Annotated in this window: 50 protein-coding genes (2 of these 50 running past the window's edge); 34 read left to right on the forward strand and 16 right to left on the reverse strand. The window is 50.6% G+C overall.

All coding sequences use genetic code 11. The annotated features are described in order from the left end of the window. The 3 genes from I0P70_RS00505 to I0P70_RS00515 all read left to right on the forward strand — a co-directional run. Positions 1–318, forward strand: partial view of an efflux RND transporter periplasmic adaptor subunit gene (locus tag I0P70_RS00505; RefSeq protein ID WP_196114278.1) — the 3' portion only. The gene continues 789 nt to the left of window position 1, outside the view; the window shows 318 of its 1,107 coding nt (coding positions 790–1,107); its start codon lies off the left edge, out of view; it ends in the stop codon at positions 316–318. A gap of 564 nt (positions 319–882) precedes the next feature. After that, positions 883–1,173 carry a DUF983 domain-containing protein gene (locus I0P70_RS00510; protein WP_230391910.1) on the forward strand — a complete coding sequence of 97 codons (291 nt, stop codon included), beginning with the start codon at positions 883–885 and terminating at the stop codon, positions 1,171–1,173. A 188-nt stretch (positions 1,174–1,361) separates the two neighbouring features. Then, complete coding sequence (locus tag I0P70_RS00515; protein ID WP_196114280.1) at positions 1,362–2,237, forward strand: helix-turn-helix transcriptional regulator; 876 nt, start codon at positions 1,362–1,364, stop codon at positions 2,235–2,237. A gap of 149 nt (positions 2,238–2,386) precedes the next feature. Here the strand turns inward: I0P70_RS00515 and I0P70_RS00520 are convergent, their stop codons facing one another. After that, positions 2,387–2,542 (reverse strand): hypothetical protein, encoded by a 156-nt coding sequence (locus tag I0P70_RS00520; protein WP_196114281.1) that lies wholly within the window; start codon positions 2,540–2,542, stop codon positions 2,387–2,389. Positions 2,543–3,195: 653 nt separating this feature from the next. Here I0P70_RS00520 and I0P70_RS00525 point away from each other — a divergent pair. From I0P70_RS00525 to I0P70_RS00580, 12 genes are all read left to right on the forward strand, one after another. Continuing rightward, on the forward strand, positions 3,196–3,555 hold the full coding sequence (locus tag I0P70_RS00525; protein ID WP_230391911.1) for a metal-sensitive transcriptional regulator: 360 nt from the start codon (positions 3,196–3,198) through the stop codon (positions 3,553–3,555). A gap of 717 nt (positions 3,556–4,272) precedes the next feature. Next, positions 4,273–4,509 carry a heavy-metal-associated domain-containing protein gene (locus I0P70_RS00530; protein WP_196114283.1) on the forward strand — a complete coding sequence of 79 codons (237 nt, stop codon included), beginning with the start codon at positions 4,273–4,275 and terminating at the stop codon, positions 4,507–4,509. A 148-nt stretch (positions 4,510–4,657) separates the two neighbouring features. Beyond that, complete coding sequence (locus I0P70_RS00535; RefSeq protein ID WP_255530886.1) at positions 4,658–7,033, forward strand: heavy metal translocating P-type ATPase; 2,376 nt, start codon at positions 4,658–4,660, stop codon at positions 7,031–7,033. A gap of 3 nt (positions 7,034–7,036) precedes the next feature. Then, entirely contained in the window at positions 7,037–7,828 is a 792-nt protein-coding gene (locus I0P70_RS00540) for an MFS transporter (protein ID WP_196114285.1), read from the forward strand. A gap of 168 nt (positions 7,829–7,996) precedes the next feature. Further along, entirely contained in the window at positions 7,997–8,230 is a 234-nt protein-coding gene (locus I0P70_RS00545; RefSeq protein ID WP_196114286.1) for a heavy-metal-associated domain-containing protein, read from the forward strand. Continuing rightward, the gene (locus tag I0P70_RS00550) at positions 8,227–8,919 is read left to right on the forward strand and encodes a cytochrome c biogenesis protein CcdA (RefSeq protein ID WP_196114287.1); all 693 of its coding nucleotides are present in this window, start codon (positions 8,227–8,229) and stop codon (positions 8,917–8,919) included. Before I0P70_RS00545 ends, I0P70_RS00550 begins: the two co-directional genes overlap by 4 nt. 764 nt (positions 8,920–9,683) lie before the next feature. Beyond that, complete coding sequence (locus tag I0P70_RS00555; protein WP_196114288.1) at positions 9,684–10,016, forward strand: helix-turn-helix transcriptional regulator; 333 nt, start codon at positions 9,684–9,686, stop codon at positions 10,014–10,016. Between the two features lie 29 nt (positions 10,017–10,045). After that, positions 10,046–10,513 (forward strand): DUF6428 family protein, encoded by a 468-nt coding sequence (locus I0P70_RS00560; protein WP_196114289.1) that lies wholly within the window; start codon positions 10,046–10,048, stop codon positions 10,511–10,513. A gap of 45 nt (positions 10,514–10,558) precedes the next feature. Next, entirely contained in the window at positions 10,559–11,335 is a 777-nt protein-coding gene (locus I0P70_RS00565; RefSeq protein ID WP_196114290.1) for a metallophosphoesterase, read from the forward strand. 11 nt (positions 11,336–11,346) lie between these two features. Continuing rightward, the gene (arsB, locus tag I0P70_RS00570) at positions 11,347–12,432 is read left to right on the forward strand and encodes an ACR3 family arsenite efflux transporter (protein WP_196114291.1); all 1,086 of its coding nucleotides are present in this window, start codon (positions 11,347–11,349) and stop codon (positions 12,430–12,432) included. A gap of 829 nt (positions 12,433–13,261) precedes the next feature. Then, a complete protein-coding gene (locus I0P70_RS00575; RefSeq protein WP_188501719.1) occupies positions 13,262–13,510 on the forward strand; it encodes a hypothetical protein in 249 nt (82 codons plus the stop codon). 13 nt (positions 13,511–13,523) lie between these two features. Next, the gene (locus I0P70_RS00580; RefSeq protein ID WP_196114292.1) at positions 13,524–14,288 is read left to right on the forward strand and encodes a zeta toxin; all 765 of its coding nucleotides are present in this window, start codon (positions 13,524–13,526) and stop codon (positions 14,286–14,288) included. 6 nt (positions 14,289–14,294) lie between these two features. On the opposite strand, the gene I0P70_RS00585 is transcribed toward I0P70_RS00580, so the two are convergent. Then, positions 14,295–16,139, reverse strand: a complete 1,845-nt coding sequence (locus I0P70_RS00585) for a DUF6035 family protein (protein WP_188501721.1) — start codon at positions 16,137–16,139, stop codon at positions 14,295–14,297. Between the two features lie 180 nt (positions 16,140–16,319). On the opposite strand from I0P70_RS00585, the gene I0P70_RS00590 reads away from it, so the two are divergent. From I0P70_RS00590 to I0P70_RS00620, 9 genes are all read left to right on the forward strand, one after another. Next, positions 16,320–16,697, forward strand: coding sequence for a metalloregulator ArsR/SmtB family transcription factor (locus I0P70_RS00590; RefSeq protein ID WP_188501722.1), 378 nt, complete (start codon positions 16,320–16,322; stop codon positions 16,695–16,697). Between the two features lie 5 nt (positions 16,698–16,702). Continuing rightward, the gene (gene merTP / locus I0P70_RS00595; protein WP_188501723.1) at positions 16,703–17,308 is read left to right on the forward strand and encodes a mercuric transport protein MerTP; all 606 of its coding nucleotides are present in this window, start codon (positions 16,703–16,705) and stop codon (positions 17,306–17,308) included. Positions 17,309–17,310: 2 nt separating this feature from the next. After that, positions 17,311–17,520, forward strand: a complete 210-nt coding sequence (locus I0P70_RS21270) for a GDCCVxC domain-containing (seleno)protein (RefSeq protein ID WP_229733918.1) — start codon at positions 17,311–17,313, stop codon at positions 17,518–17,520. A 171-nt stretch (positions 17,521–17,691) separates the two neighbouring features. Beyond that, on the forward strand, positions 17,692–18,009 hold the full coding sequence (locus I0P70_RS21550; RefSeq protein WP_366915782.1) for a DUF6660 family protein: 318 nt from the start codon (positions 17,692–17,694) through the stop codon (positions 18,007–18,009). A 107-nt stretch (positions 18,010–18,116) separates the two neighbouring features. Then, positions 18,117–22,505 carry a CusA/CzcA family heavy metal efflux RND transporter gene (locus tag I0P70_RS00600; RefSeq protein ID WP_188501724.1) on the forward strand — a complete coding sequence of 1,463 codons (4,389 nt, stop codon included), beginning with the start codon at positions 18,117–18,119 and terminating at the stop codon, positions 22,503–22,505. 25 nt (positions 22,506–22,530) lie between these two features. Beyond that, positions 22,531–23,715, forward strand: coding sequence for an efflux RND transporter periplasmic adaptor subunit (locus tag I0P70_RS00605; protein WP_116541359.1), 1,185 nt, complete (start codon positions 22,531–22,533; stop codon positions 23,713–23,715). A gap of 10 nt (positions 23,716–23,725) precedes the next feature. Next, entirely contained in the window at positions 23,726–24,172 is a 447-nt protein-coding gene (locus tag I0P70_RS00610; RefSeq protein ID WP_116541358.1) for a Fur family transcriptional regulator, read from the forward strand. 29 nt (positions 24,173–24,201) lie between these two features. Further along, the gene (locus I0P70_RS00615; RefSeq protein ID WP_116541357.1) at positions 24,202–24,573 is read left to right on the forward strand and encodes a DUF3703 domain-containing protein; all 372 of its coding nucleotides are present in this window, start codon (positions 24,202–24,204) and stop codon (positions 24,571–24,573) included. 11 nt (positions 24,574–24,584) lie between these two features. Beyond that, on the forward strand, positions 24,585–26,597 hold the full coding sequence (locus I0P70_RS00620; RefSeq protein ID WP_116541356.1) for a heavy metal translocating P-type ATPase: 2,013 nt from the start codon (positions 24,585–24,587) through the stop codon (positions 26,595–26,597). Between the two features lie 190 nt (positions 26,598–26,787). Here the strand turns inward: I0P70_RS00620 and I0P70_RS00625 are convergent, their stop codons facing one another. The 6 genes from I0P70_RS00625 to I0P70_RS00650 all read right to left on the reverse strand — a co-directional run bounded on the left by I0P70_RS00625 (position 26,788) and on the right by I0P70_RS00650 (position 31,116). Then, positions 26,788–27,273, reverse strand: a complete 486-nt coding sequence (locus I0P70_RS00625) for a hypothetical protein (RefSeq protein WP_116541355.1) — start codon at positions 27,271–27,273, stop codon at positions 26,788–26,790. Continuing rightward, entirely contained in the window at positions 27,270–28,217 is a 948-nt protein-coding gene (locus I0P70_RS00630) for a relaxase/mobilization nuclease domain-containing protein (protein WP_116541354.1), read from the reverse strand. Before I0P70_RS00630 ends, I0P70_RS00625 begins: the two co-directional genes overlap by 4 nt. Further along, the gene (mobC, locus tag I0P70_RS00635; protein ID WP_116541353.1) at positions 28,192–28,587 is read right to left on the reverse strand and encodes a plasmid mobilization relaxosome protein MobC; all 396 of its coding nucleotides are present in this window, start codon (positions 28,585–28,587) and stop codon (positions 28,192–28,194) included. Before mobC ends, I0P70_RS00630 begins: the two co-directional genes overlap by 26 nt. 107 nt (positions 28,588–28,694) lie before the next feature. Beyond that, a complete protein-coding gene (locus I0P70_RS00640) occupies positions 28,695–29,651 on the reverse strand; it encodes a toprim domain-containing protein (protein WP_196114293.1) in 957 nt (318 codons plus the stop codon). An 86-nt stretch (positions 29,652–29,737) separates the two neighbouring features. Beyond that, entirely contained in the window at positions 29,738–30,070 is a 333-nt protein-coding gene (locus tag I0P70_RS00645; RefSeq protein ID WP_116541351.1) for a helix-turn-helix domain-containing protein, read from the reverse strand. Positions 30,071–30,162: 92 nt separating this feature from the next. Continuing rightward, positions 30,163–31,116, reverse strand: a complete 954-nt coding sequence (locus I0P70_RS00650) for a hypothetical protein (protein WP_116541350.1) — start codon at positions 31,114–31,116, stop codon at positions 30,163–30,165. Positions 31,117–31,749: 633 nt separating this feature from the next. Here I0P70_RS00650 and I0P70_RS00655 point away from each other — a divergent pair. Continuing rightward, positions 31,750–33,357: a YhcG family protein gene (locus I0P70_RS00655; RefSeq protein WP_116541349.1), complete on the forward strand. Its 1,608-nt coding sequence runs from the start codon at positions 31,750–31,752 to the stop codon at positions 33,355–33,357. 22 nt (positions 33,358–33,379) lie between these two features. On the opposite strand, the gene I0P70_RS00660 is transcribed toward I0P70_RS00655, so the two are convergent. Genes I0P70_RS00660 through I0P70_RS00670 form a run of 3 tightly spaced genes read right to left on the reverse strand, consistent with a single transcriptional unit; the run spans position 33,380 to position 36,128 of the window. After that, entirely contained in the window at positions 33,380–33,865 is a 486-nt protein-coding gene (locus I0P70_RS00660) for a Mov34/MPN/PAD-1 family protein (RefSeq protein ID WP_116541348.1), read from the reverse strand. Next, positions 33,862–35,673, reverse strand: a complete 1,812-nt coding sequence (locus tag I0P70_RS21275; RefSeq protein ID WP_116541347.1) for a ThiF family adenylyltransferase — start codon at positions 35,671–35,673, stop codon at positions 33,862–33,864. The genes I0P70_RS00660 and I0P70_RS21275 overlap by 4 nt, the downstream gene beginning before the upstream one ends. An 11-nt stretch (positions 35,674–35,684) precedes the next feature. Next, positions 35,685–36,128: a DUF1508 domain-containing protein gene (locus I0P70_RS00670; protein ID WP_116541346.1), complete on the reverse strand. Its 444-nt coding sequence runs from the start codon at positions 36,126–36,128 to the stop codon at positions 35,685–35,687. Between the two features lie 185 nt (positions 36,129–36,313). Between I0P70_RS00670 and I0P70_RS00675 the strand changes: the two genes are divergently transcribed. Continuing rightward, positions 36,314–37,321, forward strand: coding sequence for a YafY family protein (locus I0P70_RS00675; protein WP_116541345.1), 1,008 nt, complete (start codon positions 36,314–36,316; stop codon positions 37,319–37,321). A 116-nt stretch (positions 37,322–37,437) separates the two neighbouring features. Here the strand turns inward: I0P70_RS00675 and I0P70_RS00680 are convergent, their stop codons facing one another. After that, positions 37,438–37,908 (reverse strand): RadC family protein, encoded by a 471-nt coding sequence (locus I0P70_RS00680; protein ID WP_116541344.1) that lies wholly within the window; start codon positions 37,906–37,908, stop codon positions 37,438–37,440. A 641-nt stretch (positions 37,909–38,549) separates the two neighbouring features. On the opposite strand from I0P70_RS00680, the gene I0P70_RS00685 reads away from it, so the two are divergent. Continuing rightward, positions 38,550–39,029 carry a MauE/DoxX family redox-associated membrane protein gene (locus I0P70_RS00685; protein WP_196114294.1) on the forward strand — a complete coding sequence of 160 codons (480 nt, stop codon included), beginning with the start codon at positions 38,550–38,552 and terminating at the stop codon, positions 39,027–39,029. A gap of 152 nt (positions 39,030–39,181) precedes the next feature. Further along, a complete protein-coding gene (locus I0P70_RS00690) occupies positions 39,182–39,469 on the forward strand; it encodes a hypothetical protein (RefSeq protein WP_196114295.1) in 288 nt (95 codons plus the stop codon). 68 nt (positions 39,470–39,537) lie between these two features. Here I0P70_RS00690 and I0P70_RS00695 read toward each other — a convergent pair whose 3' ends face one another. The 4 genes from I0P70_RS00695 to I0P70_RS00710 form a co-directional block, all read right to left on the reverse strand. Further along, positions 39,538–40,893: a RagB/SusD family nutrient uptake outer membrane protein gene (locus I0P70_RS00695; RefSeq protein ID WP_196114296.1), complete on the reverse strand. Its 1,356-nt coding sequence runs from the start codon at positions 40,891–40,893 to the stop codon at positions 39,538–39,540. An 18-nt stretch (positions 40,894–40,911) separates the two neighbouring features. Next, positions 40,912–44,103, reverse strand: a complete 3,192-nt coding sequence (locus tag I0P70_RS00700) for a SusC/RagA family TonB-linked outer membrane protein (RefSeq protein ID WP_196114297.1) — start codon at positions 44,101–44,103, stop codon at positions 40,912–40,914. A gap of 29 nt (positions 44,104–44,132) precedes the next feature. Further along, positions 44,133–45,443, reverse strand: coding sequence for a redoxin domain-containing protein (locus tag I0P70_RS00705; RefSeq protein WP_196114298.1), 1,311 nt, complete (start codon positions 45,441–45,443; stop codon positions 44,133–44,135). A 491-nt stretch (positions 45,444–45,934) separates the two neighbouring features. Beyond that, positions 45,935–46,303, reverse strand: coding sequence for a hypothetical protein (locus tag I0P70_RS00710; protein ID WP_196114299.1), 369 nt, complete (start codon positions 46,301–46,303; stop codon positions 45,935–45,937). Positions 46,304–46,884: 581 nt separating this feature from the next. Between I0P70_RS00710 and I0P70_RS00715 the strand changes: the two genes are divergently transcribed. From I0P70_RS00715 to I0P70_RS00740, 6 genes are all read left to right on the forward strand, one after another. Next, positions 46,885–47,391 carry a hypothetical protein gene (locus I0P70_RS00715; protein ID WP_196114300.1) on the forward strand — a complete coding sequence of 169 codons (507 nt, stop codon included), beginning with the start codon at positions 46,885–46,887 and terminating at the stop codon, positions 47,389–47,391. A gap of 51 nt (positions 47,392–47,442) precedes the next feature. Continuing rightward, positions 47,443–48,087, forward strand: coding sequence for a hypothetical protein (locus I0P70_RS00720; protein ID WP_196114301.1), 645 nt, complete (start codon positions 47,443–47,445; stop codon positions 48,085–48,087). 494 nt (positions 48,088–48,581) lie between these two features. Beyond that, entirely contained in the window at positions 48,582–48,992 is a 411-nt protein-coding gene (locus I0P70_RS00725; protein WP_196114302.1) for a hypothetical protein, read from the forward strand. A gap of 11 nt (positions 48,993–49,003) precedes the next feature. After that, the gene (locus I0P70_RS00730; RefSeq protein ID WP_196114303.1) at positions 49,004–49,528 is read left to right on the forward strand and encodes a DUF6252 family protein; all 525 of its coding nucleotides are present in this window, start codon (positions 49,004–49,006) and stop codon (positions 49,526–49,528) included. Positions 49,529–49,553: 25 nt separating this feature from the next. After that, a complete protein-coding gene (locus I0P70_RS00735; protein WP_196114304.1) occupies positions 49,554–53,171 on the forward strand; it encodes a DNRLRE domain-containing protein in 3,618 nt (1,205 codons plus the stop codon). Positions 53,172–54,206: 1,035 nt separating this feature from the next. Next, on the forward strand, positions 54,207–57,671 hold the 5' portion of the coding sequence (locus I0P70_RS00740) for an RHS repeat domain-containing protein (protein ID WP_196114305.1). The gene runs 171 nt beyond the window's last position; only the first 3,465 of its 3,636 coding nucleotides appear in the window; it begins with the start codon at positions 54,207–54,209; the stop codon falls past the right edge of the window.

Genomic DNA, 57,671 nt, shown 5'->3' on the forward strand with positions numbered 1-57,671 from the left:
GCCAAGCTGCGCTCAGAGCGTATAGAGTTGGATATCCCAAACCCTGACAGAACGCTGTTGCCGAGAATGGTAGCCGATGTAAAGATTCTACTTTCACTCAAGGATAGCACATTTGTTGTTCCTGAAATGGCACTCGTTGACTCTGATGAAGGCATTTACGTGCTGAAGGTGGTGTCAAACAAAGTGACAAGATTGCCTGTGCGAAGAGGCCGGAAATTCGATGGGAAAGTTGAAGTATTCGGCGAATTGAAAACTGGAGACAGTCTGATCAGCAAAGCAACCCCGCAAATAGAGGAAGGTGCTGTTGTGATGAATTGAGAAGTCAAGGTATAGCGTCTGACTATCTTGTTTTTGCTGTGCCCTGGCGCTTCAAAAAATTGGTTAATGTTTAGTTTGTGTTGATATGGGGCTCCTTTTGGGAGCCCTATATTTTTGATCCTCGAGTACGGACAATTTCTTAAAGCTCTTGTGTAACCTATTAAGGTACTCAATCAAGCCAGAGGATGGTAATGGTAGTTGTTACTGATTCCGGGTTTGCATGACACTGGTTTTATCCTATCCTCGTTTTCTCATTCAAAGAAGATTATCAGGCTATAGTGTCAAGTGGGCAATGCCTGTGATTTTTTCCTTTGTCAGGTGTTACCATCTCTCGGATGGTAGAATTTGTGGTCGAAGAGCACAGAAGTCCAGTCAATTGGACTTTTTGTGCCGTAAGGTAGGTAGAACGTGTTCGTATCTTTGTAGAGCGATATAATTAATGAAACAGCGATCATGGGTCAGCGAAATTCCCTCCTGTATAGCATTTTAACTGTGAAATGCCCCAGGTGCCGGGAAGACAGTGTGTTTCCGAAGGGAACCTTGTACACTACTAAGTTTGCAGAGATGCACAAAACATGCCCTTGTTGCGGACAGGTTTTTGAACCGGAAGTAGGCTATTACTACGGGACGATGTATGTAAGCTTTGCCTTCAACGTAGCAATATTTTTAGTATCCTTGTTTTTGCTCTATCAGTTTGTAGAAGAGGTGACCATGGCGATGATGATCGGGATTGTGCTGGTGACGGTGGTGGCATTACTGCCAGTTATTTTCCGTCTGTCCCGGGTGGTGTGGATCAATATATTTATCAGGTATGAGGGCCCTTGCAGCGAGATCTCTAGGAAGACATACTCATAGGATTTGCTTATTCAAATATTCACGATTTTAAACTATAATGGACCTTGTTCATAGTGAGTGAACAAGGTCCATAACAGGGGGTGTAGTCTCTTCCCACGGTAACACCCAACACGAATTACATGATCAAGTTATGCATGGAAACTCTGTCCACCTAACCCTCTGTGATATACTTACTACGCGTCTTTCTTATGTCTACATCCATACCGGTATATGATATTTGCTCACTCTCTTCGAATAAACCAGAGCAGCATGATATTTTGGTAAGCAGGCTAAGCCATTACCTTGTAACCCATCCAAATTTAAAATTTCCTCATCGCCATTCCTTCTATCACCTGGTGCTCTTTACCAAGGGAGAGGGAACCTACGAGATAGACTTTGTAAAATGCACAGTTTCGCCCTCGCAAATGTATTTTATGGTGCCGGGGCAGGTGCATTCCTGGGACCTTACGGGAGATACTGATGGCTATATCATAAACTTCTCCAGTAGTTTTTTCCACTCTTTTTTACTCTCGCCGGAGTACCTCAAACAGTTTTCTTTCCTATCAGGTATAGTGGATGGGTCCATTATTACTCTGCCTGAAAATCTCCGGCAGGAAATCACCGCTGTGTTTGAGTCAATTATAGAGGAAGCACAGCTAAAGCACCGTGTCAACAGGGACATGATACGGGTTCTGCTGCTGCAGATTTTCCTTACTATAAACAAGCATCTGGGCAGTAGGCCAGAACAGAAGGTGACCGGCTCCAAAGTAATCCTTATTCGGAATTTTCAGAACCTGGTGGAGCAACATTTTCACCGCCTCAGGCTTCCCAGAGACTATGCGACTTTGCTTTACATTACTCCTAACCACTTGAACGCCTTAAGTAAAGACATTCTGGGTAAACCCGCAGGTGAAGTGATAAGGGAGAGGGTGCTGCTGGAGGCAAAGCGGCGGCTGATCGATTTTGATCTTACCATCTCTGAGGTAGCCTTCCAACTCGGGTTTAATGACAATTCATACTTTACGAAGTTCTTTAAAAAGTATGGAGGGATTACGCCTGAGGAGTTCAGGGAAAAGCACAGCTAAACAGCACTTGAGCGAGATTTATTACTTGTGGTCTTTTACTAAAAAGTTTCCCTCAGCAACTTTAAAGGCTTTATGTAGACCAGGTAACCAGCATTTTTTGTAAGGAAGACTGACAATCCTGTGAAATCACACAGGACGTACCCATTTTTTCATTTGATTTGGTCGGCAATGGTAATATAGCCTGCGTACTGGGCGTCAACGGCTGTCAGCACGATCGTTTCCACGATACCCTCCAGGCTTTGGTCATAGGCGATGTTGAACTTCCGGAGCAGCTTGCTGTTGCCTGCCTGCCAAAACCGTCTCACCTTTCATTTTGGGGCCAAAAGCCTAAATACTAACTCTTTTGTAATTACTGTTTAAAACAGATAATTTGTGCTGACTTCAAAAAGGACAGTGTAGAATAATCCTTTGTTTGTGTACCCCCCTCTAAGCCTGTTAACTTGCTCAGGTGAGTAAACAAGGCAATGATAGTCGAAATCTGGTCTTGCAGCCCTGCCAGTAGAGCCTGTTATTGTACAATTGAAAAGTTGTGAAGAAAGTCAGTTAATAGATGCCGCCAAGTATCAAATCGTGTTACAGTGCCGTCAGGGCGAGCCGGGTTTGCTTTGATGGGCACATGAGCGAACCGGTTATGAAAATGTGCCCCAGGCTGTGTTTGGACACTATTGTCATGGCCAAAGCCTGCACGTGTACCGTAATTACGAGGCGGTGGCTGCTTTAGATGTATACCAATAATAGGGATACACAGTAGATGCTGAAGGTTTGGCACATGCTTGCAGGTTGTTTGCATTGACAAGTATGGATAGCTGAGTCTCTATATTAAGACGCGCTGCTTCTGTATGCGATACGTACTTCAATTTAAGAATATGCAGAGATTGCTCACCAAGTGGGGTAATAATGGTAATGGCGTAGTGAAGATTTGATCCTCAGAATAAAGAACGTAATGATACCTAAAGATTTGACCAGAGATATTAAGAACAGATTGAAGGGCTTGAGTGGCCACATTGATGGAATTGTTAGGATGATGGATGAGGATAGATCACCCAAAGACATACTCCTGCAGATGAAGTCGGTGGAGAGTGGACTACAGAAGGCGCACCATTTGTTGCTGGATGAGGTATACCGGAAGACATTGGCGATCCAAATCGTGAATGCACGGAATTCCTGCCCGGGCGATTGCGGCAATGAAGAGAAGATTGAGGCACTCCGGAAGGAGTTCCCGGGGCTTGAACTGGAGGAGCTGGTAAGTAAGATAGAGGAAATAGAAAAGCTCACCCAATGGCTCCAGGAATACCTCAAGGCAGGCAACAAAGGTTAACTAATTGGGCGCAGGGAAGGTGGCTTTTGTTCTTTATTCTTGTTGCCTAAACCTAAATCTGCTCTGTGAAAACCTCCGCGCATTATTGAAGGTGAAATTTAGTCAGAGCATGCAAAGCTCCATACGCTTGCTTTGCGCCCTCGCCGATGGCCTGATCACGCTGTTCATCTATAATGCTGACAACCTGCAACTATGCCAGCAGGACCTGCGAGAAGATTGAGCTGGCGGAGGATGCTTCTTGCCCTTTCGATAAGTGCCTAACTACAATAGTCCCGGTATAGCTCCTCTATACTTGAGCTGGTGGGGCTACAGCCATCTATATGCCTGTTTTTCCCAGAGTTCAAAACTGGCCTTGCCCCGTTTCTGTAGGTAAGTCTGTTTCCCCTGGTTGCTTTCCTATAAATTTCTCTCTTCCAGAACAGGTAAAGAAAGTGAAGCCCGTCTGCGTACTCTAGTTGCTTCTACAAAGTAGGTTTGGTTTCTCCTTTCTTTTTATTCTTCTTCCTTCCCAAGAAAATTTTAAAATTCTTTTTGTCTACCCCCCTCTCCACGGTTGTACCTTTCCTACACTAGAGAAAGCAAGAATTATATTTTATCGATTTAACCATGAGGGCGACTATAAGAAATGGAGGGTTCCTCTTCCTGATATGTTGGAGCATCCTGTTTCTGAAAACTGAGGCAAACGCGCAATCACATGAAAAGAAAAAAACAGACAAAATGGAGAAGACAGAGGAAAATATGACAAGCCTTCACCTGAGAGTGGAGGGAATGAGCTGCCAGGCAGGATGCGCCGATGGCATTGACAGGATGCTAAAGCAGCAGGAGGGAATCGTGAAAAGTAAGACCACCTTCAATGTGAGCACTTCTGACATCGTGTTTGATAAAAGGAAAATCTCAGCAGAACAGATCGTCCGTCTCATTGAGGCAAGGGGCTTCAGCACGAAGAAAGACTAAGCGTAGAGCCCATCATGGGAACAGGGAACCTGGCAAACAAAATGCTTCACACAGTGCTGCAATGACCTGCCTTCTTTAAGGCAAAGGATCTTAATGGACATTACTTTAGACGTTTAAATCAAAGAATATGGCAACGGAAACAGTTCAGATGAAAGTCTCCGGACTTATGTGCTCGTTCTGCACCATGAGTGTAGAGACAGCCTTGAAGCGTTATCCAGGCATAAAGAGCGTGATGGTGAACCTAGTGCATGGCATCGTGCTGGTGGAAGCCGATACAGCACAAATGAACCGAGAGCAGCTGGCAGAAGCCGTGGAGAAACTTGGTTATAGTGTTTCTGCCACAGAGGTACAGCAGTATAAGGCCGACGAGGACCTGTTTCAGGTGATCAAACAACGGGGAAGCATCGGAATGGCGCTTTCCATCGTGGATCTGCTGGTAGACCCGATCAATTTATTTAATCTGCCTGCCCAATACAGGGCCTGGTTCAGTTTTGGAGTAGCAGTTGTTGTGCTACTGTGGGTAGGTTATCCTATCCTGCGCAAGACACTCATGGCTATCAGCCAGCGGGTAATCAATGCCAATGTGCTACTGAGCGCCGGGGCATGGGGTTCCTTTATCATCGGTACGCTATCCCTGTTTAGTCCCAACTGGCCTAACTTCCTGCCAGTGGCAGCATGGCTCATGTCCCTGCATTTGTTCTTTGCCTACTTTAAGCTGAACACCCGCAAAAAAGCATCCGAGGCAGTCCGAAAGCTGTTGTCGCTGCAGCCTCCAAAGGCAAGGGTGCTGCGCGGAAACCAGTTTGTGGAAGTACTCACCAAAGATGTCACCGTTGATGAAGTGGTAGAAGTGCGTCCCGGCGAGCGAATACCTTTGGACGGAGAAATAGTCTCAGGTACTGCCAGCGTAGATGAGTCCAGCTTCACCGGGGAGTCTGTTCCTGTAACTAAAGAAAAAGGAAGCACGGTAATCGGGGGTACGCTGAATCTAGACGGTGCCCTACAGATAAGGGTGGTTAAAACTGGGGAAGATAGCTTCCTGAGTCAGATTGTCAGGCTGATGAGCACGATAGCGGAGCGCAAACCTCCTATCGAGCTGCTTGCGGATCGCCTGATGAACTATTACGGCCCTGTTGTTTTCATTGTGGCTGGCCTTGCTTTCGCGGCATGGGCTGTTTTTACAGGCGACTTCACGCAGGCAACGCTGGCGCTGATCACGACCATTATCATGGGCTACCCTTGTGCCTTAGGTGTTACAACACCAATGCTTGCCGCCATCGCAGGTGGCAAGGGTATCTCTATAGGCCTGCTGGTAAAAGCTAGTGAGGTGTTCCATGGACTCTCCATTGTAGATACGGTCGTCTTTGACAAAACAGGCACATTAACCTATGGCAAGCCCACTGTGACCGATGTGGAGACATTCGGTATTGAGCGAGGGGAGGTACTTTCTTTACTGGCAGCTGTAGAAAGCAAATCTGAGCACCCCATAGGGCAGGCCATTACTTTCTTCGCCCAGCGGGAAGGAGCTGCACTGCGGGACGTAGAAAACTTCAGATCTATAGCCGGTAAAGGAGTCAAAGCGACTTACCAGGGAGATGAAGTGCTGGCAGGGAAGCCCTCGTTTCTCCAGGAGAGTGGAGCAAAACTTACGGACCTCGCCATGGGCCGTATCGTCAGCCTGAGTGCCGAAGGTAAAACTGTGATAGGTATCACCCTTGGGGGGAGCGTAGCCGGCATTGTGGCGCTTCAGGACACGCCGCGGCAAGGGGCTGCTCAGGCAGTTGCCAAGCTAAACCAGAAAGGCATCCACACGGTCATGCTTACAGGAGATGGGCTCCCTGTGGCTCATGCTATAGCCCAGGGAATAGGAATACAGGAGGTGAAAGCAGAGCTGCTGCCGACCGATAAAGTAACCGCTATTGAGAACCTCCAGCAGAGAGGCAAAAAGGTAGCGATGGTGGGGGATGGCATCAACGATGCCCCTGCCTTGGCGCAGGCTGACGTAGGCATTGCCATTGCGGCTGGAACAGACGTGGCCATTGAATCTGCCGGGGTTATTTTGATCGGAGATAAGCTGATGGACGTGGTAAATGCTTTGATTTTAGGTAAGGCCAGTTACCGCACCATGACAGGGAACGTGGTGGTGGCCGTGCTCTTTAATGTGGCGGGCATGCTATTGGCAGCCCTTGGGTTCATCACACCACTCCTGGCCATCACGGTGATGATTGTCAGTATTTTCGCAATCCTGCTCAACACGCTTCGCATTCGCAGCATAAAGCTGGAGAGGACAGAAGAGATAACGACAGGCTCATTGGCAGAAGTTGAATTTAAAGTACCAGACATGGTCTGTGAAGGATGCGCCGGTGCCATCACGGCTACCCTGAAAGGGGTGCCTGGCGTACAGGAGGTAAAGCCGAAGGTCGCCCGGAAGCAGGTGCATGTCAGCTATGAGCCAGCAAAGGTGCAGCAGCAGCAACTCAAAGAAGCGATAGGCAATTCGGGGTTCACTGCCATAGAAGTTTAACAAATGAAGCAAATATGGAATGGCAGCCGCAGCATTGAGAAAAGCAGACGAGAGTACTTGTTGTGGGTGCTCTCAGCCGCTACCTTCATTATTTTTTTTCAGGCTTATATGGTTGCCCAGCTGATTCCTAAATTAGCGCTTCTCTTTAACGCTCCCCAGCAGCGAATAGGGTTGATAGTGCCCGCTTACCTGATTCCCTATGGTATTGCTACCCTTTTCTATGGTCTGTTATCCGACCGCATCGGTCCAATGCGGATTATTTTCCTTTCCCTGTTGGCCTTTGCTGTGCTAACCGGCCTGACAGCGGGCGCAAGCTCCGTCTCCGGACTAATCGTGTGGCGTTTATTGACCGGGCTGGTGGCTAGCGGGGTAATACCCATCGCCCTGGCTTTGACAGGACAGCTCTTTAGCTATGAAGAAAGAGGCCGGCCCTGGGGCTGGCTGTTCGGTGCCATGGCCGGAGGCAGTGCCTTTGGCTCAATCTTAGGTGTAACGTTGGAGCCAATTATGGGCTGGAAGGTCTTGTTTTTAGTAATAACCACCGTTGGATTTGTTTTATCGGGTCCTCTCTGGCTCGCATTTCAGCGAACCACTTTACCGGGAAAGGGCGGCTCTATTTCATTACCAATGGTATTAAGGGGTTACTATGGCCTTCTTTCGCAAGTCTGGGGACTTCGCACCTATGGCTTCCTATTTGGGAATGCGCTTTTTCAGGCAGCCCTGACTATCGCCTCTCTCAATCTCTTTAAATACGAGAAGAGAGTCTTAAAAATTGAGTTAGTAATAGAAGTTTAAAAAATATTCGGAGTAATTATCATGGAAACAACCCTCTATTTGTTGGTCGCAAAGATTATGAAAAAATCATTGATCCTATTTTCTGGAGCATTCATCTGCTTGGCTACGCAATCGTGTGGACAAGAGGCTGTCGATCATACTGCTCAAAAAGCAGTTAATAATTTATCTGTGAAGACAGTAACGATGCCAGTGGAGGGAATGTCCTGTGGCTCCTGTGTGTCAACCGTGAAAAAAACGGTGAGAGCACTCGACGGTGTACAAGGAGTAGAGGTAAGCCTCGAGAAGCGGGAGGCCACCATTACCTACAGTGATGATAAGATCACTCCGCAGCAGATTGGTAAAGCCATTTCGGACAAAGGGTATAAAACAGGAGAAGCAGTAGAAGTAAAGACACCACAATGACGCTCGAAGGTTTTTTTCAAAGTTTTGGCTCTAGCCTGTCAGAAGGTTCTATTCTGGCCATGGGAGTAGCTCTAATAGCGGGGATAGTAGCTAGCGCAGTCTGTCCCTGCACCCTTCCCGTTGGGTTAGGAATGGCTGGTTTGGTCAGCAGTAATTCACAAAATCAAGAAGGGCGTAGCGGACTGTGGATTGCGACTGCCTTTTTTGCTGGCATCGTCATTAATTTGACTTTATTGGGAGCATTAGCCGGTAGACTAGGCGCTATTCTTACAGAATCTTTTGGTCGTTACTGGGCGCTGGGGATGGCTGTCGTTTCTTTGATAGCTGCCATTTTGGCTTTTTATGGGCCGAGGCTACAGGTAACCCAATTAGCAGCCCTTCGGAAACCTGGTATCAGCGGCTCCTTTGTATACGGGTTTATATTTAGCCTGGGCACATCCGCTGCTCCTCTGTTGCTGTTGCTGTCCGTCGCTGCAGCCCAAGCTAGTCCTCTTTATGGGTTGCTGCTGGCTTTAGCCTTTGGGCTGGGCAGAGGGCTCCCTTTTTTAGTGGTTGGGGTTTTTGCTGGAGCCGTTTCCCGCCTGGCCCGGTTGACCTGGCTCCGGCGTAGCATTCAAGTTGTCAGCGGTTGCGCACTTCTTATTGTTAGTATATACTACACCAGGGTTTTTATAGACCTGCTGCCATAAAGCCAACTGATGATTTCAGGAGTGCAGGTCATCAGTTTGGTTTATCTTGTGCACCACCCGCGCACACTTCTGAGATACATTTTACAAGACGGAAAGTATTTCAAAAGCCATACTATAAAACTGCTAAAATATGAATCGTAAAATAGAGATTTTCACCGCCGGTTGGCCTTTGTGCGACCCAGTAGTAAAGATGGTTCAGGGGCTGACCTGTGACAGCTGCGAAGTCACCCTTTATGATATGATAAAGCTTTGTGATGATAATACCTGCTTAAACAAAGCCTAAGCATATGGAGTGGTACGCATTCCGGCAGTAGTTGTAAATGGGAAACTATTAAACCGTTGTGAAAGTGGTATTACCAGAGAAAATCTAATGGAAGCTGGTATAGGACAGGGACAGAAGGCGTAAAGTGTGAATCTTTAGGTGCCATAAACTCTGCCATCCTTGGGCAGGAGTTTTTATTAGGCTAGAGTGCCTTCTCCTTTTCTTGATGTATCTGAGGAGATCTTAAAATTAACATGCTTGCAGCCTGCTAAAAGCGACCACATGTACATAAGACGGCTGTCAGCTTCATCCGGGTTTACAATCCTCATATTTCTGTCAGTATTGGACGGGTAAGGAAGTAGGCAAGTCTTATTTAAATGCTTTTGTTCGATTCATCTGCCTTTCTTTATTACCTAAAAAGAAGACATAATTAAAGCATAGCATAAACTATTTGTATCTTCTTTATGTTAATCGTAATATTGCAATCAAACGATTAGAAATTATGGGATTGACGAAAACTGAAAACTACACGGAGGCGCAGAACAAGACTGCCCTCCTGCTCAAGGCGTTGGGGCATCCAGCGAGAGTCGCCATCATCGAACACCTGCTCAAAGCCAAAGCCTGCGTGTGCGGTGACATCGTGAGCGAACTACCCCTGGCGCAGGCAACGGTCTCGCAGCACCTGAAAGAGCTGAGGAACGCTGGCATCATCAAAGGCACGGTGGAGGGCAACGCTATCTGCTACTGCCTGGACGAAAACGCTTTCGCATACCTGAACGGCTACTTCGCTGCCCTGCTGGATGGCGTCAGAAGTCAGAACACTGCCTGTTGTTGAACGAGAGTAATAGTTAAGCTTACAATAGCATGAAACTGTCAGAAGTAAAGCACATCCTGCAAACAGCCGAAGCGGTGGACTTCGAGTTGGAAAACGGCACGAAAGTCCCAGCGCATTTCCACGTAACCGAGGTGGGCATGGTGACCACGCATTTCATTGATTGCGGTGGAACGGTGCGCACCGAGAAGGTGGCGAACTTCCAGCTATGGGATGCCAACGACTTTGACCACCGATTGAAGCCACAGAAACTGCTCAACATCATCGCCCTCTCGGAGAAAGCCTTGGGCATGGAGGACCTGGACATCGAAGTGGAATACCAAGGGGAAACTATTGGCAAGTACGACCTTGGCTATAACGGGAATAACTTCGTGCTGCTTTCCAAGACGACCAACTGTCTTGCCCCAGACAAGTGCGGCATCCCGAAAGAGAAACTCAGAATCAACCTCAGAGAGATGCAGTCTGGCAACGCCTGCACCCCAGGAGGTGGCTGCTGCTAAGTAGTCACCACGCCCTTATACCATCTACCCAAACCACTATAGACAATGAGTAAGATAGCACTCTTCAGTGACATCCACGCCAACCTGCCTGCCTTGGAGGCGTTCTTTGCAGATGTAGACAGCAGGAAGCCCGACTTCATCTACTGCCTCGGGGATTTGGTGGGCTACAACATCTGGGCAAACGAGGTGGTGGACGAAATCCGCAGGCGCAATATCCCGACCATTGCAGGCAACTACGACTTCGGCATCGGCAGGATGAGCAACGACTGCGGCTGCGCCTACAAAACGGACGAGGAAAAAACCAATGGCTCCGTTTCCATCTCCTTTACAAACGACATCATCAAGCCCGAGCAACGCCAGTACCTGCGGACGCTTCCTGCACATCTGAAAGTGGAGTACCAGTTGAACAACGACAAACTGAACCTATTGCTGGTGCATGGCAGCCCCAGGAAGATAAACGAGTACCTCTTCGAAGACCGAGACGAAAAGAGCCTGCTGCGCATCATGAAGGACGCTGATGCCGACATCCTGTGCTTCGGGCATACCCATAAGCCGTATCATCGCATACTGAACTCAGATGAGGATGGCAACAACCATTACCGACACGCCATCAACATCGGCTCTGTGGGCAAGCCCAAGGATGGCGACAACCGTGGGGGCTACGTGATGCTCACCATTGACGAAAACTCTTCCCTGCTGGATAAGGACAGTATCGAGGTGGAGTTCATCCGCTTCAAATATGACTACGAGAAGGCAGCCCGGGCTATTGAGGACTGCATCCTGCCCAATGCCTATGCTGAGAACCTGAGAAAAGGCTGCTAAAAGTAAAAGTTATGAGTGCTAACAACTGTACACCTGCCCACAATCGAAAGAAACTGAGTTTTCTTGACCGCTACCTGACCCTGTGGATATTCCTTGCCATGTTTCTGGGTGTGGGCATCGGCTACTTCCTGCCCGAGTCCTCCGGGTTCATTAATTCCTTTTCAAGCGGGACGACCAATGTGCCGCTGGCCATCGGCCTTATCCTGATGATGTACCCCCCGCTGGCGAAGGTGCGCTACGAGAAGATGGGGGAGGTGTTCCGTAACGTGAGGATTCTGAGCATCTCGCTGCTGCTCAACTGGGTCATCGGGCCGCTGCTGATGTTCTTTCTGGCGATACTCTTCTTTCATGACCAACCCGAGTACATGATAGGGCTGATACTGATAGGCATTGCCCGCTGTATTGCGATGGTGATGGTCTGGAACGAGCTGGCGGAGGGCAATAGGGAGTATGCCGCAGGGCTGGTGGCGCTTAACAGCGTCTTCCAGATTTTCTTCTACAGCGTGTATGCCTACCTGTTCATCTCGGTGCTGCCGCCTTATTTTGGCGTGGCCAGTTCCGAGATTAACATCACCATCGGCCAGATAGCCGAGAGCGTGCTGCTATACCTGGGCATCCCGTTCTTTGCTGGTGTAGTGAGCCGCTACGGGCTGATAAGGTGGAAAGGACTGGACTGGTTCAACAACAGGTATATCCCTTTCATCTCGCCCATCACGCTCATTGCGCTGCTGTTCACCATCGTGCTGATGTTTAGCCTGAAAGGGGAGCTAATCGTGCAAATACCGTTTGACGTGGTGAAAATCGCTATTCCGCTGGTGCTCTACTTCACCATCATGTTCGTGGTCAGCTTCATCCTCGGCAAGGTGCTGGGCGCTGACTACTCCAAGAACACGGCCATCTCCTTCACCGCCACGGGCAATAACTTTGAATTAGCCATCGCTGTTGCCATCGGTGTGTTCGGCATCAATTCAGGTCAGGCGTTTGCTGGCGTGATTGGACCGCTGGTGGAAGTGCCTGCGCTGATACTGCTGGTGAACGTTGCCTTCTGGTTCAAACGGAGATGGTACAGCAAGGAGAAGGAACCTGTCACTTCATAGATACTGCATGAAATCGTTTATACAGGGGCTGTTCAGGTGTTTGAGCAGCCCCTGTTGTTTTGTTGAGGTATTTTCTCTCACATCTGAATCACGCCTCGAAATACAATTACTCTAAATTCAAATATGGGCATCATTCGCGTATAGGTTGAAGCGTCATGATAGTTGAGACTTTCACGGTGCACAGATACAGCTTCTGAATTTCAGTTTTAACGTTTTACGCCTTCTCTGTGTTGACATCCTAATAATGGAGGCATAAGGTTATGGAGTGAACAAACCTCAAAAGCTGATTCCATCAATCAGTGAAGTAGACAAATAAGGAGGGTTAGCCTCATAGGCATGCACTTGGTAGTCAAGACCAGAAGTGTCTAACGGTTGCTACGCAAGACGTTGTTAAATTAGTGGAATATAACTAGTATGCGATCGGTAAGAGTATTCAACATGCGCCTTATGAGAAAAGGTGCCTACCATTTACTACCGCTGTCAATGTTTTAATCCTTCAGATATGATATAAAAAGTAGCTTACCAAGTATACAGGAGGCATAGGTAGTACTTACCTAGAGTTAAGTCCGAATTTTTATAGCGATGATTTGGAAGATAAAGTGTATCATGAGAAGCCACCTAAGAATGGACTTTGCACTGACAGCCTTTCATGTAATTCGCTTAGAAGGATAAGCTATACCTAGGCAGGTGTTATCACTGCAATCATATTAAAGCCTCATAATGTAGACCGCGCTACTTCCAGCTTATTGCCTAACCCCAAGTTAGGCATGAACGTTGATATATACTGAGAGAAGTGTTAAACTACACTTTAAACTTGTATCTTTAAGTTATGAAAAGCAGATTAAAAGCAGATAAAAGAAGTGCAGCCGGGAAGGAAACAGCCTACGTTACGAAACGTGTTTTGGTGCGGGCTGCCAGTCCTGCAGTGAAGAAAGCGTCCAGAAAGGCTATGGAAGTTGCAGGCTACGTGGTGAAAGCAGAAAACGGGTGGGTAGTGCGCGTAGACCAGGATGGTACTAAAAAAAGAATCAGCAAGATCAGAAATATAACACGCCCTAAACAAATTGTCCTCGACTAACTCAAAACTTAGGTTGAGAGTCTTTGCCGGCCCTAACGGCTCTGGCAAAAGCACGATCATTAACGCTGTAAGAGCCTATAAAGTCAGCCAGATTCCGGTTGACTTTGGCATTTATATAAATGCCGATGACATTGCCAAAGCACTACAGGAGGACCGCTTCTCTTTTGACCCATACCGCATCGAGGTCGCTGATGAGGAGTTCTCCCAGATAGCGGTATCATCTGGCCTTATTCACGAGCTGTTCGATCAATCCCAATTTGCAGCCTGTTACAGGCTTACTGATAATAGAATTGAGCTTGTTGCACCCGAAACCAACGAGCAGCTGGCACAGATCATCGCTGATTTCCTGAGGAAAAAGCTGTTGCTGGAGAGGAAAAAGTTCTCCTTCGAAACCGTGTTCTCTCACCCTTCCAAGCTTGACATTATGCGAGAGGCGGCGGCGGCAGGCTACAAGGTTTATCTGTACTTTGTATCCACCGAATCACCCGAAATTAATAAATTTAGGGTGCATGTGAGAACCCAGCAGGGAGGGCATGATGTTCCTGAAGATAAGATAGAGCAAAGATATTACCGCTCGCTTGGCCTTTTGTTCGAGGCTGCCCAGTTAGCCTACCAGGTTTATTTTTTCGATAACTCCAGGGACGGAGAGGGCTTTCAGCTCTTTGCGCACTTTAAGAAGAATGCAAAGGGAGAAAAGGACTGGGACGAACTCAATCCTGATACAGTTCCAAACTGGTTCCTGGAATACTACTCAAACAAGGTCTCAGAAAGCAGATAATCGAAATTAAAAGGTCTCTCTGAAGTCATCCATAGCACTTTTTAGCCGTGTCACCTCCGCCTGTAAAATGGCTATCTCAACGTCTGACCCTTCGCTAATCCTTCTATTCTCTGATTTTTCAAGTTCAAAATTAGCTATCTCCGCTTCAAGTATTTGCCTTGCTCTCTCTTGTAACTGAGCTTTAAGGTTCAGGATTTTGTGATTGACCAGCAAAATGCTCTTTTGGCTAGCTTCTACCTGATCAGTATAGGTCAGTACATCCTGATTTTGCTCTACCAAGAGATATAAGCTACTCCTGGTAAAGACTTCCAGCAGGTTTGTTTCAGAAAGCACAAGCCGAAGCTCAGCGCCCTCGAAAAGAGTTCCTACAGCTGATTTTGGAATGTGCCTGACTTTAGCATAATGGGGCCTTATCAGCTGAAAGTATTCATCTGCACCAGGGAGAATATGGTAATTTACTCCAGCAATTGTTGTCAATTCCAGTGCAGGAAGGTCAGCTTGCTTCTTGAGCCAGTAACTTTTCTCAATGCCTGCCCGCGCAAAGCTTGCCTCTAACTCTTTGCTATCCTCCAGAAACTCTGCACGCAGTGTGTGCACCATTTCATAATGGCCGTATTCAAAGTTCCCGTGGAAAGGATTTGTGCGGCTTTTACCAGCTATGAAGTCATAGGCTTTATCGGCAAAAGCCACAAGATCCTCTAGGATCTGCATCCTGTTCTCTATGCTTTCCTGTAAACGTTGTCCTTTCCTCTCCGCACTATCTTTGTCCTGTTGTAGCCCATAGAGCTTATGGGTTAATTCTGACAGGTTTTCTTTTAACTCGGTAAAAGCCGCTAATTTTCTTTTCTCTTCAGCCTTTCTTTGCTCCAGGATCCTGGCCTCTGCAGCCCGGCGTTTTTCGGCTTCAATCTTGTGCTCCCTTTCAAGGAGATCTCTTCTGTTTCTTTCCTGTGCAACGGCCTGCTCCACCTCCCTCTTTTGCTTCTTCGCATCGTGGAAGTATACTTTATAGCGATCGACATCAAAGGTTAAATCAGAAAGGGTAACATAGGCCATTTCCCAGGTATCCTTTATCTCAAGCTCCTGCCGGTAATACTTCTTGTAGTAGCACTTCAGCACCAGATCGTTCTCAAGATCTGATTTCCAGCTGCATTCCTCGTCGAAAACATATGCATTATGATGGTTGGTAAAGATTACATCATTATAGGTTAGCTTTCTGATATCATCATCGAGGCTGAACTTATGAAACACCCAGAGAATATAGCTGCCCTCTTCCTGATAGAAATGCTGCCTGCCGGTAATCACACTCAGCCAGGTGGTGGAAAGCTGCAACTCAATAGCCACACGCTTGTCCCTGAAAGAGGCATTGATGTCAGGCTTACGCCACTCCTTTTCAATGAGCTTACTTTTAACAACCTTTTCTATCTCAACAGAGGATACCCCCTTATTAGAGAGTCTATTTTTGTTCAGGTAGGCAGCGATCTGTTCCTTGAGGTGAATGTGCAGCGCGCTCTCCTTAGCACCATTGTATTTGATGCGGTCAACCTCCTCCCGTGTGTATGCATTGTTGGTTTTTATATGGCAGGCTGCGCTGTCTTTCAGGTGGGCGAAGTGAAAGCTATCCTTTTTGCGTTTTCCGCTATTGAAATTGCCGCCTCTGATCCTGATCAGCTGCTTGCAGTAATAGCAGACAAACATCGGTTCCCGGTAACCTTGAATGGCTTTCTGTAACTCTGAGCGGTACTCTGTGATTTCATCTAAAGGCTTTTTGAAAAACGTGTAAGCGTTCACTTGCTCTCCTGTTTCATAATTCAGGACATCTTCAATGGTCAGTTTTCCTACTTGTTTCATAAGCCTCAGTTGATGAGGGAATATAACATAAAATTTATGAAGTTGTGTTAAATCCTCTAGTGCTGAAAATAGTGGCAATACTGTTACCATCTGCGGTTGTACCATTGAGTAACATTTGCAAGTATTTAAGTACTTGCTTAAATACTTATCATTTATTAAATTTGCTTGACAGAAATTGCTATGGAAGAAGAGAAGTTATGTATTCGGGTTTACACCAATAAAGAAAGACTGCAACTATGCTCTGATCGGCTGGAGACTGCAGCCGGTATGATACAGACCCTGAGCCAGGTCTTTAGCCTGGCAGGGAGTGAGACAAGGCTTAAGCTTCTATACCTGTTGGAGCAGGAGGAATCGCTGTGCGTCTGTGATCTAAGCGACGTGCTGCAAATGACCATGCCCGCTGTCTCGCAGCACCTGCGCAAGCTTAAGGATGCTAACATCATCCAAAGTAAGAAGGTAGGGCAGACCGTGTTCTATTCCCTAAAGCAGGAGCACCAGGAAGTAATAAAGCCCCTGTTGGAGCTTATCAGTAGGGAAATAGAAATAAAAACAAACTAAGTGATATGAGAAATACTTCATCTAAGCTTGCGGGTAGCAGCATAGTGGCTGCATTTACGGCCTCTCTTTGCTGCATCACACCGCTGCTGGCCGTAATGGTAGGTGCCACAGGGGTTGCTTCTTCTTTTGACTGGGTTGAACCACTCAGGCCGTATCTGATAGGCATTACCATCGCAGTCCTGGGCTTGGCGTGGTATCAACGTCTGAAACCGGGCAGGTCAGCCTCTAGCTGCGACTGTGAGCAAAATGATAAGTTCTCATTCTGGAAGTCGAACAGGGTGTTGCTATTGGTTAGTTGCCTTGCGTTGCTTCTGCTTACCTTTCCAAATTATGCAGGTGTTTTCTATGGGAAAACAATTCCGATAGCTAATAGTGCCGAAGGCGACAATAAGCAGACAATAGAACTGAAAGTGGAGGGAATGACCTGCGCGGGCTGTGAGGCGCTTGTGAGCCAGGTGATAGGCGAGGTGCCGGGAGTCTTTCATGTGAGTACTTCCTACAAGGCTGGAAGCACCACCATCTCCTACGACAGCACAAGGGTGAAGCCCTTGGATATCCTACAGGCGGCTAAAAAGACGGGCTATACAGTGGAGGTAGCTAAGAAGAAGTAAGCATGGGAGAGACTAGTCTAAGCTCAGTTATTACCTGTCCGGAGTGCGGGCATCGAAAGGAAGAGCAGATGCCCACAGATGCCTGCCAGTACTTTTATGCGTGTGAAAAGTGCAAGAGGCTTCTGAAACCGAGGCCAGGGGACTGTTGCGTGTACTGCTCCTACGGCACAGTCCCTTGCCCGCCTATTCAGCAAAGCAGAAGCTGCTGTTAAAGCAAAGAAAACAGTAAATGCTAAGCAGTAGCAGCGTAATATAAAAAGGCAAGCTGAAAATCCACCACGGTGTATTTCTGTAGTTAAGTGGTATCCGTGCAAACCTGTAAGAAATCGTAAACAACGCAGGCAAGTATCTACCCGTAAAATAGTTTTTATACCTTTGCACAAATGAAGTACCTGTCTGTCATATGGGGAATGGTTATCTTTCTGCTGGCGTGCCTGCCGTGCGCGGACAGCGGGACGGCCTTTGCCCAGGATGACACAACAGTAGTGCAGGCTGATTACGGCCATGCTGACGCGGGGCAGGAGAATGATCTCTGCTCCCCCCTCTGCGAGTGCAACTGCTGCGGGGGCATTTCTCTAACTATCAGTTTTCCGCAAACACAGGAGCCACCTCATAATCCGTCAGGTTCTACTCTGAACACCTACCTTCCTGGTGGTGCCGTTTCCCCCTCTTTCGCTTTCTGGCACCCGCCCAAAGCTTAACCTATCTCTGTTTTAGGTAATTAAACACGCGTTGCCGCACCCCTGTGCGGCCTCAAAATGCGTGCGCATACTTTTGTATGTGGTTTTTGGGAATAAAGAATTTTAAGGTGTTAGATAAAATCATTCATTTTTCTATCCATAACAAGCTCATCATTGGCATTTTCACCCTGGCGCTTGTTATCTGGGGCGGCTATTCCGCCACGCAGCTGCCCATCGATGCCGTGCCTGACATCACGAACAATCAGGTACAGGTCATTACCACCAGCCCCTCGCTTGCCGCGCAGGAAGTGGAGCGGCTCATCAGCTTCCCGGTGGAGCAGACCATGTCTACCATCGCAGATATTGAGGAAGTGCGTTCCATCTCCCGCTTCGGCCTCTCTGTGGTGACCATTGTCTTTAAAGAGAACGTGGACATTTACTGGGCGCGGCAGCAGGTCAGTGAGCGGCTCGTGGAGGCCACAGGTAAGATTCCACCGGGGTTAGGTAGCCCGGAGATGTCCCCTATCTCCACCGGCCTTGGGGAGATATACCAATATGTGGTACACGCCAAGCCAGGGTATGAGGAGCAGTACTCAGCCATGGACCTGCGCACCATTCAGGATTGGATTGTGCGGCGGCAGCTGCTCGGCACACCCGGTGTGGCCGAAGTCAACAGCTTCGGTGGCTTCCTGAAACAGTACGAGGTTGCTGTTGACCCCGGCAGGCTGAAGGCCCACAACCTGAGCATCAGCGATGTGCTGGAGGCGCTGGAACGCAACAACGGTAACACCGGAGGAGCCTACATTGACAAAAAGCCAAATGCCTACTTTGTACGCAGCGAGGGGCTCATTGAGAGTCTGGACGAGGTTAAGAAGGTCGTGGTCAGCAATACCACCAATGGCACCCCCTTGCTTATCGCTGATATTGCACAGGTACAGTTCGGCAGCGCCAACCGCTACGGTGCCCTGACAGATGCCAACGGAGAGGCGGTGGGGGGCATTGTGATGCTCCTCAAGGGGGAGAACACCAACCAGGTGGTGGGGCGCGTGAAAGAGCGCATGGAGCAGATTGCAAAGTCCCTTCCGGAAGGCGTCGCGGTAGAGGCCTTTCTGGACCGGAGCGAGTTGATTGGCCGGGCCATGGGCACCGTGAAGCGGAACCTGATTGAGGGCGCTCTGGTTGTGATTTTCGTGCTGGTGCTCTTCCTGGGCAATCTGCGGGCGGGCTTAGTAGTGGCCTCTGTCATTCCGCTGGCCATGTTGTTTGCCATCATCATGATGAACCTTTTCGGTGTGTCGGGTAACCTGATGAGCCTCGGGGCCATCGACTTTGGCCTCATCGTGGACGGGGCCGTTATCATCGTGGAGGCGACCATGCACCACCTGGGCCTGCGCAAAGAGGGAAGGCTGACGCAGGCACAGATGGACGAGGAGGTGTATGAATCCGCCCGGAAAATCCGCACCGCCGCTGCCTTCGGTGAAATCATTATCCTGATTGTATACCTGCCGATTCTGGTGCTGGTGGGCATTGAGGGGAAGATGTTCCGCCCCATGGCGCTCACCGTCTCCTTTGCCATATTTGGTGCCTTCCTCCTCTCGCTCACCTACGTGCCCATGATGTCGGCGCTGCTGCTGAGCAAGAACACCACCCACAAGCGCAACATTTCAGACAGGATGATCGACTTTTTCCAGCGCATGTACAACCCTGTAATTAGGGGTGCCCTTAGGTTCAAGGCACTGGTGCTTATTGCTGCGTTCGCCTTGTTTGCCCTGAGCCTGGTGCTCTTTAACCGCATGGGCAGTGAGTTCATTCCTACCCTGGAGGAGGGCGACTTCGCCTTGGAGACAAGGCTATTGACCGGCAGTTCACTTTCCGAAACGATTGAAAAGGTGTCGCTGGCCTCCCGGATTCTAAAGGAGCGATTCCCGGAAGTGAAGGAGGTAATCAGCAAAATCGGCGCCGCTGAGATTCCGACAGACCCGATGCCCATGGAATCCGCTGACGTCACCATCATCCTCAAGGACAAGGACGAGTGGACCAGCGCCAGCACCCGAGAGGAACTGGCCAGCCAGATGACGGAGGCACTGGAGGACATTCCCGGCGTTACGTTCGGCGTCTCTCAGCCTATCCAGCTGCGCTCCAACGAACTGATTTCAGGAGTGCGCCAGGATGTGGGCATCAAAATCTTCGGGGAGGATTTGCAGGAACTGACCAGGCTCTCCCAAGAGGTCGGCCGGGTGGTTTCTACCGTGGAAGGGGCTGAGGACCTGTACCTGGAGCAAGTTTCCGGACTGCGACAGATTGTGGTGGACATCAACCGGAGTCAGATAGCCAAGTTCGGTCTTGACGTCGAGGCGGTCAACCAGGTTATTAACGCTGCCTTCGCCGGGCAGAGTGCCGGGATGGTGTACGAAGGGGACCGCCGCTTTGACCTGGTCGTCCGGCTCAAACAGGATGACAGACAGGATATCGCCGATGTGCGCCGACTCTACGTCACCACACCGGGCGGGCTGCAGGTGCCACTGGAGCAGGTGGCCGATGTGCAGTACCGGCAGGGGCCGAACCAGATACAGCGCGAGGATGCCAAGCGCCGCATCATCGTGGGTTTCAACGTGCGTGGGCGGGACATCGCCAGCGTGGTGGAGGAAGTGCAGCAGAAGATAGACCGGCAGGTAACTCTACCCACCGGTTACTTTGTGACCTACGGGGGGCAGTTTGAGAATCTCCAGGAGGCAAACCGGCGTCTCTCTGTGGCTGTTCCGGCCGCATTGGCGCTGATATTCCTGCTGCTGTACTTCACCTTCGGCTCCGTGCGCCACTCGTTGCTCATCTTCACGGCCATTCCGCTGTCGGCCATCGGGGGCGTACTGGCCCTGTGGTTGCGGGGTATGCCCTTTAGCATATCGGCCGGTGTAGGCTTCATCGCCCTGTTCGGTGTTGCGGTGCTCAACGGCATTGTACTCATTGCCGAGTTCAACAGGCAGCGTAGGGAAGAAGGCGTACAAAGCCTGCGAGAGGTGGTGCTCAACGGCACCTCCGTACGTCTTCGGCCCGTGCTGATGACGGCTTCTGTGGCCTCTCTGGGCTTTCTGCCGATGGCGCTCTCCAACACAGCCGGGGCGGAGGTGCAGAAACCACTGGCTACCGTGGTGATAGGCGGACTAATCACCTCCACGATGCTGACGCTGGTGGTGCTGCCCGTGCTCTACATACTTATCGAAGGGTATGTCTCCAACAGAAAGAAGCGCAACGCGCGCGGCACCGGATTACCGGCAACCACTATAGTAACCATTGTTGCCTCGGTTGCCCTGCTTATGGGCATGGCGCAGCAGGCACAGGCGCAGCAGCATCCGGTAGAAGTGTACACGCTGGAAAAGGCCGTTGCCAAGGCAATCAGCCAGAACCCTTCTGTAGAGGCCGCCAGGATTGGCATAAAAAGGAGCCAGTCGCTTGAAGGGGCGGCCTGGGACATCAATAAGACGCAGCTGCAGTACTCCACCGGTAAGCTACAGTCTGGAGAGTATGACACGGAGGTTTCTGTGTTGCAGACGTTTGCCTTTCCGACTCTTTATGCCAGACAGGCAAAGCTTGCCGGGGAACTCACCCAGGCAAGCAGCATCGGACTGACGCAGCGGCAGCGGGAAATCGTCCGCGAGGTGAGGCTCAACTACTACGGAATAGTCTACGCACGCTCCCGCCTCAGCTTGCTCACCTATCAGGATAGTCTGTACACGGCTTTCCTCAGGGCCGCCCAGGTGAGGCTCCGGACCGGGGAAACCAACCTGCTGGAGCAGGTGACGGCCGAGACGCAGCTGTCTGAGGTGCGCAACAGCGGCTTTCAGGCAGAGGCTGACAGAGAGGTCTTTCAGCAGCGCCTGCAGGCATTGCTGGCAACCGACACGCTGATAGCCACCGCAGACACAACACTCAACCGCTTGCCTCTGCCAAGCATAACCGAGGAAATGCTGGAACAGAATCCGAGGCTCCTCCTGGCCCGGCAGCAGGTCGAGGTGCGGCAGGCGGAGACCAGGCTTGAGCGGGCCAGGCTACTGCCGGACCTGCAGTTAGGCTACACGAACCGAACCATTGCCGGGGGCCATGGGAAAAGGGGGATAGCGGAGTTCGAGCCGCCGCAGGAGGTGTCTTTCGGCGTGGCCATCCCACTGTGGGCAAAGCCACAGAGGAGCCGTATGGAGGCGGCTAAGTTACAGGCGGACGTAGCTCAGAAGGACCTAGAGGGTACTCGCAACGAGCTGCGGGCTGATGCAGCGGCCGCGCTTCAGCAGGCGCTCAAGCTGCAGGGCAGCCTGGATTACTATGAACGCACGGCACTGCCGCAGGCGCGGCTCATCATAGACCACGCCACCAAAGCCTACCGGGTAGGGGAAATCAACTACCAGGACTATATCCTGAGCCTAAGCAGGGCATTGAGCATCCAGGCGAACTATCTGGAAACACTCTACGCCTATGACAGGGCTGTCATAGAACTCCACTACATGACAGAAAACCAACAGTAACCAACAAAAGCAGAATCTATCCCATATGAAAAGGATTATCCATATATTTTACCTAACAGGTGCATTGCTCTTTTTATCCTGCGGCAGTGAGTCTGAACCGACGAAAGTGGCTACGGAGGAGCATGGCGAAGAGAACCCCAACGAGGCAGAGCTGACCGAGCAGCAGTACCAGGTGGCGGGCATAGCCTTGGGCAAGCCTGAGATGCGCAACCTGAGCAATACCCTGACGCTGACAGGCAAGCTGGACCTGCCGCCCCAGAACATGGCCGCTGTGAGCGCTCCCCTGGGCGGCTATGTGAAGAGCACGGTGTTGTTGGAAGGTATGCGTGTAAAGAGAGGGCAGTTGATTGCAAAGATTGAGAACCCAGAGTTTGTGACACTGCAGCAGGATTACCTGGATGCCAGAAGCCGCCTTGGGTTTTTGGAGCTGGAGTATGAAAGGCAGAAAGAGCTGTCCGCTGAGCAGGTCACCTCTGCCAAGACGTATCAGCGGACTGCTTCCGAGTACAAGTCTGTAAGGGCACAGGTCGAGGGGCTGGGGGAGCGGCTGCGCATCATTGGCGTCAACCCCGCTTCTTTGCGGGAAGGCAACATCAGCCGCATCCTCCCCATCCATGCCCCGATTGAGGGCTTCGTGACTTACATCAACGCCAGCGTTGGGCAGTTTGTGAACCCGACGGACGTACTGTTCCGCATCGCTGATACCGACCACCTGCACGTGGAGCTGACGGTGTTTGAGAAGGACGTGCCGACACTGAAAAAGGGGCAAAAGGTATTGTACTCCCTGCCCAATGAGACGGAGGCAAGGCACGAGGCCACCGTCTACCTGATTGGAAAAGAGATAAGCCCGGAGCGGACGGTGCAGGTGCACGCCCACATGGAGGAGGAAGACAAAGACCTCGTGCCGGGCATGTACGTGCAGGCGCGGGTGGCACTGAACGGCCAGGAAGTACTGGCTCTGCCCCAGGCGGCTGTGGTGCATGAGAATGGCAACAACTATATCTTCCTTTACACAGGCGATGAAAAAGAGGGCGAGACGGTGCTGAAGCGTTTCCGCATGGTGCCCGTGGAGCGAGGGACCGAGGAAGGAGGCTACGTGCAGGTGGCGCTTCCTGCCGGGATTGATACCGCTGCCGCCAATTTTGTAACCAAAGGTGCTTACTCTTTGCTTTCCAAGATGCGAAATGCGGAAGAAGAAGGCCATCATTAAACAATTCCCTATGCTGCAAAACTTAGAACGTATCCTGCAAGAGAAGGGCGTCCGCCCGACGGCCATGCGTCTGTTGGTGCTTGACTTCCTGCAAGGCCAGTCTTCGGCAGTGAGCCTGAATGACCTGGAGGCCCATTTCCTTCGCTCGGACCGGATTACCTTGTATCGTACTCTTAAAACTTTTGAGGATAAGGGGATTGTACATAGTATAGAGGACGGAACAGGTTCTACGAAGTATGCGCTTTGCGAAGAAGGCTGTGCATGTGCACCTGAGGACCTGCATGTTCATTTTTCCTGCAGCAAATGCCAGGAAACGTTTTGCCTCCCGATGTCCCGCATCCCGAAGATTCCGCTGCCTGACAACTTTACCATGGAGGAGGCTAGCCTGGTGGTGAAGGGCCTCTGCGGCAGTTGCGCCGCCAAAAATGCAATGCGATTGCAGGGGGATGAGGCGTAGCTTTACATAAATGAACAAAGGAGCACAATATGAAACTCAACTGGAACATGCCCGCCAAGCTCAGGCCCTTTTACCAACAGGAACTGACCGCTTACCATACCTGCTGGAGAGAGGGCAACCGTCTCGCTGCCTGGAGGCATTTAGAGAGAGCGCATATCCTGGGGCAGCCATACCCGCTGGAGCATACGGCCGTACACTGGAAGATGCTCAGATTCGGGTTCAAAACGAAGAATACGAAAGAGGTGATTGGACAGCTTCCCCGCCTGTTGGTAGGTGGGGTTAAGTCCTGGGCCGGAAAGATACCAGTGGGCAACACAGGCGGGTCCAATGTTCCGCCGCTCCGGCCAATGCCAATCCCGGATGACTTAAAGCGAATCATAGCACCTGCTGAAAACCATTAAGACATAAGAGAATGAATAAGAGCAAGACTACACCCAAAAACATAGAAGAGGATTTCAAACCACTGGAGATTACCTCGCCTAGAACTGCGGAGGCTCCCGGTCCAAATATCGGTGCGGACGGTAAGGCCAGGCAAGCTGGTGCTATGGAGCACGAGCACGCTGAAGAGGAGGCAAAGTCCTCCTACGTTCCTACGGCCATCAGCCTTGTGCTGCTGCTGGGAGGCATTCTGCTGGATAATCTCGACACATCCTGGTTCTCCGGGTATGTGCGGCTTATAACCTATGGCATAGCCTACGTGTTGGTTGGCTGGCGCGTGGTATGGCATGCGGTTAGGAGCCTTAGGAGCAGTTTCTTCAACGAGTTCTTCCTGATGAGCATGGCCACGCTGGGGGCCTTCTACATCGGGGAGTATGCCGAGGGCGTTGCCGTGATGCTGTTCTATGTGGTTGGGGAGCATTTTCAGGAGGCGGCCGTGCTGCGCTCCCGCCGTTCCATCAAGGCGCTCATCGACAACAGGCCCGACGAAGTGGGGCTGGTAACCGAGAGCGGCATCGTCACCGTGAGGGCGAAAGAGGTGCGGATGGGCGATGTGGTGCAGGTGAAGGCGGGTGAGAAAGTGGCGCTGGACGGAGAGCTGCTCACCGAGAAGTCCTCCTTCAATACAGCAGCACTGACAGGCGAGTCAAAACCTGACACGAAAAAGAAGGGAGAGACGGTACTGGCAGGCATGATTAACCTGGACCGCGTCATTGAACTGAGGGTAACCTCTGCGTATGAGAACAGCGCCCTTTCCAAAATACTCCAGCTGGTAGAGGAAGCAGGCAGCCGCAAGGCCAAGACGCAGCAGTTCATCACGAAGTTTGCCAAAGTATATACGCCGATTGTCTTCTTCCTCGCCATTGGCCTTGTCTTTATTCCCTACTTCTTTGTAGAGAGCTATGACTTCAACCAGTGGCTCTACCGGGCGCTGATTTTTCTGGTAATCTCCTGTCCCTGCGCCCTGGTTATCTCCATCCCGCTCGGCTACTTCGGCGGCATCGGGGCTGCCTCGCGCAACGGGCTCCTGTTCAAGGGGGCTAATTTCCTGGACCTGATGACACAGGTAGACACGGTGGTGATGGATAAGACGGGCACGTTGACCGAGGGTGTGTTCCAGGTGCAGCGCGTGGAGACGGTGCTACCTGACAATGAGTGGTTCCTGTCGGCTGTGGCTGCGCTGGAGAGCAAGTCCACACATCCTATCGCACAGGCCATCGTCTCGGAGGCGGGGCAGGCGCACCAGCAGCACGTGGTCAGTGAGGTGGAGGAAATCTCAGGCCACGGGCTAAAAGGGAGTGTCGACGGCAGGCTTCTACTGGTTGGTAATGCCAGGCTGCTGGATAAGTACAATGTGCAGTATGACTCTAGCCTCAAGGAAATCGTGGAAACGATTGTCATAGTGGCCGTGGACGGAACCTACGCAGGCTACATCACCATCGCTGACAAGACGAAGGAGGATGCTCCGCTTGCCGTAAGGAAAATGCGGGAGCTGGGGGTGAAACAGCTGGTGATGCTCTCCGGCGACAAAGACTCCATCGTTCAGAAAGTGGCAGCTGAACTGAAGTTGGACGCGGCCTACGGTGGACTGCTCCCGCAGGACAAGGTGACCCATGTGGAGAAACTGAAGGCTGAGGGCAGGACCGTTGCATTCGTGGGCGACGGTATCAACGATGCGCCCGTGATTACGCTGGCCGACGTGGGCATGGCCATGGGTGGCCTGGGTTCAGACGCGGCCATAGAGACGGCGGACGTGGTGATTCAGACAGACCACCCCTCCAAAATCGCCACCGCCATCAACATCGGCGAGAAGACCAAGCAGATTGTGTGGCAGAACATCGCGCTGGCTTTCGGGGTCAAAGCCATCGTGCTGATTCTCGGTGCCGGAGGGTTGGCGACCATGTGGGAGGCGGTCTTTGCCGATGTGGGGGTGGCGTTGCTAGCTATTCTGAATGCCGTGCGCATTCAGCGGATGCATTTTGACTGAACCGGGGATCCCGCTTGAGGCTGTAAAATAAATGTGTCAAAGGAAATTGAGTATTACCTTTAGCGCAGCAAAATGGAAGCAAAAGACAGTTTCGATCTTCTTCAGATCGAAACTGTCTCTGAATAAATTGGAGGATCGGCAAACACCCCTTCGGCAAAACGGCACCCTTGGCTATTGCCTTTGCGCAAGCTCATAACTGTAAATTCGGATCATGCAAATAAGTTGAATCTGCCCAGTGCGCCGCATCGGGGTAAGCCTGCCGGATTATCCTGTACTTCATGTTATTCTCCTGCAGTCTGCCGTTCTCCTGGTACAGGCTGAAGCACAGCCCTACGAAGATGGCAGTTGTCAACAAACACACCATGCCCCCGATCAAAAAGCCCCTGGACCTGTCCTCGAAATGGTGGTAATGCCGCACAGGCAACAACTTGGGCAGCTTGGTGATCTTTTCCTGAAGTGAAGCGATCAGGGCATAGATCTGCAGGGCCTGCACGCTCAGGTCATGCCGCTTGAGGAGCGCCTTCAGCTCCTCAAACTGGCTGCTGCAGTCAGGTGCCTGGGCATCCTGCGGGGGATGCGGCGCAGTCCCTTCCTCGAGCTTCTCCAGCCGCTTGTCCTGCAGGGCCAGCACGCGCTCCACGTCCAGGAGGCGCTCCTCCAGTTCTTCTGTTTTCATAAGCGGATTCTCTTTTTCTTTTTGCGTTTCCTTTTCCTGAAGGAATAGTCATTCGTGTCCGCTGCCTGCCCGGTGGTGGGAGCCAGCAGGCCCTCAATCGGGGTAGTAGCAGGATGGGGTGCCGCATCCCTGCCCGTGGTAATGCCAGGGAAGGATGCCCCTGTATGACCAAGTGCGCTGTGTTGCCCGGAGACCTGTGGCGTCAGCTGCGCCAGTCTACTGTGCTGTTCCAGCTGTTTGTTGATGGCCCGGTAGCTCAGGCTTCTGTCGATGCTGGAACCCTTGAAACTGAGCTCCCCCATACGGAAGCTGATTCCCTGCACCTGTTCCGTTCCCCTCTTGTATTTATAGTCGATCAAGATGCCCTTGCCCAGGAGCAAGTGTTCCAGCTCCTGCCAGGTCCTGGCCTTTGGCAGCGCCTGTCGGACCGCGTCATGCAGCTCGTATTTGGCCTTGTCGGCCCCTTTCAATCGCTGGCGGTTCACCTGCCCCTTGTCCGGGGCCAGGTAGTAGCCGTGCCTTTGGGTGATTTCCCGGCACACCCTGGCGTTGCGCCGGTGCTGGAACCTGTCCGAAATCGTTTTCCCTTCATAGTTGACCCGGTTGTAGACGATGTGCAGGTGGGGGTGCTCCCGGTCCCGGTGCAGGACAATGAGGTACTGCGTGTTCTGGATCTGCATCTGGGCCATGTACTCTTTTGCCCGCTCTGCCATCACCTGAGGACTCAGTTTTGACCTGTCATGCACGCTCCAGTTCAGGGCGATGTGCCCCACGGCCTTCTCCAGCCCGGGGTTGAGCTTGCGCTGCAGGTTGAAGTCGGCCGCCATCGAGGCGACAGTGTCCGTGCGGACGCCCTCCCAGTCCAGCACCTCCGCTCCTGCTTTCTGGACCACGTAGCGCACGCAGCCCGAGAAGCTCTTACCGGTCATCACCTTTCCGATCATCTCTGCCTATTTGCTGAAGTTTGTTATGAATGTCATTAAGGAGCTGGCGGCACCTGCCCTGCAGGGTCAGCAGCCCCTGGCGGTGGGCCAGCCGGACCAGCTGGTTGAGGTTGTTGGCCATACCCGAGAGCATGCGCAGCGAGGCCGCCTCCTCGGGCCGGAGGCGCGCCACGACTATTGCCTTCTTGGCCGCCGCCCGAAACCAGGCCGAGACGCTCAGGCCCGCCTCCCGCGCCTTACCTGAGATCAGGAGCCGCTCCGTGTCGGTCACCCGCACCACCAGGGTATGGCTGCGCTTCACCCGCTTGAGCGGGCGGCCGCCCTTCTTTCCCTCGTGGCTCTGCTGCCGCTGTGCTGTCTCTTTTTCCATGCTCTTGTTGCTTCACGTTGTAAGAAGAATCCCCTGCTGCGACCACCGGGAGCAGCGGTGCCGGCAGGAGTTTTTGTATGACAAAAACACAAACTTGCTCCCCACTTTCAGAGGCTCCTTCCCCTGGCCCCCTTCCGGTGTCCGAAGCCTGGCCGAAGCTTCTTGGGCTTCCCCCGCCTGGCCACCAGCAGCTCGTTCACATCCTTGTAGTTCTGGTAAAGGGAGGAGCGGTCCCGGCAGTTCAGCCCCGACCTGAGGAGCCGCTCCGTCACCTTCCTGCCCGCCTGATCATGATCCAGGAAAAGCAGCACTTGCCGGTGCCGGCCAAGCACGTCCAGACTTCTATTAACCAGTGCAAGGGAGTTGAGGACCAGAAAGCTGGAGCTGGTTGTGAGGCGGGGGCGAAGCTCGAGGAGGGAGAGGAAATCCATGAAGCCCTCCACCAGGCAGACGGTGCCCGCGCCGTTGTCCACGAATGTGATGTCCTTGGGGGAGGAGGAGCCCTTGAACCAGGCGTTGCGCAGCTCGTAGCCGCCCGAGCGATTTTGAAAGCCGATGGCTTCATAGCGCCTGGAGCCGATAGAGAAGCTGACCTCTTGGCAAAAGGGGCCTGCCGTATGAAGGCTGATGCCCCGCTGTAGCAGGTAGTTTGCCAGCGGACTGTTCTCCTCCAGCGGCTTTGCCGCCAGCACTTTGATACTATTGAAGGGCGCTGGCGAGAGAGGGGGAACTTCTCCCTCTGCTTGTTTCCCGGTTGATTGTATACCGTGGCTAGATGTTGCTGCTGAAGCAATAGTCTGCCCGGAGAGGAGCCGGATGACCTCCCGGATCGAGGCGGTGCGGTGGAGGCGCAGCGCCAGGTCGATGACCTTGCCGCCCTCCCCTGTGCCGTGGTCGTACCAGCGGTTCAGGCGCGTGTTGACCTTGAAGGAGGGCGTGCGCTCGGCCATCCGCACCGGGGAGATGTACCACCAGTCACAGCCCCTCCTGTAGGCAGGCTGGATGCCCTGGCTGGCCAGGTAATCCGTGATGGAGATTTCGCTGTTGATCTGCTGGATGTTCATCGGTTTTCCCTTCAGAGGCGAGAGTGGAAATGATCGGGGCGGGAAGCGCTTTTTCCCGTGGCAGGCATTCTTTTTCCTGGAAGGCGCTATTTTCTTTTTCTGCCGGCTGCAAGCTGGACCGCCTCCTCGCGGATCTCGGAGACAGTCTTCCTGCGGCCCTGTCGGACCCATTCCTCCAGCTCACTTCGGTGAAAATACAGGCGCTTGCCCCGCTTGCTGAAGGGCACCTCCCGGCAGCTGACCTTAGTGTAGAGCGTGGCCACGGAGAGGTGGAGGAGGGTGGCGGCCTCCTGGACGTTGAGGATGGCCGCTGCCTCCTGGTGGGGGCGTTGTTCGAGTAGCAGCCGCTCGATGCGGCCCATCTTCTCGTGCAGCAGGCTGACGGCGCGGGGGAGTTGGTCGAAGGTGAGGTTTTCCATGGCAGCGTTCTGTTTGGTTTGTGCTACAATGGTAATGACTATGTTTGCAAGGCTGCAAGTGGGTAGTCCTGCATCCTGCCTGTTTCCTACCGTTAGTTATAGTTTTTCTGTGTGCGGAGCACCGGGTAAACAGCATAAGTTCCGTCCGGTTGTTTCCGCACGTCTAGGATAGGGGACTGGCAGGGCTTGGCGTTGGAGGAGATGATGGCGGCTAGGTAGTTGGGCGGCAGGGTTCTTTGCTGTTTGCGGTAGACATAGGCAAAGTGGGCCGCTATCCACGACTCCAGTTCGCCTTTCAGGCAGCCCACGATCAGGTTGGCCTCATAGAGCTGCTTGAAGGCGTCGGCCAGCTGGTTGCCATTCCCGTGGAAGAGCAGGGGAGAGGCCGGGGAATGGTTTCCCTCGAGGAGGGCCAGCAGCTGCTGCTGATCCCCCGGGGTGAAGTAGCCCTTTAGGACTTCAAAGAGCCTCTCCCGCACCCCGTCCACAAACCGGGGATGGCCTGTGACAGGCCTGGCAGGAACGGTATTTTCCGTGGCTGCCTCCTGCGGGGTGGGAAGCAGCGCCTGCACGTGCCGGATGAGATGGGCCAGCAAAGATTCCCGCAGCTTGACCGACTCGCCCAGGTCATCCACCAGCTCCTCCCGGACCGCGATGCCGGCCTCGATGGGCTGCAGGTTGCGCAGGACAAACAGCTCCGGCAGGCTGAGCTGGTGGAGGTGGCCGGCCGGGTAGGCTCGCCCGTAGTCCGGGGCATGGTTGTGGAAGCTGACCCAGAAGGCCCTGAAGCGGTCTTCTATCCCGGTGATCTGCTCCAGGACGAGCTGCAGCTGCGGGTGGCGAAGGGGGAGCAGATCCAATGCCGCCATCTGGGCAAGGAGCCTGAGCTCGCTCTCGAAAACGGCCGCCTCGTCGTAGGGCGTCTCGTGCCTGATGTCGTAGGTGCTCACCTCTCGGAGGCCCAGAGGGCCTACAGCCTCTTTCCTATGGATAAGCCTAAGCTCAAAGGTCTGCAGGCGGGTCAGGAATTGCTTCAGGTGCTTCATGACGTGAGTTTTTTAGGTAATTTGGTACGGCATTATTCAGCCTCCTAAGAGGACTGCTGTTTCAACAATTAACTTATGGGAGACTCAGCTTAACCTCATTCTTACAAGTAAAGGCTCTCCCTGCAAGTATCGAATAATAAGAAATGGGCACCACGAATTTTGAAATTTAATATAAGCATTTAGAAATATATACACAAGGTATTGCCGCCTCTGGCTCCCTCCCTTTCTGGAGGCTAGCTTAGTCGACAGCGACCAGGCTAACGACCAAGCTGAAGAAGAACTTGCGAAGGGACTGGCACCAGAGCATATAAAGTTCCTACAGTATGCTTTGAAACCAGCTAAACGGAAAGACATTTTAGAGAGGACGTATTAGGCTTGGCAACTCATACGGACAACGTACGGCGCTATATCGACCCTTTGATAGCCGAGGGTTTGTTGGAACGAACTATTAAGAATCGACCCAGCGGTCCTTTACAGCAATATATTATAACAGAGAGGTGAAAGATGCTGAAGCATCAACAAAGGCAGTAGATTCCTTCTACTCCTAAAGAAACTGGAGCCGGGCCCTCTGTAGCTGCAAGAAATTTTGATAATATTTCTTGCAGCTATCTATGCATCGGTGTAATATTAAGCATGAAGGACATTGAACTTAGCGGTACTTACCGATCCTGGTTTGCTGAGCTGAAGAGTAAGATACAGACTGCGCAGCTTAAGGCGGCGGTAAGAGTTAACACGGAGCTTATTCTAGTATACTGGCAGCTTGGAGAGGCTATTGTGCAGAAGCAGCAGGAGGCCAGCTGGGGAGACACCCTGATTGAGCAGCTATCCAGCGATCTTAGCAGTGCGTTTCCAGAGATGAAAGGATTTTCCCGAACCAATCTCTTCTACATCAAGAAGTGGTACCTGTTCTACAGCCGTGAGCGAGGCTTAGTGTCCCAACTTGTCGGCCAATTTCGCGACATTCCTCATCTAGACGCTACACAGGAATTAGTCCCACAACTTGTGGGACTAATTCCTTGGGGGCATAATCGTGAAATCGTCACTAAGTGCTCTAGCGTCAAGGAAGCGCTCTTTTACGTCAGCGAGACAATCCGCCATGGCTGGTCACGCGCGATGTTGCTGCACCAGTTGGCGAGCAGGCTGTATCAGAGGCAGGGCCAGACCCTGAACAATTTCGCATTAACGCTTCCCAAGCCACAAGCCGATTTAGCCATCGAAACGCTCAAGAACCCCTATAACTTCGATTTCCTAACCCTGGGGCCGGAAGCACGTGAAAGGGATTTGGAGAATGCGCTGGCCAACCAGATAACCAAGTTTCTGCTGGAGCTAGGGCAAGGGTTTGCCTACATGGGCAGGCAATACCGCTTAAACATCGATGGAGATGATTTCTATCTGGACATACTGCTCTACCACACTAAGCTGCGCTGCCACGTTGTAGTGGAACTGAAGGTGACGGAGTTCCAGCCGGAGTTTGCAGGAAAGCTGAACTTCTACCTCAATGCGGTAGATGCGCAACTGCGGCAGCCGGCCGACAACCCAAGCATCGGCATCTTGCTTTGCAAAACCCCCAACAAGGTGGTGGTAGAATACTCTCTTAAGAATATGTCTGCCCCCCTAGGAGTGGCCGAATACCAGGTGCTGCAAGCAGTTCCGGAGGGCCTGAAGGGAGAGCTGCCAACCATAGAGGCCCTAGAGCAGGAGCTGGAGAAGGAGATACAAACTCCTGAAAGGCCATTGGATCAAAAGCTCAAGAAGCTAAAGGATTTGCTCAAATCAGTAGATAGAGAGGAGGTAAAGAAAGGCAAGGACAGGGAGTCTGTCGTTTCGCTGTTTGAAAAGGTGCTGCCGGAATTAGCTACCAGAATAACTAAAGGACTGAAAGAAGTAACGCCTCTGTTCAGTGACTTTTGGTTGATGAAGTCTATAAATCATACCTCCAAAGTCAACTATACCAAAGAGGAGCTGGAAGAGATCCTACAGCGTGAAAACGTTCATCAAATCGGGTTAGCAATACGCCTAGAGGGCTTCAAAAAGGCTGGTACAAAAGTATTCGGATTATCAAAAGACTTGGTATTCACACTAGAGGCTTATAAGTATGAGGTAGGGGCCGACAGGCATCATGCATGGCTGGAAAAGCTATATCATCAGGATTGGACGGACGAAGATCTTCAGAATCTGTCAGACAGATGGTGCGAGGAAGTGGTAGAACACATTACGCAGCGGCTTGAAAGCATACAGTAACGACAGCATTACCCTGCAAATTCTAGAATGCCGACAGAACAGTATGAGCTTTTTTTGCACGATGAAGATATACTTCTCCATGTAAACCTTCTAAAGGAGAACCACCAATAATCAGAAGCAAAGGCGTACAAGCACCATGTAGGCGTCCTAAAGCAAAATCCTGCATTTGCTTTAAATCGACAGCACTCGCCTGAGGAGAGGATGCAGGGTGACTGTGCCACTCGCCTACATAGTGCAATAGAGGGTCTTTCTTTTTGGCGGCTGCCAAGGCTTTGAATATACCCTCGGTTCCTCTCAAAAAAGAGGTGCGACCGTGCTTTGAGTCGACTGGAGCAGCGGTCGCGATGGAAATTGTTGCCATGCGAAGGTTACCATCGTAACGACCTATCAGGATACCACCCGTTTCTAAGGGATGATATCGGGAAATATCATCCTTGATAACAGCGAGTGCCTCATCTAGGAAGTGGGCACAGTATTTCCCGTCGGAGGAGCAGAATAAAGGGTTCATGCCAAAGATCCCCTGATCACTCTTTCAAGCTTTGGAACTTGCCATGAGTGACAATGTCCGACAGGCAATGAGACTTGTCTTTCATACACCTGCTCGATAAGTTCCACAGCTATACCAGCAAGTCCAGTAATTCTATTAAGGCGGGCAGGAGTCAATGGATGCCAGCACCCTACACCACGGGGCATATCTTCTTTTAAAGCAGCCAAGTGCTCTTCAACCCTGAAAGGTTCAAACCACTCATGAAAAGCATCGGCGTCGAAACTGGAAGCAGAATCCGAATAGAAAAACAAGCGCTGCGCATGAAGACCCAGCGAGAGGCTGATAATCGGCACCTGGCCCGCAATGCCAAGAAACGGCAGCTCCCGCAACACCGTGTCTGAGGCTGTAGCATCAATGACAAGTGTGGCAGCATTCACTGCTTCTTCCAAGGCCTTATCTTTTGAAGTAGCTGAAACCGCAAGCCCCACCACGCTGGCCGAGGGGTTAGCATGGTTCAAACCGTAGGCGACGGAAATAGCCTTGTTCCTGTTTAGCTGTGGCAGGTTCAACGGGTGCCGGACCAGATTGCCAGCCTCCAGTAAGTCTGGATCCACTATGGTCATGTCAGTAACCCCCATACGGACCAACTGCTCAGCCAAATGAGCGCCCAGAGCCCCTGCCCCTATCAAAAGCACATTCGCCTTACGTAAAGGGAGTGAAATCCTACCTCTGCTTTGCAAATCATTTGGATGCCAGTTTTCTGCTCTGCTCACCCATCGGACAGGCGAGGAGCTTCGAAGCGTATTTTCTACCAAAGAAATGCGAGCCTTGGCAGAAGCATTGGTTTTTGGCGACAAAACAAGGGCTTGCCAGTGATACCTGTAGGGTTCTTCTTTTACTTTGCTTGGAATCGGCATGCCTACAAAAAGAAGAAGCTCGTTGTGGGTCCTGAGCTTAGCCAAGGAAGGTCTAAGTAAATCGATAAGCGATTTTCCTTGACTGGCCACAGCGTCAGTAAGTTCCTTCATGGTCGCAGGCACTTGCCAGCGGTTAATTACTGGGACCTCATCCAGGCGAACCCACAAAGCATCTTGATGGCTAGGCAATTGATCAATAGCTGTTCCCCAAGAAGGTTCATATACTGTTTTGTCACCTCTATGGTCCTTGAACTCCTGCACTATGGCAACATGGTTCAAATAGGATACAGCCGCAGTGCCAGCGTAAAAAGGACTCTGCTTCCAGTGAGAAAAAGAAACCTCATCTTCATAATAAGCCAATGTAAATACCTTGTTCTTAGACTCAGTTGCTGTATACCTAAAGCCTGTGTCAAAGTCAGGTAGCTCAAAGTGATCCCCCGCGACTGCTAAGGTGTCTGTAGCAGCGCATTGCAGCCATTCCAGCGCCCTCGCCGCATGCCAAACCACACGGTGCACGGTTGAGGTGGGCTCAGTCTCCATCGCATTACGTGAAGCGGCAAACCCATGGGTTTCGCTTAGGCTACAGATATGTCCGTTGCGTACCGGCCACAGAGGGTGTACTCCTCCATTGTACTGCTGATGCTCAAAAGTCGCGGTTACTCCTTCCTGCCCGTTGGAAGGATGCACTTGTACTTTTCCCCAGGGGTCAACGCTGAAGTCAACGATGATTCCCCACTCTGTGAAACGGTAAACGTCCTTCGTCGGCTTTGTACCGAGCATCTCTAAGCGGATACGCAGTATCCAAGCATTGCTTGAGGGGATTGGCTCCCAGTCTCCCAGGAGCTCAATACCTCTCATTCCTGACATCAAGACACTGCTTTGGCCCAAAGCCAATTGGTCAAGCTCATTCATAAGGCAGAAGATTATGCGAATCGCCCTCCACCGGTAGACCCGCCTTGGCTTGGAGGAATATAACCGCCTCCACTGTTGCCGCTGCTGTTCTGTTTACCGATCTCGCGAAGCAAGGCCTTAACGTTTTGAATAGCCCGCGTTACATTGTACTCACTGGCATAGCCTTCCGAGCCGTCGGCCAGAACTTTGTTGTTCTTAGCCTGGAAGCGCCAGCGCCACTCACCTGCTTTGTCTTCGAAATACTCCCATTCCGGCCCGTGACCGGACTCTTCATCTCGGGACACTTTTCGCTCTGGGGCATTTGGCCCCAATGTTGTGAACAGGGCCGCTCCTTTCTCGCAGTCCTTACGGTCGTTGTAACCTTCTCCTGAGTCAGCCACAATTGCGCCGTTGTCATCCTTTAGGCGCCAGCGCCATTCAAGACTTTTGTCTTGATAAAAATTGAATCCTTTCATGTGTTGAGTTAAATGTTATAAAATATGGAATGTTAAAAGCTGATGATAGACTCTTTTTATCATTAATTTTCAGACGCCTATTTAATTTACTTTATTCTCTTTTGTTCTATACAAAGCTATAGCTCTTGAACGCAACCTATTTGCGTTCAAGTAAAAAAATGTAAATTGTTGAAAAATAATTTGGTATGCCGCAGAATAAGCAAGCATATGTGCGAATGAGGGTAATTGATGATTGCTTGAGAAGCAAGATCAGGAAGTATTGGTCAAAGACTGACTTAATTGAAAAAATTAGTAACACAAAAGACATTAAGATAAGCGAAAGAACCCTCGATTATGATATCTACTTGATGCGTAACTGTTCTCAGCTCAACTACAATGCTCCAATAGGGTACTCGAAGAAAGAAAACGGCTACTTTTACTCAGATTCTAACTTCTCCATAGCCAATCTGCCCTTAAACGAAATTGAGTTTAACGCACTTGCAACGGCTGCTGCAACACTAAACCAGTTTAAGCACATATCTGTCTTTCGGGAATTTGCCTCAACAGTAGATAAGGTAATCAACCTTGTACAGCACATAGAATATCAAAGGTCGGAAACCGGTTTGAAGTTCATGGACTTTGAGGAAGCTCCGTATTCTGTAGGCAATGAGCATTTAGACATACTTATTGATGCAACCAGGCATAAATACCCAGTTAGACTGATATATAAGAAATTTGATGCTGCCAGACCCAAACCACGTACAGTTAGTCCATATTTGCTCAAGGAGTACCGCAACAGGTGGTATTTAGTAGGATTACAACATGAGACAGGCAGCCTGAGAAAATTTGCATTAGACAGAATCTGTAGTCTTGAGCCTACTCGGGATACTGTGTTTATGGATAACTATGGGTTCAACCCTCAACTTCATTTTAAAAATGCCATTGGTATTTCTTTGGAAGAAGAAACAGTAGAGGACGTAACTCTATCTTTTACTCCACATGACGGGAATTACATAAAGACACAGTATCTTCATAGCTCTCAGGAAATTCTAATTGATGACAAAACAGAGCTAAGAGTAAGGCTAAAGGTGGTGATTAACTATGAGCTTATTTCTACTATTCTAAGTTTTGGAATGGCTGTTAAGGTTATTGAACCTGCAGTTTTGAAGCAAAAAGTAATCGATAACTTAAAGAGTTGTCTTCAACTTTATTAGAGACTACTCATTTTAGGATTTAGTAGTATTAATTATAACCACCCTTAATCACATAATCTAGGTATCAACTAATGCTTGTCTGAAGTGATGAATTTTCTTAATGTGATAAATGGACCCTACAAGAGCCCTTCATCTGCCATGGAATAATAGGTCTCGCTGGTGAGGATAATGTGATCCAGTACAACAATGTCGAGCAGTTCTCCGCCTTGCTTCATTTTCTTTGTCAATTGTAAGTCTGCCGCACTCGGCTTGGTGTTGCCGGAGGGGTGGTTGTGGCAGAGGATGATGGAGCTGGCGCAAGCTTTAAGCGCTGCAGCGAAGATAAGCTTCGGGTCAGCCACCGTGCCTGCCACGCCTCCGGTTGAAAGCTCGTAAATGCCCAGCACCCTGTTGGCCCTGTTGAGAAGCATTACCTTGAACTGCTCCACAAACTCTATCTTTCCTGTATCCCAGCTTTGGCGGAGCACCGCTGCGCTGTCAGTGGAACTGGTTACCTGTGGACGCTCGGATGGTTTTACTTTGGAGCGGTAAGTCAGCTTGATTTCTGCTACTCTGTTTAATCCGGATTTTTTAGTCAGCTTTTCCATAATCTTGTTCTTTTAAGTATGAGGAATTGATTATGGTGCCCTCACTGCCTCCGGGATCGGACTGAGGGCATAGGTGGAGCCTGTAAAAATGCGGAGGGCTCCTTTCAGGGATACCCATTTTTTCAGGACTACCTTGTCCCGTGTCCGGGCCGCAAGGCTACCTTTGCGCCGAAATGAATGACAGTGGACTTTTGCTTTGAAGTGTCCTAAGTAGTGTTCTTACAGGATTGTCTTTTATTTGGACTTCCTACTAAGGCAATTGCTTCTATTTGCAGGTTCTGAAAACTCATGTCTTGTTTTAAAAACAAATTAGTGAACTTGTTGAGTGTTTAAGTCGCTCAACAACTCCTAACTGTAGTTTGCCAAGTTTCTCCTTGACCTCCATAGCAAGGTAAATACTGATCAGCCCTCCTCTAACTCCAATCCAGATAGTTATGGGCGGGTGCTGGCACCAAGAAAGAGCCGCCATGCGAATCCGTCATCATTAACTCTCTTATCTACTCTACCTTCTCCTTTCAGGCCACCCAGTTACGAATGTAAGCGCATTTGGTTTCCTGAAAATAGCCTATTCTTCTGTTCTGGAACAGAATTTTCCAAGAAGTCTTCCTTTACCTTTATACTACACCAAAAGGGAAAGGGACATGAATAAAAAGCTGGCCATAGAGGGGATTACAGCACTGCTGATCCTGCTATTTCTTTATACTGCGCTGAGCAAACTGCTGAATCTGCATGCTTTCCGGGGGCAGCTGATGCTGCAGCCCTTCCCTGCAGGATGGGACACCTTGCTGCTGTGGGCACTGCCCTTGACAGAGCTACTGGTTTGTGTTTTGCTTTTCTTTCAGCGGACACGACTGCAGGGCCTCTACCTGGCAACGCTTCTGATGTTGGTTTTCACTCTGTACGTTGCCCTGGTTCTTACTCGCGCTTTCGGCTACATTCCCTGCAGCTGCGGGGGTGTGCTGGAGCGGATGGACTGGGAGACACACCTGGTCTTTAATATAGTTTTTCTGGCTTTGGCGATCACAGCGACAATACTTCATAAACGATCAGAACGGCAGGAGCCTGCTGTGCGGGCTGCGGCTGGGCTATCTAACGGAAAGGAGGGAAGCGGTAAAGAGTAAGCATGGAAACAGCGCAGCAGGGGAGCCCCGCTGCATGGGAAACGACAGTATAAATTTTCCGACTGGGCAAGGGCTCGGGAGCCAGTTGGAGCAGGTGATCGCCTGAACCTGCCAATCTCAGGCAACTTTAAATTTTTAATACCATGAAAAAGATGAATTTGAGTATGCTCGCCATTTTGCTGGGGACAGCGTTGGCGGTTGCGGGAGTCGAGGGGAACTCGCAGCCGGAAGCGCAACAGGAGCAGTGGTTCCTGCTGCAGATGGGAGGTGATCCCTCTGATCCGAATGACTACACTATAACAGGTGGATCACCGTCCAACTGCGTGGTGGGCGACCACCGCTGCGCTATTCTAGCGGAGGAGGATGCAACCAATCCAGGTAAGCCGACGCAGGATGGTGTAGATGACCCTGCAAGGGAAGTGTTCCGCAGCCAACAGTAGGCAAGGAAGCGCTTTTCTGATTTAAAAAAAGCCTGATGCGAATACGCACCAGGCTTTTTGGTGTGTGCTCAGTTCTGCTGAATGCCGCTTATTTCGATTACCCTCTGGGGAAGCGGAAAAACGTAGCGAGTATCCCCCGGGGGGAGCGTGTGTGTGCCTTCTGGCAGTTCTCGGGTCAGCGAAACGGCGTAGCGGCTATCCTTGTTGAGGCGGCGCAGGTCAGCCCAGCGCATGCTTCGGAAGGCCAGCTCTTTTCTGCGTTCCTCCAAGATGATGTCCAATGCCTGGGTGCCGTCAGTAGCTTCCAGGGGCGTGAAGGTACCGGCCTTCCAGCGTTTTTCCAGCAGGACATTAAGCGTGGCCATGGCTGGCCCCGCCTGACCCAGCCGGGCATGGCACTCGGCGCGGATCAGGTACAGCTCGTCGGTGGCGAGCCCGGTGAAGAGGAGAATGGACCCGGCGTAACTTCCCCGGAAACCGATGTTGCCGGGTTCATACTCGTGGTAGAAGACTTCCCGGCGCAGGTCATTCTCCCCATAGAGCGCGTACAGGTCCGGGTTCACTTTCCCCGCCGGGTAGTAAGTGCCGGAGAGCATAAACATGGTGCTGTGGAAAATCACCTCCTCGTTCATACCTGGGATCGGGTTCGCTGCGTTCAGGTCCAGCAGGTTGTAGTCCAGCAGTTTGTCATGCAAACTGAGGGCTCTGTCCGCATAGGAGAGGGCCTCGGGGTAACGCTCCATCTGCAAAAGGGTGCGGGCGAGCAGCGCGAAGGCGGACGGCTTGGAGGGCCGTGTCTTGTAAGCTGGCACTTTCGGCAGCAGTTCTGCGGCTGTTTGCAGGTCTGCCAGCACCTGGTCGTAACTTTCCTGCACGGATGCCCTACCAGCACGCTCGTTGATGTCAGGGGTCAGTTTGAGCACAATGCCCGGGTCTTGAGCTGCCGTAGCCTCATTGTAGGGCTTCGCATAGACCTGCAGCAGGTTGTAGAAGGCATTTGCCCGGTAGAAAAGCGCGCTCCCCCTGATCATGTTCCACTCGCTTTTTTGGTGAGGGGCGGGCTCCAGTTTTTCCGTGCCCTCCAGCACCAGGTTGGCGTACAGTACCGCGTTGTAAGACAGAGACCAGTCATTGCGGTCACTGTCATTGTAGACATCCCGCTCCCAGGCGTAGACGTTCTTGACCGTCAGACTGGAGAGGGCGTTCCAGTCCGCAGGCCTGATATATAAGTTGTCGGCGGCGACTTCGCCTGTAAAAGGAGTCTCCTGGTTCAGTACGTAGTTGTTGTCGAGCAGGCGCAGGAGGTTCTCAAGCCTATCAGTCGGGATCGCCAGCGACTTGTCAGGCTTTACGTCCAGGAAATGCTCGCAGGACGAAAGCGAAATCGCCAAGAGTAGGGTGAAAATGCATTTTATCTTTTTCATGGTATCGATCTTTTAGGATTAGAAGCCAACCCGGAAGCCCATGGATAGGGTCGGTGGCGGTGTCATGTAGTGGGCATGGTCTGGGTCAAGGCCGTGCTTGTTGGCGCGCCACAGGATTCCCAGGTCCCGCGCTACGGCGTAGAGCTGGACGTGCTGCACCATGCGCCAAGAATCAGACGGCTGCAGCACGTCTACCGTGAGGTTGATGTCCTGCAGCCGTATATGGTCCCCTTTCTCCACCAGGGCGGCGGAGTTGGCGTAAAAGGTGTCGCGGTTCACATTATTAGGGTAGACCATGGATGGAACCGAAGTGCGCTGCTCGTCTCCCGGCTGCTGCCAGCGGTGGGCAAAGTCCGGGTGGCTTACCCAGCCCTGGAATAGGTTGTTGTAGTGGATGGAGGGGCGCCTGAAGTAATACCCGAAGCGGTAGCTGATATTTCCGGACAGCGTGACGCCCTTGTAGCGGAAGGTGTTCAGGAAGGAGCCGAAAACAGGAGGCAGGGCTGGGCCATGGTAGACCAGTTCCTCCAGCTGCGTATGCCGGGTGATGGCCGTGTAGTCTTTGCTTAGTTCCCCCTCAACGAGGCCCTGCGGATCTCCTGTCTGCGGGTCCAGCCCCTGCCAGGCGTAGCTGTAGATGCTGTGCGGGGGGCGCCCCTCAACCGGCGTGACGGAGAGGCCGGAATTGATGAAAGTGCTGCCGCTAGCCGTGGTGTGCTCATAGCGGGTGACCTCGCTTCTGTTGTAGTTGAAGAGCAGGGTACTGCTCCAATTCAGGCCCCTATCCAGCACTTTTCCGGTCAGTGAGAGGTCCACGCCGTTGCCTTTCATGGAGGCGACGTTGCGGCGGATCCTGCTGCTTATCACACCGGCCGTCGGGTCCACGAGAGCATCACCGATCAGGTCCGTACCCTTCTTGATGTAATAGTCAAGCGTGCCGTGCAGGCGCTCGTTTTTCAGGCGGAAATCCAGGCCCATGTTCCAGGTGGCTGCTTTCTCCCAACGCAGGTCCGGGTTCGGGTAGGTGCGCACAACCGCGTAAGGGCCGCCGTTCAGGTTGCCCGAAACGGAGCTGATGGTGGCCAGGGCGGTCAGGTTGTTGTCCAGGTTGCCGTTGTAGCCAAAGGAAGTTCTGGCCTTTAGGTATTCTAGCCAGGGAAGGGAAAAGAAGTCCTCCCGGTGTGCGTTCCAGGCCAGTCCGGCTGACCAGAGGGGAACGCCGCGTTGGTTGCTGTTCACCCCAAAGAGGTTAGAGGCGTCCTTGCGGGCACTCGCGGTTGCGACATAGCGGCTGTCATAGGTGTACGTGGCATTGGCGTAGTAGGAGGTAAACCGCTGGTTTCGCTCTGAAAAACCGGTGTTGTTTTGAATGCGGCCCCTGGCGGCCGGGTTGAAAGAGAGGGGAAACTGTGTCATATTGTCAACAGGCACGGAGGTGCCCACGCGCTCATCATAGCCATAGGCCCGGAACTGCTGACCGGTGCTGCGCTGTGTCTGCCCTTCGGCACCGGCCATTGCCGACAATTCATGCTTGCCGGCTGATAGGTCGTACCGGAGCTGTCCCCGGCCGTTGTGGGACCGGAACTGGCCGTGCCAGGTGTCAATAATGCTGCCCCGGGGAACAGGGAAGCTCAGCGTTCCGTCCGGGTTCACCTGGGTGAAGCGGTTGATCAGGTTGCGCGTCCCGTATGCCTCGGATGTCTGCAGGTTGGTGTTCAGGTCCTGGTTATGGGCATACTGGTACTTCCCGATAAAAGTCAGGCCTTTGAACAGATCCACGTCCACCCCAACCGTCACGATGGCCTGCTGCTGCTCGATCGTGTGGTCAATTCCGTCAGCATCCCGCAGCGGCACATATTCCCAATTGAGCAGACCGCTGGATGCGGCAGAGGCGGCATAGTCCTGCCGGTAGTCCCTGGGCAGGACCACCGGGTTGCCCTGTTCGTCCGCCAGGCGGGCATAGGGGTAGAGCCTTTTGGACTGGTCCAGGCTGATGTCACTGAAGGCGGGACGCCCGAAGCGCCTGGTCCCCTGCGCCAGGTTGATGCCTGTGTGCAGCGTCAGTCGTTTGGTGGGGGTGTAGCTGTTGTCGGCGCGCAGGCTGATGCGGTGGTTGGGATCACCCAGTTGGCCGGTGGCGGCATCGTAACCGCCTGCCAGGTAATAGGACATGCGCTCACCGCCGCCGCTCAGGTTAAGGGCGTACTGCTGGTTTACCCCGGTATCGTAGAGATGGCGCTGGAAATCGTCCCGTACGTCGTGGGTGGCCAGGCCCTGCAGGGCTTCCTCCAACTGAGCGTCTGTGAGCTGGCCCTTTCGGTGCAGGATCATCAGCTCTACGGCAGGCGAGAGCAAAGTGCGGGCGGGACTGTTCTCCTGGCTGTTGTAGAAGCCTCTGCCGAAAAGAAAGCGTTCCACCCCGATGAAGTCAGCCGGGGCCATCATGGGCACCTGGCTGAAGTCCGGCTTCTGCAATACGCTGACGTTAGCATTGACGTTCACACGCATGGGCTGCTGGAGCCGTCCTTTTTTGGTGGTGATTACGATCACGCCGTTGCCGGCGCGGGCGCCCCAGATGGAAGCAGCTGCCGCGTCCTTGAGCACCGTAATACTCTCCACGTCGTTGGGATTGATGGCGATCAGGCTGCCTTCGTAGGGGAAGTTGTCCAGGATAATGAGCGGTTCGGCATTGCCGTAGATTGTGCTAATGCCCCGGATGTTGACTTTGGGGTTGTTGCGAACGCGCTCGTCGAAGTTAAGCCCGGAGGTGACGCCCTTGAGCCGGTCCAGGATGCCTGGGCTGACGGAGCGGTCGAGCAGCTCCCGCTCCACCTGCGTAAAGGAGCCCGTCACCCGCTCGGGAGCCAGGCGCTCATAGCCCGTGGAGACGAGCACTTCCCCGAGGGACTGGGAGTTTTCACGCAGGGCAATGGTCATTTCCCCATGTATAGGCGGTTTTAGCGGCACCTGCTGTGTGATATAACCCAGAAACGAAATCTCCAGGGTGTCGGCAGCCGGGGGAGGGGCTAGTGTAAAGTGCCCCTCGGGGTCAGTGGCGGTGGCGGTGTTAGTGCCCAGCAGGCGCACCGTGGCACCGGGGAGCGGGTGGTTGCCGGGAGAGGCGACCACACGCCCCTGCAGCCGCTCCTGCCCCAGAGCGGGGAGCGTAATGCAAAACAGCAGGAAAGCGATTAGTAGTTTTGGTTGCATACAGGATTGATTTTTAGGTTTGGAAATACTTATTGGATGATGAGCACCTGGAACGGACGCTTTTTCTTCTGCAGCTGGAGGCCATAAGCCGCCAGCCGGGTGTTCAGCCGGCTGATGTCCTGCAGGTCCCCTTCCGACAGCTGGAGATCGATAGGGTAGGTGATGCCTGTTCTGTCGAGCACCGGAAGGTCCGGAATATGCTTGTTGAGAAAAACCACCAGCCTGTTGACCGACTCGTTGCGCATGTACTTGTCCGGGTCGCTGACGTCGGTGAAGTTGTGGCCGGACTCACCCCCCGAAGACCGCGGCACTGCCGCTCGGCCCAGTAGGGTCAGCTCCCAGCAGTCGATGCGCTTTTTGCGGACGCTGGCCTGTAGGCCGAAGAGCCGCTCCAGGTCCTGCTGCATAAAGGTGTAGAGCTTGTCGGAGAGGGCGGCGGGCAGCAACATTTCGTAGCAGTAGTTCTTGTGCTGGCGCTCTTCCACCAGATTGTGCACCTGGTGGGCGCGGGCCTTGTCGCTGGCCAGGAAAATCTGCTTCTCCGAGAAGTAGGAGGGCAGGCCACAGGAAGCCCGGAGGAGTTGCGCTACGGAGGCATTCACGATCTGCAGGCGTAGGGTGGAGTCTGTCTTCACCTTGCCGGAGCCGCCGCCTAGCCCGGGCACATATGGAGTGAGAATGGAGCGGTAGCGGGGGAAAGGGGAGCCACCATTTCCCTCGTGGAAGAGCGGTTTGCTGTGGTCATGATCCATGACATCTTTCTTATGGTCCTTGAAGTGGCCTTCCTGCCCGCGCAGGAGGCGGCGTACCGTTGCGGGTGTTGCGTCGTACGGACCGGTCTGGGCAAGCAGCCTGCCCTCCGGGCTGATCCACACGAGATGGGGCACAGCATTGTAAGGGAAGAGCTCCTCCAGTTGCTGGTTGTTTAGCACGATCGGCAGCTTCATGCGCCGCCCGATAGGGTTGTTGGCGAGGAAGGCCTCCACCTCTTCCCGTTTCTGGGAGGTGACGGTGATCACCTGCAGGCTATCGCCAAAGGTCTGTTGCAGAGCCTCCAGCCTGGGGAGCGCCAGCAGGCTGGAACCGCATGTGGTGGCCCAGAACTGCAGCAGCACGACCCTGCCGCGGAAGTCGGAAAGGCTGGCTGTGCCGGATGGGTTGTGAAGCAGGGTGCTGAGGGTCACGTCGGGTACCTGCTCCCCTGTCTCCAGTTCGGCGGCAGCGTGCTCCTGTGCCTGTCCCCGAACGGTTTGGGAAAGCAGCAGCGCCATCAGGGCGAAAGCCAGGCAACACGCATGATGGATAGTTATTCTATTTAAAAACTGTTTTATTAACGGCATGTATTAGTGTTTAAAGGTTTAATTGATGTGTAAGGCCACAGGTGGCCACTGGGCTTTTCTCCGCCTAGTGGCCTGAGAGAAGGTAGCTGACAGGGAGCAGGAAGAGGAGAGGCGGGGGCGACCGGCGCGAGCGAGGGACGGTAGACTTCGCTCACGGGCGACTGCGGTTACTCACCTTAAAACTATTCTATAACCTATAGAGCAGCCGCCCCCTGCACAGCCGGACAGTGCCGGGCGCCCCGGCCTCCCCTAGTGTAGCATTGGATCGCGGCGGCAGCGGCAGAGTATGACCGCTGCCGAGGCAACAATTGATTCTGTAAGCTGGTCCGGGCGGTGTGTCTGCGGACCGCCAGCAACTGATCGGAGGGCAGCCTGCAGGAAAAGTATAGGCATAGGAAGCCCCGGAAGCCATTTTTGTGGTTTCATATAAGTGTAAATCAGGATGTAACAATTATTTAGCCGCTAGTGCGGGTGGATCTGTAGGAAACTTTCTAATCAGGCGGACAGACAAGCAGCATCCAGTTGGCAGACACGTTGGTGTGCAGGGATTCCAGAGCCTCGGCCAACGAGGCTTTTTCTGGACAGGTCGTTTTGTTGCTTAACTGCGGCGTGGAGCCGGTTTTCTCGGGCATGTCATGCAGTTGATATAGAGCTGAAACAAGCGTTTTAAGATCTTCATAAAAGGTAATCAGTTCGGTGTTATGAATACAGGAGGACTTGCTGTCCTTCAGGGCCAGGATAAACCACTTCCAGAGGCGTTGCTGCGCTTCGTGCTGCGGGTAGCGGGCGCAGAAGTCCAGCAGGGCCTGGTCGGGCTCGGAGAGTTTGAATTCAGGTAAGGTGTAGGGTATAGAGTTCATGATGGGAATGGGAAAAATTGGAAAATAGAGTTCCTGCCAGCCGCTTAGCAGCGCTGGTCATGCCGGGGAGGGAAAGGGAAGGTCTGCCTACAACACGTGCTAGCTGGTGTTAGAGAGGCAGCAACGGGAAGGAATCAGCTCACTCAGGTGGTGAAATGAGGAGCACCCAGCCGGAGGAAGGACTCCGGTGTGCACATACGCGCTGTATGGTGCTGTTGACTTTCTGATTCATTACTCTGGCTATAAAGTGCAGTTGAATAATGAATCCTGGAAGAGGGGAATCGCTAACAGAAATAAGCGATAGCAATGGAACCCACTCCGTATGATGCGGAAACCTGTAGGAGGGTTGTTGGCACATACAAGAGCGGGCCCATCACTATCGCAAAGATAGTAAATGGGCAACTACTCCTGCATCTTGCACCAACAGAAAGTTTCCTACATTTTCCGCGCAAGACTCAGAACCCAATTGCCTGGATTTCTAATCCTAGATGTTGTTCTAAAAGCTAAGATAGTATATAGATTTCATATATCAAAATATTTTGGAACCATAGTATAAAAATACCATCCTCTTTATTGTCTGGATGGGAAAAGAAATCAAAATCACTCCTACTGACCAGTATATTATTGATAAGGTTAGAGTACTTCGACTTGAGAAAGAAGTATCTCAAAAAAAGCTTTCAGAAATTATAAGTCCATCTGGTGACAATTCAGCTATTGGGAAAATTGAAAGTGTCTCTACAACCCATAAATATACCGATCATCAGCTCAATATAATCGCTAACTACTTTGGCTGTACAGTCTATGACTTCTACCCGGCTGAGATACTGGATGACACGCCCCAGGTGAAGACCAGAGTGCCAATCCCTAAAGGGCTGGGGCCAACGGGTATTATTAATGCTTTGCTTGAGGAGGGAAAGTTTTTCAGTGTGCCGCAGACAATCAGGAAGACTACCGATTACTGTAATGAATACTTCAAAGAAAGCAGGCCTGTGACGGACTACACTGCTATCTTAGAGAGAGCAGTTGAAAAAGGAAGCTTGAAGAAGGTGGAGCTCGAAAGTGGTAACGTGCGGTATCAGCAGGTATAACTATTTAAATTTGCCTTTTCAAAAACATCTTGAAATGTCGTAATTAGAGATGTGAAAAAAGAAAAGCCGACAGGAATCCTAACAATGCCTGTATCATCGATTGAGTTCGATAAAACCTACCGCGTGAGGCAGAAGCGGCTTGAAATGGGCTACACCGCCCGGGAGCTTTCGTTTCTGTTGGGCTATCACCCCCTATATGTTAGGAACGTGGAAGACCCAACTTCCACAAAAAAGTATAACGCCGCTGAGACCAACTACCTGCGGCAGATTTTTGAGTGCCCGCTGTCTGACCTGATGCCGGGTAAAATCGAGGAGCCGTTCTTCCATATCCAGGTAGAGCATGACCTTAATCCCGAGTCAAATAACAAGAGCTATACTATATCTTTTCTGAAAGAAGGAGGCAAGGAACATTTTCTAACCTTTGAGGAGGAACCTGCCAATTTTGAATTGCCGTTGAAAAGTGCGGCCACACAAGAGGAAGTGCAGCAGTTTGTAAATGCACTGTTTGCTAATAACTATTTTGATAAGCCCCGAACAAGGCTGGAGGTTTTCAAGCTGTGTCAGGAAAAATTCGGAGCTCCTTTGAGGCCTGCATTTGTTGCAGATGCATTAGGGTTTTATACTGGGAAACGGAAAGCGCCCAGATTGGTAAAGGGGAAGAATGAGAGTTCGAGGGATGTGTTTGTAAAAGAGTGACTTGGTAAGATCGCCTTCACAGCTCTTAAAATTATGAATACTTCCACCAGGTAATCAGTAGGGTTAACTTCTAAAAGAATGCGCTGTATTGGTTTGAATTCCAGAAAGCCTTCAATTGAGAGTTAATTACATGAGTTCTTGCGCTATCCTAAGTGCTGATATTCAAAGGGAGCAGAAAGCTAGTAATTTTAGGTTTTGGTCAAGTCAAAAGCATTGTTGGTGTAATATTTTCGCAGTCATAACAACGTTTTGCTACTTTAATGTGCAGAAGAGGGAACACTTATTATTTTGTTGAATTTATACTGAAGCAGTGGAAATAGACTAACGCTTTGAACGATTGTGGAGTAACTGTTAATCTCTTAACTGAAAAGAAACATACTTCCATTAATTGCTTATTCCATCAACACGAAGCAATGACTTGAATAAACAATAGAGATATGCATTGTTTTTAATGATTAACCCCTATTCGTATCTACTTAAACAAACTTTGTCTTATGAAAAGAATTCTTTTAGCATTTGGCCTTATATGTAGCTTGTCTTGTATCAAGGCTGTGGCGCAGGATACGCTTACTGTTGCCGTGCCCAAGAATATTGCACAAACCATTTTAGCGAAACTGGACCATGAAGTTGATTTGAACGAAGCACAGGAGAAAAAAGTATATGCCATTCTGCTGGAGCGTTCAGAGAAGTTCAGTCAAATCAAGCAAAGCAGCAAGTCAAATAAATACTCCAAATCTAACTTTCGACAAGTAAACGAGCAAGCTCATAGCAAGTTTAAGCAGGTGCTGACATCTGATCAACTTGAGAAGCTTAAGCGGTTACGAGATGAGACGCAGCTGCAAAGAAAAGCTCTCCGGGAGGAAGACATATATAAGTCTGTACAAGACATTGAGTTGGATTTTTAAACAGCAATAATATGAAGACATTAATTATAAAATTGTCCTTACTAGTGCTGTGCATCTCGCTTCTTGCCTGCAAAAAAGATAAAGAAGAAGTAATGCCAGACTATAGTATGACTGGTTCTAATACCTTTGCTGCATTTGTGAATGGTCAGCTATGGGTGCCGAAGGGACGACCGAGTACATTTCAGCCCAATCTACAACTGATTTATGATCCTAACTATAATGGAGGATCTTTTGATATTAGAGCTTACCGAGTTAATGAGAACTCAAATACCCACGAACTAATAGCAATGAATATTTCTCAGGTGGATCGTACAGGCCTCTACAATCTTGGAAACCGGCAGGAAGGGAGGGTTCTTTATGAATCAAATAAGTGCATTTATGAAGGAGATGAAGGGGAAGTAGAAGGTGTGCTGGAAATAACTAAGCTCGATCTGCAGAACGGCATTATTGCAGGTAAGTTTGAGTTCACGCTTATAAAAACAGATTGTGATACCGTCAGAGTTACTGAGGGCCGGTTCGATAAAAAAATCTTCTAAAACCAGGTACTAAATCCTTGATTTCATGAAAACACAACTACCCTTCTTTAGAGGGCTGGCATCGCTTTGCCTTTTGCTGACCCTTATGTCCCATAGTCTGCAGGCACAAAACACTGTAACTATAGGGGCAGGTACCGACTGGACTGATGTGATGCTCTACCGGAATGATCAGAACACAAGCATTGCAAACACCAACTACCATAACCAGGCCAGGAACCTAGCCAGTGCTTGGACCAGCAATGGCTTCCCAACCTATTGGCGCACGCTTTTTAGGTTCAACTTGAATAGTATTCCTCCGGGAGCAGTAATTCAGAATGCGACGCTTTATTTGTACAGTGATCCCACGGCAACCGGCAGTTCTGGAACAACTAATAACCAGTTGAGCGGCTCAAATGCAGTGTATTTTGAAAAGGTCAATTCTAACTGGGGCGAGACCAGTGTTACTTGGAATAATCAGCCTGCCACCACTACAAGCGGGCGTATCTGGCAGCAGCCTTCCACCTTCACAACCGAGAATATACAGGTAAACCTTACCTCTTTTGTGCAGGACTGGGTTAGTAGCCCCTCTACAAACTACGGCATGAGGATGGCTCTGGAGCATGAGCAGTACTTCCGTGGCAGGGCCTATGCAAGTGAAGACCACACCAATACAGCTATCCGACCTAAGCTGATTATCACCTATTCAACCTCTTCCAGTGATCCGGTTGCCGATGAAATAAATAATATTTTTGCCCTTCTGGATAAGACACAGGTGCCCACAGGCTTCTTGTCGGACTATGGCAGAGAGTTTCTTCCTCTGGATGTATTCAATGGTATACTGACAGATAGCAACAGGGTTAATATAGATGCCTGGAGGTGGAGTTATGCATCGTTGTATAGCTCCCGAATCTACGGTGCCAATTCACTTCCTACGCTTGCCACTGTAAATAACGCCATTAAGAATGTGCAAAGTAGCTCTGGGGCTATACCTGTCGTAATGGCGCATGCCAACTATGCATATATCAAACCAGATGCCTTTAGCAACAACCTGCTTAAAGTGGAAAATAATCAGCTCAGGGACGTGATGGGAAGAACGCAGAGCCCATATGCGGAAAGATCCTATTTCGCAGCTAGTCCCGTCCGCAACTCTGTTAGCAGTGGGACTGTTTCTCTGGTGTTCAAGCCGGAGATTTTCTACAATACCACGGGAAAAACCCCACAAACATTCTATATTGATTTCGCCGATGGGAGGGGATACGTAAATACGGCCTGGAATACACCTGTATCCGCAACCTATACCTCAGATGGTACGAGGCTAATTAAGATTAAAGTCTTATTCACCGATAATACTTTCTATGAGTGCTATTCGCAGATTGCAGTTTCAAACACCGGTGCATTGGCTTTCCGCTACCCAGGTGAGCCGCAACTCCCACCCCACACTATAAACGCACGACCTGGCATCCACGACGGCGGGCAGCTCTTCATATCATTAGGGCAAAATCATACTACCATCTCTAAACCTCTAATAGTTGTGGAAGGCTATGATGCTTCTGACATAGCACCAGATTTGATACCTACTAAAGAATACAATGATTTTATTTCTTCAATTAACACACCAATCTTTAGAGTTAACAATCAGCTTTATCATGAAAGTTTTAATAACCAACTTGACTTGGCGGGTTATGATTTAATTTTCCTGAACTTCAATAACAGCCTAGATGATATTACTCGAAATGCCGCGCTGTTCGAAGAGGTTGTTAATTGGGTTAATATGCAAAAAGGCAGTGGAGGAGAAGATAATGTTGTTTTAGGCATAAGCATGGGAGGCCTCGTTGCACGCTACGGCCTGGCTAAAATGACGAAGCAAGGAGGAGCTACCCGCACCAGATTACTGATAACGCATGATAGTCCGCACAGAGGAGCCAATGTGCCCCTAGGTTTCCAGCACTTGATTACTTCCATCCCTGATTTAAAAGTCTTGGCCGATGCAAATATTCAAGATCTTTCCCCAGCCGTAAAAGCAGGTTTTGACCTGCTATCAGCTCCCGCGTCCCAGCAGATGTTGATCCTTAGATCTGAAAATGGCAATACAATAGCTAATACATTCTTAGATAACATATATAGACCAATGGTTACTTTCAGTTCAGCAGATCTACAGCCATCTTATCGCTTCTTAGCGACAAGCCAGGGATCGGAGTGTGGCCAGCAACTCTTTACTCCCTATACAGAGTTAGGGAGGCTTGATTCTGAATTTTTCCTGTCACCACTACCGTGGCTTAGTAGGAAGGCCTTAAAGGCAGAGGCCGTGATCAATGCTTTGCCAGAGCAAGGAACTTCCAAAAGGATTACCTATCTAAAAATTGGGTATGAGTATCGACGATTTTGGTTCATAAAGTGGGAAAAGAACCTATTAAATATTAGTAAAAACGCACCATCCTATGCCCTGCCTTGGGATGGCGCACCGGGCGGTACGTTTACCTTGGACGATGAGGATGATAATCCTTACAGTGTATCAGGCCCAAACATAAAATTTGGCATTTTCTTTAAACTAAAGGTAAACGGCAACATAGCAGGCGAATTTACCTTTGTCCCTACTGCAAGCGCACTGGATGTAGAGCCGACTTCTCCGGCTGTACTTACGGCCAAATACAGCGGCGGGATTAGTGTAACGGCACAGTCGGCAGCTGATGATTTTATTGCACAAGATAGGCCTTTTGCTTCCGCTCCTTATAATATTTACCATACAACATTCACCAACAGGAATGCCGAGTGGATTTTTAACGAAATGCAAAGCAGTACGAACAACACCCTGAACTGTTCGAATGAATGCGGGCCGACCGTGACTATAAGCTCAAGCAGTAATTCTGTATGTGGGGGTACTGCTTACTTTTCCGTCCCAGATTATGGCAATGGTGTGGCCTATAGCTGGTCAGTGGGGCCAGGCCTGTCCATAGTCTCTGGCAACGGAACCCGTCAGATAGGAGTTACTTCAGCTGCAGGCAATTATAGCTCTGCCACGGTGTCAGTTAATGTCAATACCAAATGCGGCACCCTTTCCGCTTCAACAAACATAACTATAGGTTCAGGGTCAGCCTTTATTAGCAACCCATATGATTTAAGTTGTTACTGCCAAATATACGGGCCTCAGACAGGTAAGACATATCAATTCTTTGTGGATACAAACCAATATGGCGTTGATCCTAGTAATTATCGATGGACCATTACACCTCCTTTTGACTCTCCGGAGCCGTATCCGATGGAGTTTTCGGGCAGTTCAATTTACTTCGACGCCTATTATCCCGGCGAATACACTTTTGAATTGCAGCAATATACACCAGGTTGCGGATGGAGTGTTAAAGACACAAGATACTTCTACTTTAGTCAGGGGTATGGCATGTATGCTTACGCCTATCCTAACCCTACCTCGGATGAATTGAATGTGTCGCTGAGCAGCGCTTTCCCGGAAGAAGAGGATAATACAGATAGCACTTATGAAGTTCGCCTTTTGAATGCGCAGCAAAAGGAAGTGTATAATAAAAAGACGAAGGACAAACAATTAGTTATCCCTGTTCAGAAGCTCAAGAGTGGAACATACTACCTGCAGCTTAACTCTGGTACGAGGACTGTGGTAAACAGAATTGTCATAGGGCAAAATGTAAGGTAATGAGCCAAGGTGTTACCTTCTGGCATGAGGTTATGTCACAGGGTGGCTTACAGCACTAAATTATAAGCAAACATAACTTACATACGAGTATTGGTCTAACATGAATCATCCCGAACTTTGATTGAGGGATAGATAGAGCAGACTTCAGAGGTTGGCCAAAGCCAGGCGGATGCGGTAAAGCAGTGTGGGAGTTTCCTGCACCGCTTTCCTGTTCTGTGGCAGCCCAGGCGCTGCTCCTTTTGCTTTTCGAGCTCTTTGTCAAGCAGCGAGAGCAGCAGGCCCGAGGGGCGGCTGCGGTGTCGTACCAGCGCCTGGCACAGCCCCAGGAAAGTGGCCACCAGCCGGCGGTCCAGCAGCCGGCCGAGCAACAGAAGGAAAGGGTAAAGGAATTGCTCCAGGCGATGGCGAAAAACGGGCCAGCGGGAGAACTTCGGCCGCCGGTCCGGCGTTTTTAGAAGTAGAGCACATAAAAACCTCCTGTCTTTAGGTGATACATTATCTATATCCCTAAAACAGGAGGTTTTCCTTTTTCATCTCATCTCTAAACTCTGGGATGATTCATATTTAAATAAGGGCTATAATTATATGTGCCATTCTCTTTTTCGATGATCAAGAATCATTCCTACTCCATCTGTAGAGATTGGAGCACGTCAGTTAAATACTAGCACAAGCCTGCTATTGAGTAAAAGAAATTTAACCCAAAATATAGGATATTCAAAGAAGTTCTTTGGCTAAAAAAATTATAACATCTCTATTTGGTATAATATGTTGGGTTCTTTCTGCAATAGCTAGTTTTTTAAACATTTTCTTACTGTGCAGCTGTTTAGCAATACTATTACACAGCTAAAATTTCACTTTCTGTGCGCACGAATTGTATTGAATTACACTGTATAGTTAAAGGTAAATATAACTATATATAATACTACTCGTAAGCCCGCTGTATAAAAAGAAGATGAGTTTGACTTTGCTCCCCTATGCAATTATAGTTAGGGACTCTGCAAGTCAATTTGACGCCTAAAAAGAACGTTCAAGCCTATGAAATCTATTGTCGCCCTTTTAATAGTATCCTTCTGTTTACTTTTGTTTTCTAAGCCTGCAAATAGCCAGCATAGCTTTGAGCTGCCAATTCCTCCTACTCCAGAGGCGGCATCATTGGCTAAATTCTCCCAAGTACCTGTTTCGCACAGCACGGGCCTACCCCATATTTCTATACCGCTCTATGAAATTCAATTAAGAGGTTTTTCCTTGCCAATCTCGCTTAACTATCATGCCGGTGGTATCCGAGTCGACGAGATTGCTAGCAGTGCAGGTTTAGGCTGGGCACTGTCTGCAGGTGGCACTATCTCTAGTTCCGTGTTGGGTAAACCAGACTTTGGTTATAGAGGGTATGTGACGGGTGCCACTGAGTTTCCTGTAGATCGGGAACTACAACCTTATGAGGAGTTTGAGAACGGGGAGCAAGATTATAATCTCTGTAAGGAGCTTCTAGGAATGGCTACGCTATCACAAAACCCAAATCTGGCACATGATACACAGCCGGATTTGTTTTTCTACAGTATGGGTGGAAGGAGTGGAAAGTTCTTTTTCAGTCGTGATGGTAACGCACATACTGTACCATTCGAGCCCCTCAAAATAGAGGGAGGGGATCAAATATTCCGTATTACGGATGAGAATGGCAACATATTTACGTTTGCTGCAAAGGAAGTTGCTCAGACAACTTTCATTGCTTTTGGAGGTGTGCCAGGTACATCCACAGCGGGAGATTACACGCCGACAACCGTGACTTTTTTACTAAGCTCTGTAGTTACCCCGCAAGGAGACTCTCTGAAGCTTGAGTATGAAGGCTATGGCTACGAATATCGTAATATAGGTTCGCGTACCCGCCACCTCAGAAACCCAAGTAGTACCTGCCCTGAGATTCCAGAGTCCGGTACAGAGAGTTTGACTAATGTGTTTGGCGGACAGCGTATCAAGCGTATTACTAGCAGCATAGGGCATGTTGTGGAGTTTAGCTATGATTCATGCGGACGCGCGGATTTGGCCGGTCTGGCATCTCTTGCGAAACCAGGTGCGCTGACAGAAGTTTCGATCCGTGTGATGGGAGCTAAAGGTGTGAAAAAGTTTCGATTAGGTTATGAGTATTTCTATTCCGATCCGGGTATTGCTCTGATTACCAACAACTGCAATAAAGGGGAGGTAGATCCAGATGATCTTAGGCTCAAGCTGGTCTCGGTTGTTGAGGAAGGCAAACCAGCATACCGGGTGACATACAATGAGAGTGTGCGTCTCCCCAACCGGCTTTCTCCTGCACAGGATCATTGGGGATTTTATAACGGTTCGCAACATCTCCTGCCTAAAAATGAACAGGCTGGATTTATGGACGGAGGAACGAAGGAGCCTGATAAAGAGCTGATGGGTGCATTTCTGATCAAGGATCTCACTAATCCGACGGGAGGTAGAACAGAATTTACTTTTGAGCCTCACGACTACTTTGAGGTGGCGGGAATTGAGCGCCGGGACACTCTGTTAGGAGTGAGTTTTGAAAACGGATCACGTAGAGGGCCTGGGCAGGATAGTGCTTTTTATAAGGAAATCAGCTTTGAGGTGGGGTTATTGGGCAGCGTGGTTCATGACAGTGTTAATGTGCGCTTTCAGGAGATCAATTCTCTAACCGGAATCAACTACTATTTCAGGGCAACAATTACCGGGGTAGACAACGGGTTCAGCCAGCCCCTGTTGGGCGATGAGAATGGGATCGGGGAAAAGCAGTTCATGCTTGCACCAGGAGCATATAAGCTCATAATTGAGGCAATGGGGCTTGACGAGGAGGGGGCAGGACATGTAATGATTTTCTGGAAGGAACTGACTTATATTAACAAGCCTGCAGTCAACAGAATAGCAGGTGGACTTCGGATACGTAAAATAAAATACCTAAGTCCGGAAAGCACACCCCTTGAAAGGATGTTCCATTACAGGGAGCTGTCAGATACCACTAGGTCGAGTGGTAAAACCTTGCTTGCTCCTAGTTACCTCTATCAGTATTTCGTCAGCGACAGCTCGCCGATTGGTTCTGACGGGTACAAGCAAGATTGCATGTATCTGGCCCAGACGTCTAAGAGTATCCATCCCCTTTCGACGATGGCGGGAAGCAGTGTAGCCTACACAAGTGCTAGGGTGGAAAGCAGAAACGAAGATGAAATCTCCCTATCGAGCTATAAATACTCTTTTGCTTCGGACCATAACCCCCATGGGGGAGCCCCCCCATTCACGCCCGGCACCAGCATGGAATGGATGCGGGGTCTGCTTCTGGAAGAGACAGACTACATCCATAAGAAAGATTTAAATGCATTCTGGCCGGTGAAAAAAATCAAGCATCGATATCAGCGATATTACACGCCACCAAGTGCTTTAGGAGGTGAGAGTGGTAACTACACCCTGCCGGAAGGAGTGAACGAGTCGCATGCGTTGGGCCTGCAAATAATGGTAGTGCGCCCTGAGCGTGAGGATGTACGGGAGCATGGGCTTACGGTGCGCGGTGCAGTTTTTACCATTGAGAGCTTCAAGCATGTTTCTGTTTGGCAGTACAAATCTGAAACAGAGGAGATTTTTTACGATGCGGCTGATTCGACGCAGCAGATATCAGTTCTTACCCGTTATTACTATGATAGGCCGGGGCACAGCCAGCTCACGCGTATTAAGCGTAATGACAGCAGAGGTCGTCAAATATCCACTTCTCTGTCCTATCCGAGTGATTTCGAAATCGCTGTTCCATCCAGCGAGGCAGTTGAGGGGTTAAAGGCCATGATAGACAAACATATCCTGAATAAGTTTGTTGAGGAGCAGCAGTGGCTTGTTCAGGGGGAGGATTCCCTGTTGCTATCATCAAATTTGGCATTCTATAAGTTAAAATCTCAGGGCGTGGTCCAGGAACAGATAAAAACTTTGGTGACAGATAAACCGCTTTCTATTGCTGAATTCACTAGTGTGAAGGTAGATGGAGATGGTAATCTGGCTTATGATCAGAAGTATGACCAAGAGTGGTTCATTCGCTCCTATTCAGAAAATCTGAACCCTCTTGAAATTATCAGGAGGGAGATGCCTACTGCTTTGCTCTGGGATGAGGGGTATAACAAAGTGATGGCAAATGTGCAGCACGCTAAATTCTCTGATATCGCCTATACTAGTTTTGAGACCTCTAGTCAGGGGAATTGGGATTACGAAGGAACAATAGTAAATGATTCCTCCAGTCTGATAGGGGAGAAACACTACGTGCTCAATGACCGTCCCTTAACTAAAGGCTCCCTTAATCCAAACCTTACATATCAGCTCTCTTACTGGGTGAAAGGTACATCTCCGGCAAATGTTGCGGGTGGAACTGCACCAGTTGCAGGAAAGACTGTCAATGGATGGACTTATTTTGAGCATCATATTTCTGGGGTGCAGGAGGTGAGTGTAAGCGGAGTTGGCTACATTGACGAGTTGCGTCTGTATCCTTCAGGC

The organism is Pontibacter sp. FD36, assembly GCF_015686655.1.
In the GTDB taxonomy this organism is placed as follows: Bacteria; Bacteroidota; Bacteroidia; order Cytophagales; family Hymenobacteraceae; genus Pontibacter.

Bases quoted from the DNA above. Each gene is read 5' to 3' on its own strand.
- I0P70_RS00610 (WP_116541358.1), top strand. From the start codon at position 23,726: ATGCTGCAAAACTTAGAACGTATCCTGCAAGAGAAGGGCGTCCGCCCG.
- I0P70_RS00555 (WP_196114288.1), top strand. From the start codon at position 9,684: ATGGGATTGACGAAAACTGAAAACTACACGGAGGCGCAGAACAAGACT.
- I0P70_RS21550 (WP_366915782.1), top strand. From the start codon at position 17,692: ATGAAGTACCTGTCTGTCATATGGGGAATGGTTATCTTTCTGCTGGCG.
- I0P70_RS00510 (WP_230391910.1), top strand. From the start codon at position 883: ATGCACAAAACATGCCCTTGTTGCGGACAGGTTTTTGAACCGGAAGTA.
- arsB (WP_196114291.1), top strand. From the start codon at position 11,347: ATGAGTGCTAACAACTGTACACCTGCCCACAATCGAAAGAAACTGAGT.
- I0P70_RS00590 (WP_188501722.1), top strand. From the start codon at position 16,320: ATGGAAGAAGAGAAGTTATGTATTCGGGTTTACACCAATAAAGAAAGA.
- I0P70_RS00530 (WP_196114283.1), top strand. From the start codon at position 4,273: ATGGAGAAGACAGAGGAAAATATGACAAGCCTTCACCTGAGAGTGGAG.
- I0P70_RS00630 (WP_116541354.1), bottom strand. From the start codon at position 28,217: ATGATCGGAAAGGTGATGACCGGTAAGAGCTTCTCGGGCTGCGTGCGC.
- I0P70_RS00585 (WP_188501721.1), bottom strand. From the start codon at position 16,139: ATGAAACAAGTAGGAAAACTGACCATTGAAGATGTCCTGAATTATGAA.
- I0P70_RS00565 (WP_196114290.1), top strand. From the start codon at position 10,559: ATGAGTAAGATAGCACTCTTCAGTGACATCCACGCCAACCTGCCTGCC.
- I0P70_RS00645 (WP_116541351.1), bottom strand. From the start codon at position 30,070: ATGGAAAACCTCACCTTCGACCAACTCCCCCGCGCCGTCAGCCTGCTG.
- I0P70_RS00705 (WP_196114298.1), bottom strand. From the start codon at position 45,443: ATGCCGTTAATAAAACAGTTTTTAAATAGAATAACTATCCATCATGCG.
- I0P70_RS00725 (WP_196114302.1), top strand. From the start codon at position 48,582: ATGAAAAGAATTCTTTTAGCATTTGGCCTTATATGTAGCTTGTCTTGT.
- I0P70_RS00575 (WP_188501719.1), top strand. From the start codon at position 13,262: ATGAAAAGCAGATTAAAAGCAGATAAAAGAAGTGCAGCCGGGAAGGAA.
- merTP (WP_188501723.1), top strand. From the start codon at position 16,703: ATGAGAAATACTTCATCTAAGCTTGCGGGTAGCAGCATAGTGGCTGCA.
- I0P70_RS00620 (WP_116541356.1), top strand. From the start codon at position 24,585: ATGAATAAGAGCAAGACTACACCCAAAAACATAGAAGAGGATTTCAAA.
- I0P70_RS00685 (WP_196114294.1), top strand. From the start codon at position 38,550: ATGAATAAAAAGCTGGCCATAGAGGGGATTACAGCACTGCTGATCCTG.
- I0P70_RS00615 (WP_116541357.1), top strand. From the start codon at position 24,202: ATGAAACTCAACTGGAACATGCCCGCCAAGCTCAGGCCCTTTTACCAA.
- I0P70_RS00715 (WP_196114300.1), top strand. From the start codon at position 46,885: ATGGGAAAAGAAATCAAAATCACTCCTACTGACCAGTATATTATTGAT.
- I0P70_RS00680 (WP_116541344.1), bottom strand. From the start codon at position 37,908: ATGGAAAAGCTGACTAAAAAATCCGGATTAAACAGAGTAGCAGAAATC.
- I0P70_RS00640 (WP_196114293.1), bottom strand. From the start codon at position 29,651: ATGAACATCCAGCAGATCAACAGCGAAATCTCCATCACGGATTACCTG.
- I0P70_RS00605 (WP_116541359.1), top strand. From the start codon at position 22,531: ATGAAAAGGATTATCCATATATTTTACCTAACAGGTGCATTGCTCTTT.
- I0P70_RS00700 (WP_196114297.1), bottom strand. From the start codon at position 44,103: ATGCAACCAAAACTACTAATCGCTTTCCTGCTGTTTTGCATTACGCTC.
- I0P70_RS21275 (WP_116541347.1), bottom strand. From the start codon at position 35,673: ATGAATGAGCTTGACCAATTGGCTTTGGGCCAAAGCAGTGTCTTGATG.
- mobC (WP_116541353.1), bottom strand. From the start codon at position 28,587: ATGGAAAAAGAGACAGCACAGCGGCAGCAGAGCCACGAGGGAAAGAAG.
- I0P70_RS00735 (WP_196114304.1), top strand. From the start codon at position 49,554: ATGAAAACACAACTACCCTTCTTTAGAGGGCTGGCATCGCTTTGCCTT.
- I0P70_RS00730 (WP_196114303.1), top strand. From the start codon at position 49,004: ATGAAGACATTAATTATAAAATTGTCCTTACTAGTGCTGTGCATCTCG.
- I0P70_RS00675 (WP_116541345.1), top strand. From the start codon at position 36,314: ATGCCGCAGAATAAGCAAGCATATGTGCGAATGAGGGTAATTGATGAT.
- I0P70_RS00655 (WP_116541349.1), top strand. From the start codon at position 31,750: ATGAAGGACATTGAACTTAGCGGTACTTACCGATCCTGGTTTGCTGAG.
- I0P70_RS00540 (WP_196114285.1), top strand. From the start codon at position 7,037: ATGAAGCAAATATGGAATGGCAGCCGCAGCATTGAGAAAAGCAGACGA.
- I0P70_RS00710 (WP_196114299.1), bottom strand. From the start codon at position 46,303: ATGAACTCTATACCCTACACCTTACCTGAATTCAAACTCTCCGAGCCC.
- I0P70_RS00515 (WP_196114280.1), top strand. From the start codon at position 1,362: ATGTCTACATCCATACCGGTATATGATATTTGCTCACTCTCTTCGAAT.
- I0P70_RS21270 (WP_229733918.1), top strand. From the start codon at position 17,311: ATGGGAGAGACTAGTCTAAGCTCAGTTATTACCTGTCCGGAGTGCGGG.
- I0P70_RS00650 (WP_116541350.1), bottom strand. From the start codon at position 31,116: ATGAAGCACCTGAAGCAATTCCTGACCCGCCTGCAGACCTTTGAGCTT.
- I0P70_RS00660 (WP_116541348.1), bottom strand. From the start codon at position 33,865: ATGAACCCTTTATTCTGCTCCTCCGACGGGAAATACTGTGCCCACTTC.
- I0P70_RS00670 (WP_116541346.1), bottom strand. From the start codon at position 36,128: ATGAAAGGATTCAATTTTTATCAAGACAAAAGTCTTGAATGGCGCTGG.
- I0P70_RS00550 (WP_196114287.1), top strand. From the start codon at position 8,227: ATGACGCTCGAAGGTTTTTTTCAAAGTTTTGGCTCTAGCCTGTCAGAA.
- I0P70_RS00690 (WP_196114295.1), top strand. From the start codon at position 39,182: ATGAATTTGAGTATGCTCGCCATTTTGCTGGGGACAGCGTTGGCGGTT.
- I0P70_RS00560 (WP_196114289.1), top strand. From the start codon at position 10,046: ATGAAACTGTCAGAAGTAAAGCACATCCTGCAAACAGCCGAAGCGGTG.
- I0P70_RS00695 (WP_196114296.1), bottom strand. From the start codon at position 40,893: ATGAAAAAGATAAAATGCATTTTCACCCTACTCTTGGCGATTTCGCTT.
- I0P70_RS00625 (WP_116541355.1), bottom strand. From the start codon at position 27,273: ATGAAAACAGAAGAACTGGAGGAGCGCCTCCTGGACGTGGAGCGCGTG.
- I0P70_RS00535 (WP_255530886.1), top strand. From the start codon at position 4,658: ATGAAAGTCTCCGGACTTATGTGCTCGTTCTGCACCATGAGTGTAGAG.